General features: G+C 72.7%; 51 protein-coding genes and 1 tRNA gene (1 of these 52 running past the window's edge). 20 read left to right on the top strand and 32 right to left on the bottom strand.

Annotated elements, in window-relative coordinates; genetic code table 11:
- The first annotated feature begins 86 nt into the window (after positions 1-86).
- Positions 87-1,304 carry a hypothetical protein gene (locus tag DRV84_RS11850; protein ID WP_115980959.1) on the top strand — a complete coding sequence of 406 codons (1,218 nt, stop codon included), beginning with the start codon at positions 87-89 and terminating at the stop codon, positions 1,302-1,304.
- Positions 1,301-2,662 (top strand): cytochrome P450, encoded by a 1,362-nt coding sequence (locus DRV84_RS11855; RefSeq protein WP_115980961.1) that lies wholly within the window; start codon positions 1,301-1,303, stop codon positions 2,660-2,662. Before DRV84_RS11850 ends, DRV84_RS11855 begins: the two co-directional genes overlap by 4 nt.
- A gap of 223 nt (positions 2,663-2,885) precedes the next feature.
- On the opposite strand, the gene DRV84_RS11860 is transcribed toward DRV84_RS11855, so the two are convergent.
- The 3 genes from DRV84_RS11860 to DRV84_RS11870 all read right to left on the bottom strand — a co-directional run bounded on the left by DRV84_RS11860 (position 2,886) and on the right by DRV84_RS11870 (position 5,317).
- Positions 2,886-3,542, bottom strand: a complete 657-nt coding sequence (locus DRV84_RS11860; RefSeq protein WP_115980963.1) for an SDR family NAD(P)-dependent oxidoreductase — start codon at positions 3,540-3,542, stop codon at positions 2,886-2,888.
- Position 3,543: 1 nt separating this feature from the next.
- Positions 3,544-4,005, bottom strand: coding sequence for a DUF1178 family protein (locus DRV84_RS11865; protein WP_115980965.1), 462 nt, complete (start codon positions 4,003-4,005; stop codon positions 3,544-3,546).
- 70 nt (positions 4,006-4,075) lie between these two features.
- Positions 4,076-5,317 carry a 3-deoxy-D-manno-octulosonic acid transferase gene (locus DRV84_RS11870; protein WP_115980967.1) on the bottom strand — a complete coding sequence of 414 codons (1,242 nt, stop codon included), beginning with the start codon at positions 5,315-5,317 and terminating at the stop codon, positions 4,076-4,078.
- Between the two features lie 101 nt (positions 5,318-5,418).
- Between DRV84_RS11870 and DRV84_RS11875 the strand changes: the two genes are divergently transcribed.
- Positions 5,419-6,657 carry an aspartate kinase gene (locus tag DRV84_RS11875; RefSeq protein WP_115980969.1) on the top strand — a complete coding sequence of 413 codons (1,239 nt, stop codon included), beginning with the start codon at positions 5,419-5,421 and terminating at the stop codon, positions 6,655-6,657.
- Positions 6,658-6,753: 96 nt separating this feature from the next.
- Positions 6,754-8,991: a phosphoenolpyruvate--protein phosphotransferase gene (gene ptsP / locus DRV84_RS11880; protein WP_115980971.1), complete on the top strand. Its 2,238-nt coding sequence runs from the start codon at positions 6,754-6,756 to the stop codon at positions 8,989-8,991.
- A gap of 6 nt (positions 8,992-8,997) precedes the next feature.
- Here ptsP and DRV84_RS11885 read toward each other — a convergent pair whose 3' ends face one another.
- The 3 genes from DRV84_RS11885 to DRV84_RS11895 form a co-directional block, all read right to left on the bottom strand.
- Positions 8,998-9,681, bottom strand: coding sequence for an ABC transporter ATP-binding protein (locus DRV84_RS11885; RefSeq protein ID WP_115980973.1), 684 nt, complete (start codon positions 9,679-9,681; stop codon positions 8,998-9,000).
- Positions 9,674-10,960 (bottom strand): lipoprotein-releasing ABC transporter permease subunit, encoded by a 1,287-nt coding sequence (locus DRV84_RS11890; RefSeq protein ID WP_115980975.1) that lies wholly within the window; start codon positions 10,958-10,960, stop codon positions 9,674-9,676. Before DRV84_RS11890 ends, DRV84_RS11885 begins: the two co-directional genes overlap by 8 nt.
- A gap of 341 nt (positions 10,961-11,301) precedes the next feature.
- Positions 11,302-11,784 (bottom strand): lytic transglycosylase domain-containing protein, encoded by a 483-nt coding sequence (locus DRV84_RS11895; RefSeq protein ID WP_115980977.1) that lies wholly within the window; start codon positions 11,782-11,784, stop codon positions 11,302-11,304.
- A gap of 105 nt (positions 11,785-11,889) precedes the next feature.
- On the opposite strand from DRV84_RS11895, the gene DRV84_RS11900 reads away from it, so the two are divergent.
- Positions 11,890-13,011 (top strand): pyridoxal phosphate-dependent aminotransferase, encoded by a 1,122-nt coding sequence (locus DRV84_RS11900; protein ID WP_115980979.1) that lies wholly within the window; start codon positions 11,890-11,892, stop codon positions 13,009-13,011.
- 407 nt (positions 13,012-13,418) lie between these two features.
- On the opposite strand, the gene DRV84_RS11905 is transcribed toward DRV84_RS11900, so the two are convergent.
- Positions 13,419-14,345: an isopenicillin N synthase family dioxygenase gene (locus DRV84_RS11905; protein WP_115980981.1), complete on the bottom strand. Its 927-nt coding sequence runs from the start codon at positions 14,343-14,345 to the stop codon at positions 13,419-13,421.
- A gap of 100 nt (positions 14,346-14,445) precedes the next feature.
- Here DRV84_RS11905 and tpiA point away from each other — a divergent pair, with 100 nt between their 5' ends.
- Positions 14,446-15,201: a triose-phosphate isomerase gene (gene tpiA / locus DRV84_RS11910; RefSeq protein ID WP_115980983.1), complete on the top strand. Its 756-nt coding sequence runs from the start codon at positions 14,446-14,448 to the stop codon at positions 15,199-15,201.
- Entirely contained in the window at positions 15,198-16,898 is a 1,701-nt protein-coding gene (locus DRV84_RS11915; RefSeq protein ID WP_115980985.1) for an ABC transporter permease, read from the top strand. Before tpiA ends, DRV84_RS11915 begins: the two co-directional genes overlap by 4 nt.
- Before the next feature lie 290 nt (positions 16,899-17,188).
- Here the strand turns inward: DRV84_RS11915 and DRV84_RS11920 are convergent, their stop codons facing one another.
- Both DRV84_RS11920 and DRV84_RS11925 read right to left on the bottom strand, forming a co-directional pair.
- On the bottom strand, positions 17,189-18,220 hold the full coding sequence (locus tag DRV84_RS11920) for an extracellular solute-binding protein (RefSeq protein ID WP_115980987.1): 1,032 nt from the start codon (positions 18,218-18,220) through the stop codon (positions 17,189-17,191).
- A gap of 157 nt (positions 18,221-18,377) precedes the next feature.
- Positions 18,378-18,833 (bottom strand): Lrp/AsnC family transcriptional regulator, encoded by a 456-nt coding sequence (locus DRV84_RS11925; RefSeq protein ID WP_115980989.1) that lies wholly within the window; start codon positions 18,831-18,833, stop codon positions 18,378-18,380.
- Positions 18,834-18,997: 164 nt separating this feature from the next.
- On the opposite strand from DRV84_RS11925, the gene DRV84_RS11930 reads away from it, so the two are divergent.
- The 4 genes from DRV84_RS11930 (at position 18,998) to DRV84_RS11945 (ending at position 21,566) form a co-directional block, all read left to right on the top strand.
- Positions 18,998-19,885 carry a ferredoxin--NADP reductase gene (locus tag DRV84_RS11930; RefSeq protein WP_115980991.1) on the top strand — a complete coding sequence of 296 codons (888 nt, stop codon included), beginning with the start codon at positions 18,998-19,000 and terminating at the stop codon, positions 19,883-19,885.
- Between the two features lie 146 nt (positions 19,886-20,031).
- Positions 20,032-20,577: a translation initiation factor IF-3 gene (infC, locus tag DRV84_RS11935; RefSeq protein WP_115980993.1), complete on the top strand. Its 546-nt coding sequence runs from the start codon at positions 20,032-20,034 to the stop codon at positions 20,575-20,577.
- Entirely contained in the window at positions 20,574-21,200 is a 627-nt protein-coding gene (locus tag DRV84_RS11940) for an SAM-dependent methyltransferase (protein ID WP_115980995.1), read from the top strand. The genes infC and DRV84_RS11940 overlap by 4 nt, the downstream gene beginning before the upstream one ends.
- 289 nt (positions 21,201-21,489) lie before the next feature.
- Positions 21,490-21,566 (top strand) — tRNA-Met (locus DRV84_RS11945).
- A 157-nt stretch (positions 21,567-21,723) separates the two neighbouring features.
- On the opposite strand, the gene DRV84_RS11950 is transcribed toward DRV84_RS11945, so the two are convergent.
- A complete protein-coding gene (locus tag DRV84_RS11950; RefSeq protein ID WP_115980997.1) occupies positions 21,724-24,216 on the bottom strand; it encodes an adenosylcobalamin-dependent ribonucleoside-diphosphate reductase in 2,493 nt (830 codons plus the stop codon).
- Between the two features lie 77 nt (positions 24,217-24,293).
- Between DRV84_RS11950 and DRV84_RS11955 the strand changes: the two genes are divergently transcribed.
- Positions 24,294-24,728: a DUF1489 family protein gene (locus DRV84_RS11955; RefSeq protein WP_115980999.1), complete on the top strand. Its 435-nt coding sequence runs from the start codon at positions 24,294-24,296 to the stop codon at positions 24,726-24,728.
- A gap of 77 nt (positions 24,729-24,805) precedes the next feature.
- On the opposite strand, the gene hisG is transcribed toward DRV84_RS11955, so the two are convergent.
- The 10 genes from hisG to parA all read right to left on the bottom strand — a co-directional run bounded on the left by hisG (position 24,806) and on the right by parA (position 33,015).
- Positions 24,806-25,501 carry an ATP phosphoribosyltransferase gene (hisG, locus tag DRV84_RS11960; RefSeq protein WP_115981001.1) on the bottom strand — a complete coding sequence of 232 codons (696 nt, stop codon included), beginning with the start codon at positions 25,499-25,501 and terminating at the stop codon, positions 24,806-24,808.
- Positions 25,498-26,595 carry an ATP phosphoribosyltransferase regulatory subunit gene (locus DRV84_RS11965; protein ID WP_115981003.1) on the bottom strand — a complete coding sequence of 366 codons (1,098 nt, stop codon included), beginning with the start codon at positions 26,593-26,595 and terminating at the stop codon, positions 25,498-25,500. The genes hisG and DRV84_RS11965 overlap by 4 nt, the downstream gene beginning before the upstream one ends.
- Positions 26,592-28,091: a histidine--tRNA ligase gene (gene hisS / locus DRV84_RS11970; RefSeq protein ID WP_115981005.1), complete on the bottom strand. Its 1,500-nt coding sequence runs from the start codon at positions 28,089-28,091 to the stop codon at positions 26,592-26,594. The genes DRV84_RS11965 and hisS overlap by 4 nt, the downstream gene beginning before the upstream one ends.
- A gap of 341 nt (positions 28,092-28,432) precedes the next feature.
- On the bottom strand, positions 28,433-29,338 hold the full coding sequence (locus DRV84_RS11975) for an NAD-dependent epimerase/dehydratase family protein (protein ID WP_115981007.1): 906 nt from the start codon (positions 29,336-29,338) through the stop codon (positions 28,433-28,435).
- Between the two features lie 7 nt (positions 29,339-29,345).
- Positions 29,346-29,960, bottom strand: a complete 615-nt coding sequence (locus tag DRV84_RS11980) for a rhodanese-like domain-containing protein (RefSeq protein ID WP_115981009.1) — start codon at positions 29,958-29,960, stop codon at positions 29,346-29,348.
- A 30-nt stretch (positions 29,961-29,990) separates the two neighbouring features.
- Positions 29,991-30,398 carry a universal stress protein gene (locus DRV84_RS11985; RefSeq protein WP_115981011.1) on the bottom strand — a complete coding sequence of 136 codons (408 nt, stop codon included), beginning with the start codon at positions 30,396-30,398 and terminating at the stop codon, positions 29,991-29,993.
- A gap of 64 nt (positions 30,399-30,462) precedes the next feature.
- Positions 30,463-31,044, bottom strand: a complete 582-nt coding sequence (locus DRV84_RS11990; RefSeq protein ID WP_115981013.1) for a hemerythrin domain-containing protein — start codon at positions 31,042-31,044, stop codon at positions 30,463-30,465.
- Positions 31,037-31,357 (bottom strand): antibiotic biosynthesis monooxygenase family protein, encoded by a 321-nt coding sequence (locus tag DRV84_RS11995; protein WP_115981016.1) that lies wholly within the window; start codon positions 31,355-31,357, stop codon positions 31,037-31,039. The genes DRV84_RS11990 and DRV84_RS11995 overlap by 8 nt, the downstream gene beginning before the upstream one ends.
- 146 nt (positions 31,358-31,503) lie before the next feature.
- Entirely contained in the window at positions 31,504-32,349 is an 846-nt protein-coding gene (locus tag DRV84_RS12000) for a DUF6206 family protein (RefSeq protein WP_115981018.1), read from the bottom strand.
- A 36-nt stretch (positions 32,350-32,385) separates the two neighbouring features.
- The gene (gene parA / locus DRV84_RS12005) at positions 32,386-33,015 is read right to left on the bottom strand and encodes a ParA family partition ATPase (protein ID WP_115981020.1); all 630 of its coding nucleotides are present in this window, start codon (positions 33,013-33,015) and stop codon (positions 32,386-32,388) included.
- Positions 33,016-33,184: 169 nt separating this feature from the next.
- Here parA and DRV84_RS12010 point away from each other — a divergent pair, with 169 nt between their 5' ends.
- The gene (locus DRV84_RS12010) at positions 33,185-33,856 is read left to right on the top strand and encodes a hypothetical protein (RefSeq protein WP_115981022.1); all 672 of its coding nucleotides are present in this window, start codon (positions 33,185-33,187) and stop codon (positions 33,854-33,856) included.
- A gap of 38 nt (positions 33,857-33,894) precedes the next feature.
- Entirely contained in the window at positions 33,895-34,404 is a 510-nt protein-coding gene (locus DRV84_RS12015) for a HugZ family pyridoxamine 5'-phosphate oxidase (protein ID WP_115981024.1), read from the top strand.
- Here the strand turns inward: DRV84_RS12015 and DRV84_RS12020 are convergent.
- Positions 34,376-36,661 (bottom strand): glycosyl hydrolase family 28-related protein, encoded by a 2,286-nt coding sequence (locus DRV84_RS12020; RefSeq protein ID WP_115981026.1) that lies wholly within the window; start codon positions 36,659-36,661, stop codon positions 34,376-34,378. The genes DRV84_RS12015 and DRV84_RS12020 overlap by 29 nt on opposite strands.
- 121 nt (positions 36,662-36,782) lie before the next feature.
- Between DRV84_RS12020 and DRV84_RS12025 the strand changes: the two genes are divergently transcribed.
- On the top strand, positions 36,783-37,670 hold the full coding sequence (locus DRV84_RS12025) for a CHAD domain-containing protein (protein WP_115981028.1): 888 nt from the start codon (positions 36,783-36,785) through the stop codon (positions 37,668-37,670).
- Positions 37,671-37,908: 238 nt separating this feature from the next.
- Here the strand turns inward: DRV84_RS12025 and DRV84_RS12030 are convergent, their stop codons facing one another.
- Both DRV84_RS12030 and DRV84_RS12035 read right to left on the bottom strand, forming a co-directional pair.
- Positions 37,909-38,322 carry a DUF4864 domain-containing protein gene (locus tag DRV84_RS12030; protein ID WP_115981030.1) on the bottom strand — a complete coding sequence of 138 codons (414 nt, stop codon included), beginning with the start codon at positions 38,320-38,322 and terminating at the stop codon, positions 37,909-37,911.
- A 64-nt stretch (positions 38,323-38,386) separates the two neighbouring features.
- Positions 38,387-39,961, bottom strand: a complete 1,575-nt coding sequence (locus DRV84_RS12035; protein WP_115981032.1) for a lysine--tRNA ligase — start codon at positions 39,959-39,961, stop codon at positions 38,387-38,389.
- Between the two features lie 111 nt (positions 39,962-40,072).
- On the opposite strand from DRV84_RS12035, the gene DRV84_RS12040 reads away from it, so the two are divergent.
- Positions 40,073-40,498 (top strand): tellurite resistance TerB family protein, encoded by a 426-nt coding sequence (locus DRV84_RS12040; RefSeq protein WP_115981034.1) that lies wholly within the window; start codon positions 40,073-40,075, stop codon positions 40,496-40,498.
- 58 nt (positions 40,499-40,556) lie between these two features.
- Here DRV84_RS12040 and dacB read toward each other — a convergent pair whose 3' ends face one another.
- Positions 40,557-42,047, bottom strand: a complete 1,491-nt coding sequence (gene dacB, locus DRV84_RS12045) for a D-alanyl-D-alanine carboxypeptidase/D-alanyl-D-alanine endopeptidase (protein WP_115981036.1) — start codon at positions 42,045-42,047, stop codon at positions 40,557-40,559.
- Between the two features lie 276 nt (positions 42,048-42,323).
- On the bottom strand, positions 42,324-42,950 hold the full coding sequence (locus DRV84_RS12050) for a nicotinate-nucleotide adenylyltransferase (protein ID WP_275668755.1): 627 nt from the start codon (positions 42,948-42,950) through the stop codon (positions 42,324-42,326).
- Between the two features lie 157 nt (positions 42,951-43,107).
- Between DRV84_RS12050 and ettA the strand changes: the two genes are divergently transcribed.
- Positions 43,108-44,763 carry an energy-dependent translational throttle protein EttA gene (gene ettA, locus DRV84_RS12055; RefSeq protein ID WP_115981040.1) on the top strand — a complete coding sequence of 552 codons (1,656 nt, stop codon included), beginning with the start codon at positions 43,108-43,110 and terminating at the stop codon, positions 44,761-44,763.
- A 176-nt stretch (positions 44,764-44,939) separates the two neighbouring features.
- Here the strand turns inward: ettA and DRV84_RS12060 are convergent, their stop codons facing one another.
- The 5 genes from DRV84_RS12060 to DRV84_RS12080 all read right to left on the bottom strand — a co-directional run bounded on the left by DRV84_RS12060 (position 44,940) and on the right by DRV84_RS12080 (position 50,523).
- A complete protein-coding gene (locus DRV84_RS12060; protein WP_115981042.1) occupies positions 44,940-46,607 on the bottom strand; it encodes an amidohydrolase in 1,668 nt (555 codons plus the stop codon).
- 54 nt (positions 46,608-46,661) lie between these two features.
- Positions 46,662-47,681 carry an ABC transporter substrate-binding protein gene (locus tag DRV84_RS12065; protein WP_115981044.1) on the bottom strand — a complete coding sequence of 340 codons (1,020 nt, stop codon included), beginning with the start codon at positions 47,679-47,681 and terminating at the stop codon, positions 46,662-46,664.
- Between the two features lie 18 nt (positions 47,682-47,699).
- Complete coding sequence (locus DRV84_RS12070) at positions 47,700-48,506, bottom strand: ABC transporter permease (RefSeq protein WP_115981046.1); 807 nt, start codon at positions 48,504-48,506, stop codon at positions 47,700-47,702.
- A complete protein-coding gene (locus DRV84_RS12075) occupies positions 48,499-49,344 on the bottom strand; it encodes an ABC transporter permease (RefSeq protein WP_420852975.1) in 846 nt (281 codons plus the stop codon). Before DRV84_RS12075 ends, DRV84_RS12070 begins: the two co-directional genes overlap by 8 nt.
- 105 nt (positions 49,345-49,449) lie before the next feature.
- Complete coding sequence (locus DRV84_RS12080) at positions 49,450-50,523, bottom strand: ABC transporter ATP-binding protein (protein ID WP_115981050.1); 1,074 nt, start codon at positions 50,521-50,523, stop codon at positions 49,450-49,452.
- Between the two features lie 292 nt (positions 50,524-50,815).
- Between DRV84_RS12080 and DRV84_RS12085 the strand changes: the two genes are divergently transcribed.
- From DRV84_RS12085 to DRV84_RS12095, 3 genes are all read left to right on the top strand, one after another.
- Positions 50,816-51,808, top strand: coding sequence for a zinc-binding alcohol dehydrogenase family protein (locus DRV84_RS12085; protein ID WP_205026736.1), 993 nt, complete (start codon positions 50,816-50,818; stop codon positions 51,806-51,808).
- Between the two features lie 73 nt (positions 51,809-51,881).
- Positions 51,882-52,862 carry an SPFH domain-containing protein gene (locus DRV84_RS12090; RefSeq protein ID WP_115981052.1) on the top strand — a complete coding sequence of 327 codons (981 nt, stop codon included), beginning with the start codon at positions 51,882-51,884 and terminating at the stop codon, positions 52,860-52,862.
- Positions 52,863-52,940: 78 nt separating this feature from the next.
- A complete protein-coding gene (locus DRV84_RS12095) occupies positions 52,941-53,435 on the top strand; it encodes a hypothetical protein (protein ID WP_115981054.1) in 495 nt (164 codons plus the stop codon).
- Here the strand turns inward: DRV84_RS12095 and DRV84_RS12100 are convergent.
- Both DRV84_RS12100 and DRV84_RS12105 read right to left on the bottom strand, forming a co-directional pair.
- Entirely contained in the window at positions 53,411-53,743 is a 333-nt protein-coding gene (locus DRV84_RS12100) for a hypothetical protein (protein WP_147298859.1), read from the bottom strand. The two genes, DRV84_RS12095 and DRV84_RS12100, sit on opposite strands and share 25 nt — an antisense overlap.
- Positions 53,744-53,915: 172 nt before the next feature.
- On the bottom strand, positions 53,916-54,443 hold the 3' portion of the coding sequence (locus DRV84_RS12105; protein WP_239995066.1) for an IS110 family RNA-guided transposase. The gene runs 369 nt beyond the window's last position; 528 of the gene's 897 nt are visible here — the last part of the coding sequence; its start codon lies beyond the right edge, outside the window — the gene reads right to left on this strand; its stop codon occupies positions 53,916-53,918.

Here is a 54,443-nt window from a genome sequence, read left to right on the forward strand (position 1 = left end):
TGCCCAAGGGCCTTCGAAGGCCCTTGGTCCGTCTTACTCTCGCCCGAAAGCGCGGCTAGGCTGGCGCGCGAGACGGAGAGAGCCGCATGAGCGCGAGCAACGAGCGACAGGTGCGCCGGCGCCGGGTGGTCTACATCCCGGGCTACGACCCCTTTCCGCCACGCCGCTACCGCGAACTCTACCGCCGCGAGGCCGCCGCGCAGGCGGCGGTCTCCGGCCACGAGATCGCCGTCGCCCCGGGCGCGGCGCGCACGGGCTGGCGCGTGGACGCGCGCATCGAGGGCGCGGAGGTCCGGGCGGAGATCGAGGTCCTCGTCTGGTCCGACATCGTGCGCGCGAGCATGGGCAAGGGCATCGCCGCGACCTACGCGCAGCTCCTGCGCACGGCCTGGACCTACGCGCGCACGGGCGCGCTCAGGCGGCTGATGCGGCTCCGCAAGGGGCCGGTGATCGCCACGTTCTACCCGGTCGCGGTGCTCCTGGGCCAGCTCGCGCTCGCGCTGCTCGCCGCCCGGGCCGCCGGCGCGGCGGCCGCGGCGCTCGTCCACCCCTGGGCCGCGCCCCTCGGCCTCGCCGTGGTCTGGCCGGTGCTGGCGTGGTTCCGCCGTCAAGACGGGCGGCTCTTCGCCTATTACCTGATGCACGACTATGCCTTCTCGGCCGCCTGGGGCGGCGCCAATCCGCCCGCGCTCGAGGCCCGGCTGGACGCCTTCGCCGACCGCATCGCCGAAGCGCTCGCCGGCGACCGGGACGGTGCGCCCGACGAGGTGCTCGTCGTCGGGCACTCCTCGGGCGCGCATCTCGCGGTCTCGGTGCTCGCCGATCTCCTGCGCGCGGGGCGCGTGCCGGCCGACGGCCCGGCGCTCGGGCTGCTGACGCTCGGGCAGGTGGTGCCGATGATGTCCTTCCTGCCGGGGGCGGCGCGGCTGCGCGCGGATCTCGCCCTGCTGTCCGAACAGGACGCCGTCGCCTGGGTGGACGTGAGCGCGCCGGGCGACGGCTGCGCCTTCGCGCTCTGCGATCCGGTCGCCGTCTCGGGTGTCGCGGGGCCCGCGAAGCGCTGGCCGCTGGTGATCTCGGCAGCCTTCACGCGCACGCTGTCGCCCGCGCGGTGGCGGGCGCTCCGGTGGCGCTTCTTCCGGCTGCACTTCCAGTATCTCTGCGCCTTCGACCGGGCCGGCGACTACGACTATTTCCGCATCACCGCCGGGCCGCGCACGCTCGCGGCGCGCTTCGCGGGTCGGCGGCCCTCGCGCTCGCGGATCGAGCGGGCGCTCTCCGGCCACACGAGCCGCGCGGCATGATCCCGCCGAAGCCCACGCCCCGGGCCGAGCGCGTCTCGCTCTGGCGCTACATGCGGCTCTTCCGGGCCGATATCCTCTCGGCCCAGCCCGCGCGGCTCTATCGCGCGTGGATGGCGGAGTTCCGCACGCCCTTCTTCCGCTCCTACCTCGTCAACCAGCCCGATCTCGTCGCCCGCGTGCTGAAGGAGCGGCCCGACGACTTCCCGAAGTCGGACCGCATCTCGGAGGGGCTGCGCCCGCTCCTCGGCGAGTCGGTCTTCCTGACGAACGGCGAGACGTGGAAGCGCCAGCGCCGGATCATCGATCCCGCCTTCGAGGGCGGGCGGCTCAAGGACACCTTCCCGGCGATGTGGGACGCGGCGGAGGCGGCGGCGGCGCGGCTCGCCGCGCGGACCGGCGAGGCGGTCGAGATCGAGGAACAGACGAGCCACGCCGCGGCCGACGTGATCTTCCGCACGCTCTTCTCGATCCCGATCGAGCACCGCATCGCGGCGGAGGTCTTTCACGAATTCCGCGCCTACCAGCGCACGCAGCCGATCCTGAACGCCGCCGCCTTCGTGCCGCTGCCGCGCTGGCTACCGCGCGGGCACCGGCGGCGCACGCGGGCCGCGGCGCGGCGCATCCGAGGGCTGATCACCGAGCTCACCGCCGCGCGGATGGCGGAGATCGCAAGGGGCGGCGCGCCGGACGACCTCGCCACCAAGATCATGACGACCCGCGACCCGGAGACGGGCGAGACCTTCAGCACCCGGGAGATGGTCGATCAGGTGGCGATCTTCTTCCTCGCGGGGCACGAAACCTCGGCCTCCGCGCTCGCCTGGACGCTCTACCTGATGGCGCTCTACCCCGAGTGGCAGGACCGGGTCGCGGCGGAGGCGGAGGCCCATCTCGCGCCGGATTTCGCCTGCGTGCCCCGGCTGCGCGTGGTACGCGACGTCTTCCGCGAGGCGCTGCGGCTCTACCCCCCGGTGCCGATGATGGTGCGCGAGGCGACGCGGGCGGAGCGCTTCCGCGACCGCGACCTCACCCCCGGCGCGCAGGTGGTGCTTTCGCCGTGGCATCAGCACCGCCACACCCGCCTCTGGGAGAACCCGGACGGCTTCGACCCGGCCCGCTGGGAGACGGAGGCCGGCCGCGCCTGCGCGCGGGAGGCCTACATGCCCTTCTCCGCCGGCCCGCGCGTCTGCACGGGCGCCGGCTTCGCCATGGTCGAGGGGGTGCTCCTGCTGTCGCGGCTCCTGCGCGACCTGCGGGTGGAGCTCACCGACCGCCCGCCGCCGGTGCCGGTGGCGCATCTGACGGTGCGGTCGAAGGACGGGATCTGGCTGCGGTTGCGCGCGCGGCGCAGCATGTCATAGCGCGCCATCGCGCAGCCTCCCTGCCGAGCGCCACTTGTGACGGGGCCTGACGGGCGCCGGCAAGGGGGCCGGCGGCCGGTCTCTGTTGCAACCGGGGCGATCGACACCGGCTCCGGCGCGCGGCGCTCGGGCGGCCACGACGCGGGACGAGCCCTGTCGGCCCGTCACCGGCGGCCACCCCGGCTGAAGAAAATCCCCGCCGCACGGGCACCCTGTGGGCCCCTCAGAAGGGGTGCGCCCGCCCGTCCCAGGTCTCGAAGCGGCCGGTCGTGGCCAGGTCGAGCGCGTCGATCCGGTCGGCGAGGCCCGCCGCGGCGGTCTCCGCGTCGATCTCGGCCGCGGCGCCGCCCATGTCGGTGCGCACCCAGCCGGGGTGATAGATGCCGACGGCGATGCCCTCGGCGGCGAGATCGGCGGCGAGGTTGCGCCCGAGGTTGATCGCGGCGGCCTTGGAGGCGCGGTAGATGTAGCTGCCGCCCGGCGCGCGCGCGCTCGAGCCCATCTGGCTCGCCATCACGGCGATGCGGGGGCGCGCGGCCAGACGCAGGGACGGCAAGAGCGCCTCGACCGTCAGGAAGACGCCGGTGACGTTCGTGGCGAAGACCTCGGCCCACATCTCGGGCGGGTAACCGCTCTCGAGCCGCGCGCCCTTGTCGGGGTAGATGCCGGCGTTGCAGACGAGGCAGTCCACCGCCTGCCCCGAGAGCGCGGCGCCGAGGGCGCGCATCTCCTCCGGCCGGGTGACGTCGAGGCGGACGAGGCCGGGCGCCGGCGCCCGCGCGGTGCCCGTGACGGCCCAGCCGCGCCGGGAGAGTTCGTCCGAGAGCGCGGCGCCGATGCCCCGGCGCGCGCCGGTGACGACGGCCTGCGGCGCGGGCATCTCAGTTGCTCTTGATGTCGGGGTCGAACGGCAGGGGCGCGATCGGCACGCCCTCCTCGGCGAGCTGGCGCGCCTCTTCGGGCTTCGCCTGCCCGTGGATCGGCCGCGCCTCCGCCGCGCCGGCGTGCATCTCCCGCGCTCGGCGGGCGAAATCCTGCCCGACGTTTTCGGAGTGCGTTTCGATGAAGGCCCGCACCCGCTGCAGCGCCTGCTCGGCCGGGTTGGCGGGCGTCGAGAGCGGGCGCTCCTCCGCCCTGACGGGCGTGTCGTCGCGCGCGCAGGGGGCCTGTGGCGCGCTCTCCGCGCTGACGTGCGGCGCCATCAGGTCCTTCTCGACCCGGGCCTCACCGCAGACCGCGCAGGCCAGCATGCCGGAGGCCTGCAAGGTGTCGAAGGCCGCGCCGGACTGAAACCAGCTTTCGAAGCGGTGGCCGTTGGCGCATTTGAGGGCATAGCGGATCATCGGGGTGCTCGATGCGATGTACCAGAGTAATGAAAATATGCGTTTCCGCCGCGGACGCAACCTCCGGGCGTCAGCGCGGCGCCTCGGGCAGGAGCGCGGCGAGCGCGGCCTGCAGCGCGTCCCACCCTGCGGCGTCGTCGAGCGCCCGGGCCGCCGCGCGCCCCGCCCGCGCCTGTTCCTCCGGCTCGCCCAGCGCCGCGAGGGCGGCGGCGAGCGTCGCGCCGTCGCGCACGCAGGCGGCGGCGCCCGCCGCGTCGAGGCGCGCGTAGGCGGCGCGGAAGTTCGCGACCTCCGGCCCGTGGATCAGCGCGCAGCCGAAGGCCGCGGGCTCGTAGGGCGTATGCCCGCCGCGCGGCACGAGCGAGCCCGCCACGAAGACGCGCCCGGCCAGCGCGTACCACCGCGGCATCTCGCCCAGCGTGTCGGCGAGCAGCACCTCCGCCCCGGCCTCGCCCCGGCTGCGGCGCGCCACCGTCAGCCCGGCCGCCGCGAGCCGCTCCGCGATCGCCTCGGCGCGCGCCGGGTGGCGCGGCGCGAGGATCAGGCGCAGGCCCGGCTCGCGCTCCCGCGCGGCGCGATGGGCGGCGATCACCGTCTCCTCCTCGCCCTCGTGGGTGGAGGCGGCGAGCCACGTTTGCGCACGGGGATAGGCCTCGGCGAGCGCGGGCTCGGGGGAGAGGTCGGGCGGCGTGTAGAGCGCCTTCAGGTCGCAGACCGGGCCGAGACGCTCCGGCGGAAGGCCGAGCGCCACCAGCCGGCCGCCGCTGTCGGCATCCTGCGGCGCGGCGTGGGCGATCCGGCCGAAGGTGGCGCGCGCGAGCCCCGGCACCCGCCCCCAGGCCCGCGCGCTGCCCGCCGAGAGCCGCGCGCCGAGCACGGCGACCGGCACGCCGCACGCGGCGCAGGCGGCGATGCGGTTGGGCCAGAGCTCGGATTCGAGCGTCAGGTGCAGCCGCACGTCGTGCGCCGCGATCAGCCGCGCCGCCGCCCGGCGCAGGTCGAGCGGCGCGACCTGCGCCGGCAGGCCCCAGCCGGCGGCGAGGTCGCGGCCCGTCACGCTGTTCGTCGTCACGAGCCAGCCCAGATCGGGCCGCGCCGCCGAAAGCGCGTCGATCACCGGGCGCGCCGAGGCGAGCTCCCCGTTCGAGGCCGCGTGGAGCCAGATCGTCGGCCGCCGCACAGCGGGCCCCGGCGCGAGGCCCAGCCGCGCGCCCAACGCCGCGCCGTCCTCGCGCCCGCGCAGGCGGCGCAAAAGGGCCGCCGCGACGACGAGCGGCGCGAGTAGCGCGAGCACGAGGCGATAGAGCAGCATCGTCCCTGCGTAGTGGCGCCCCCTGCCCGCTGCAAGCGCCCCCTTGCGCGGCGCGCGCGGCTTGCCTAAGGGGCGGCGACTCCGACCCGAGGCAGGCCAGAATGTCCGTGCTCGTGATGAAATTCGGCGGCACCTCCGTCGCCACGCTCGACCGCATCCGCCGCGCCGCCAAACGCGTCGGCCGCGAGGTCGCGAACGGGCACCGGGTGATCGTCATCGTCTCGGCGATGTCGGGCAAGACGAACGAGCTCGTCGGCTACGTCAACGAGACCTCGCCGCTCTACGACGCGCGCGAATACGACGCGGTGGTGAGCTCGGGCGAGAACGTCACCGCCGGGCTCATGGCGCTGACCCTTCAGGAAATGGATATTCCCGCCCGCAGCTGGCAGGGCTGGCAGGTGCCGGTGCGCACCACGTCCGCCCACGGCGCCGCGCGGATCGAGGAGATCCCGGACGACAACATCCGCCGCAAGTTCGACGAGGGGATGAAGGTCGCCGTGGTCGCGGGCTTTCAGGGGGTGAGCCCCGAGGGCCGGATCACGACGCTCGGCCGGGGCGGCAGCGACACCACCGCGGTCGCCTTCGCCGCCGCCTTCGACGCGGTGCGCTGCGACATCTACACCGACGTCGACGGTGTCTATACCACCGACCCGCGCATCTCGGAGAAGGCGCGCAAGCTCGACCGCATCGCCTTCGAGGAGATGCTGGAACTGGCGAGCCTCGGTGCCAAGGTGCTGCAGACCCGCTCGGTCGAGCTCGCCATGCGCTACAAGGTGAAGCTCCGGGTGCTGTCGAGCTTCGGAGAGCAGGACGACGCGGCCGGCACGCTGGTCTGCGACGAGGAGGACATCATGGAATCGAAACCCGTCTCCGGCGTCGCCTTCTCGCGCGACGAGGCGCAGATGACGCTGATCTCGGTGGCCGACCGCCCCGGCATCGCGGCGGCGATCTTCGGGCCGCTCTCGGACGCCGGCGTGAACGTCGACATGATCGTGCAGAACATCTCGGAAGAGGGGCGCACGGACATGACCTTCTCGCTGCCCACCGATCAGGTGGCGCGCGCGGAAAAGGCGCTGCTGGATGCGCGCGCGGCCGGTGGGCTGGATTTCCGCGATCTCGTGTCGAACATGGACGTGGCCAAGGTGTCGGTCGTGGGGATCGGGATGCGCAGCCAGTCGGGCGTCGCCTCGCGCATGTTCCGGGTGCTCTCGGACGAGGGGATCAACATCAAGGTGATCACCACCTCCGAGATCAAGATCTCCGTGCTGATCGACCGGAAGTACATGGAGCTCGCCGTGCAGGCACTGCATGACGCCTTCGAGCTCGAAAAAGCGTCCTGAGCACACTTTCGCACACCGTCGTCATTTCATCCCGCCCTGAGGTTGTGCTCTAACGAGGCGCGGACCACATCCGTGCGGGAGCGACGGGCGCAGGCGATGCCGGACAGATCTGAAAGCGAAAGCCGCAAGCTGCTCGGCCGGCTGCGCGACGCGATGGCGAGCTCGGGCGCGGGCCAGGAGCGGCTCGACCGGATCACGACGCTCGTGGCCGAATCGATGGGCACGGAGGTGTGCTCCATCTACCTTTTCCGCGACCGGGACACGCTGGAGCTCTGCGCGACCGAGGGCCTGCGCGCCGAGGCGGTGCACCAGACGCGCATGCGCCTCGGCGAGGGGCTCGTGGGGCGCGTGGCGCGCGCCGGGCGGGTGGTCAACACCGCCGACGCCCCGGCCGAGCGCGGCTTCCGCTACATGCCCGAGACCGGCGAGGAGGCGTACTCGAGCTTCCTCGGCGTGCCGATCCAGCGCCTCGGCGAGACGCTCGGCGTGCTCGTCGTGCAGTCGCGCGAGGCGCGCGAATTCACCTCCGACGAGGTCTACGCGCTCGAGGTCGTGGCGATGGTGGTGGCCGAGATGACCGAGCTCGGCGCCTTCGTCGGCGAAGGCTCCGCGCTCGAGGCGCCGCACCAGCGCCCGGCGACCTTCCGCGCCAGCGTCGGACAGGAGGGCGTGACCATGGGCCACGTCTGGCTGCACGAGCCGCGCGTCGTGGTCACCAAGCCGATCGCCGACGACCCGGAAGCCGAGCGCGCGCGCCTGAGCGAGGCGGTCGAGCGGCTGCGCGTGGGCGTGGACCGGATGCTCGACGGGGCGGCGGGCGGCGACGCCGAGCACCTGCAGGTGCTCGAGGCCTACCGCATGTTCGCCAACTCCCGCGGGTGGCTCAGGCGGATGGAGGAAAGCATCGCCTCGGGCCTCTCGGCCGAGGCGGCGGTGGAAAAGGAACAATCAGCCGCGCGCGCGCGGCTGAGCCAGGTCTCGGACCCCTACCTGCGCGACCGGCTGCACGATCTCGACGATCTCTCGCACCGCCTGTTGCGGCTCCTGACCGGACAGGGGCAGGCCGCCGAAAGCGAGATGCCCGCCGACCCGATCCTCGTGGCGCGCAACATCGGCCCCGCGGAGCTTCTGGATTACGGCCGCCGCCTGAAGGGCGTCGTGCTGGAGGAGGGCTCCGTCGGCAGTCACGCAGCGGTGGTGGCGCGCGCGCTGGCCATTCCGCTCCTCGTGCAGGCCGACCGCATCGCCACCGAGGCGCTCAACGGCGACCTGATCGCGCTCGACGCCGATCAGGGCATCGCGCATCTGCGCCCGGATGAGAGCGTGGCGACCGCCTTCCGCGACAAGATGGCGATGCAGGCCGCCGCGCAGGAACGCTACGCCTCGATCCGCGACAAGCCGGCCGAGGCGCGCTGCGGCACGGTCGTCTCGCTGCACATGAACGCGGGGCTGATGGCCGATCTGCCGTCGCTCGAAAGCTCGGGCGCCGAGGGGGTGGGCCTCTTCCGCACCGAGCTTCAGTTCCTCATCCGCAACCAGATGCCCCGCCGCTCGGAGCTCTCGGCGCTCTACGCGCGGATCATGAAGGCCGCGCAGGGCAAGCGCGTGGTCTTCCGCACGCTCGACATCGGCTCGGACAAGGTGCTGCCTTACATGAACTCGGTGGACGAGCCCAACCCGGCGCTCGGCTGGCGGGCGATCCGGGTGGGCCTCGACAAGCCGGGCGTGTTGCGCATGCAGCTTCAGGCGCTCGTGCGCGCGGCGGCGGGCGGGCCGCTGACGGTGATGTTCCCCTTCATCGCGCAGTACGAGGAATGGCGCGCCGCGCGGGCCGAGATGGACAAGGCGCTCGAGCGCGAGCGCATCCTCGGCCACCCCCTGCCCGCCTCGCTGGAGGTGGGCGCGATGCTGGAGACGCCGAGCCTCGCTTTCGCGTCGCGGCGCTTCTTCGAGGAGGTGGAGTTCATCTCGATCGGCGGCAACGACCTCAAGCAGTTCTTCTTCGCCGCCGACCGCGAGAACGAGCTGGTGCGCCGGCGCTACGACACGCTCAACGTGAGCTTCCTGAGCTTCATCGAGCAGATCGTCGATCGCTGCGCGGAGACCGGCACGCCGCTCTCTTTCTGCGGCGAGGACGCGGGCCGCCCCATCGAGGCGCTCTGCCTCGCCGCGATGGGCATTCGCACGCTCTCGATGCGCCCGGCCTCCATCGGGCCGGTCAAGCACCTGCTGCGCCGCGCGCATCTCGGCGAGCTGCGCGAGGTGATCGCGGAGGCCAAGGCCCGCGGCGAGCAGTCGGTGCGCCCGGCGGTGATGGACCACCTGCGGCGCTGAGCCGGCTCAGTCCGCCACGACCGTCCCCTCTTCGAGCCTGAGCCGCCGATCCATGCGCGCGGCGAGCTCGAGGTTGTGCGTCGCGATCAGCGCGGCGAGCCCCGTCTCGCGCACGAGCGTCATCAGCGCGGCGAAGACCCGGTCCGAGGTCGCGGGGTCGAGGTTGCCGGTCGGCTCGTCGGCGAGCAGCACGCGCGGCGCGTTGGCGAGCGCCCGGCAGAAGGCGACGCGCTGCTGCTCCCCGCCGGACAGCGCGGCGGGCCGGTGGCCCGCGCGGTCGGCGATGCCGACGCTGTCGAGCAGCTCCCGCGCCCGCGCCTCCGCCGCGCGGCGGCCCGTGCCCTCGGCCCGCTGCGGCAGCGCCACGTTCTCGAGCGCCGAGAACTCCGGCAGCAGGTGGTGGAACTGATAGACGAAGCCCACGTCGCGGCGGCGCACGCGGGTGCGCGCGCGATCCGACGCGCCGGTCATGTCCTGCCCGCCGATCTCGACCGTGCCGGCGTCGGGCACGTCGAGGAGCCCCGCGATGTGCAGGAGCGTCGATTTTCCCGCCCCGGACGGCGCGACGAGCGCCGTCACCTCGCCGGGCGCGAGCGTGAGCGCGGCGCCGCGCAGGACGCGGATCTCGGCCGTCTGCCCGCGGTTGTAGGTCTTCTCGATCCCCGAGAGGCGCAGCGCCGGCTCACTCATAGCGCAGCGCCTCCACCGGGTTCATGCGCGCCGCGCGCCGCGCGGGAAAGATCGTGACCACGAACGAGAGCCCGAGCGAGAGCGCGACGGCCGAGAGGACATCCCCAGCCTCGAGCTTGGCGGGCAGGTGATAGATGCCGCGCAGCGACGGGTCCCAGACGCCGCCGCCCGAGATGTAGTTCACCGCGGCGAAGATCGGGTCGATGTAGATCGCGAAGAGCACGCCGAGGACGACGCCCGCGAGCGTGCCGATCAGCCCGGTGAACGCCCCGCAGATGAAGAAGACGCGCAGCACCGCCCCCTCGGTCAGGCCCATGGTGCGCAGAATCCCGATGTCGCGGCCCTTGTTCTTGACCAGCATGATGAGGCCCGAGACGATGTTCATCGCCGCGATCAGGACGAGGATCGAGAGGATCACGAACATCACGTTGTCCTCGACCTCGAGCGCGCGCAGGAACGACCCCGAACTGTCGCGCCATGTCCAGAGCTGCACCGCGCCGCCGGCCGCCTGTCGGATCGCGGGGCCGTAGGCGTCGATCCGGTCGGGATCGCGGACCATGACCTCGATCTCGTCGGCCACGCCCTCGCGGTTGAAATAGCTCTGCGCCTCCGCGAAGGGCATGTAGATGCGCGTGCGGTCGATGTCGTAGCGCCCGGCGGTGAAGATGTAGGCGACCTCGTAGGTCTTGACGCGCGGGCTCGTGCCGAAGGCGGTTTTCACGCCCTCGGGCGAGATCAGGCGGATCGTGTCGCCCGCCGCGAGGCCGAGCTGGCGCGCGATGCCGGAGCCGAGCGCGACCCCCGCGCCGAAGCGCGCGATGTCGCCCGCGCTCTCCTCCGGGTCGGCGATGCGCGGCAGGGTGGCGAGATCGGCGGCGGCGATTCCGTAGACCTCGGCACCGGTGTTGCGCTGGTTGGCGGTCGCCATGACCTGCCCGCGCACGAGCGGCGCGGCGCGGGTGACGCCGGGCAGATCGGCGATGCGCGCCGCCATGCCCGCGTAGTCTTCGATCACGCGGTTCACCGCGCCGCGCGCGTCGGCCTCGGGCATGGCGTAGACGGTGACATGCGCGTTCGCGCCGAGGATCGTGTCCACGAACTCCGCCCGGAAGCCCGAGCGCACGGCGAGCGTGGCGATCAGCGCGAAGACGGCGAGGGTGATGCCGATCAGGCTGATCCAGGTCATCACCGAGACGCCGCCCTCGGCGCGCCGCGCGCGCAGGTAGCGCCAGGCGATCATCCACTCGAAGGCGGCGAAGGGGGGCGGCGTGCGGGCCATGGGCGCTCCGGTCGGGTCGCGCGGACACTCGCCCGAAGCCCCCGGAGGGTCAAGCACGAGGGCGCGCGCTCATCGGCCCCGGGCGGGGCCTCTTCGCGCGGAGCGCTCCGTGCCGGCGGAGGTCCTGACGCGCGGGGCCGATGCGCCGGACGTCACCGGAGCGTCGCCCGCGGGCCCTTGGGCCGCGCACCGGTCCGTCTATCATGCATCCCGAGGCGCGAGTGCCGTCGGGACAGGCCACCAGCGCAGCCCTGTCCGCGTCGGCCACCGCGTCATCCGGCGCAGGTCCACCTGCCCGCGCGCCGCGCGCGAGACGCGCCCGTCAGGGCGCACCGAGCGGCTCAGCCGAGGCCCGTCTCCTCCAGAAGCCCGAGGCGCTTGGCCTCGTAATAGTAGCCGCGCGCGTACCACATCACCGCGTCGTCGATGTCCCCGCCCGAGACGAGCCACGCGCCGCGCAGGTAGCGGCCGGCGTATTTCAGGTTCACCTCCGGCTCGAGGAGCGCGCGCGCCGGGCCGGTGTGGCCCATGCTGCGCGCCGTGGCCGGCAGGATCTGCATCAGCCCGTAATAGGGCCCCGCCGGATTGAGCGCGTCGGCGCGATAGTCGCTCTCGCGCTGGATGACCCGGTGGAAGAGCGCGCGCGGCACGCCGTGGCGGTCGGCCCACTCGTTCACCAGCCGGCGCATCGCGGGCGTCTCGCCGGGATTGAGCGGCGCGTCGGCGGACATGGTCGCGACCTGCGCCCCCTCGCGCCCGCCCCCGCAGGCGGCGAGCGGCAGGAACACCAGGCCGAGGACGGCGCGGCGGGTCGGCTGGGGCATGGGCGGCCTCCTATCCCTTGGTCACCCTACGCGCCACGCGCCCGGGAAATCCAGCCGCCTTGTCCGCCTTGTCCGGGCGCGCGCGGCGTGCGAGACCTTCGCCCCATGACGTTTCCGCGCTTCACCGAGCTCGTCGAGAGCCTGCCCGCCACCGTGCCCTTCGTCGGTCCCGAGACGCAGGAACGCGCCCGCGGGCGCCCCTTCGACGCGCGCCTCGGCGCGAACGAGAGCGTCTTCGGCCCCTCGCCCCGGGCGGTCGCCGCGATGCAGGAGGCCGCCGCCGAGGCCTGGAAATACGGCGATTCGACGAGCCACGACCTGCGCCACGCGCTCGCCGCGCACCACGGCATCACGCCCGAGCACGTCATCGTCGGCGAGGGGATCGACGGCCTGCTCGGCTATCTGGTGCGGATGCTGGTCGCGCCGGGCGACGCGGTGGTGACATCGGCGGGCGCCTATCCGACCTTCAACTACCACGTCGCGGGCTACGGCGGAGCGCTCCACAAGGTGGCCTACCGCAACGACCGCGAGGACCCCGAGGCGCTCGCCGCCCGGGCGGCGGAGGTGGACGCGAAGCTCCTCTACCTCTCCAACCCGGACAACCCGATGGGCACCTGGCACGGGCCGGAGACGATTCTGGCGCTTCTCGACGCGCTGCCCGGGGGTTGCCTCCTGGTGCTCGACGAGGCCTACGTCGATTTCGCGCCCGCCGGCACCGCGCCCGCGATCGACCCGGACGACCCGCGCGTGATCCGGATGCGGACCTTTTCCAAGGGCTACGGCCTCGCCGGGGCGCGCGTGGGCTACGCGCTCGCCGCGCCCGCGCTGATCGCGGCCTTCGAGAAGATCCGCAATCACTTCGGCATGACCCGCATGGCGCAGGCCGGTGCGCTCGCGGCGCTCCGGGATCAGGACTGGCTCGCGCATGTGATCGCGGAGACGGCGGCGGGCCGGGACGGGATCGCGCGGATCGCGCGCGAGAACGGCCTGTCCACCCTGCCCTCGGCGACGAACTTCGTCGCGGTGGACTGCGGGCGCGACGGCGCCTTCGCGCGGCGCGTGCTCGAGGGGCTCGTCGCGCGCGGCGTCTTCGTGCGGATGCCCGGCGTCGCGCCGCTCGACCGCTGCATCCGGGTCACCGCCGGGCGGGCGCAGGACCTCGCCCATCTCGCCCGCGCCCTGCCCGAGGCGCTCGCCGCCGCGGAGGAGGCCCCGGCGGAGGGCTGAGCGGGCGAAGAAGGCATCTTCGGAAGCGCTCTGCAGACGGCCGGGCGCACGCGGCGCGATGCCATCGGCGGGATGGTGCAGAGGCACAACGGCCGGCCCCGAGGCTGCCGCGCGCGGACTTCCCCCACAGGCCGCCCCGCCACCCCGAAGCCGGCCGACACCAAGGACGCGCGGGCGAGGACCGCCGTCGATGCAGCCGCAGCGCAGCGTGCAGCCGTCCCGCAGACGTGCAGATGCGCCCGAGACAGCCGGTCGCCCGGGCACCACGGACACGCGGGCGCCAGCGACCTTCAACGCTGCGCCTCCGTCACGGCCACCCTGCCCGCGGGCGGCGCCCCCTGTCTGGTGAAGGTGGTGCAGGACCCCCGGTGCGGACGGGCGCCCGTCCCCCGCGCCCCGGACCCGTCTCAGCCGCCGGCGAGGTGCAGATAGGTCTCCTCGAACCGCTTCTTCAGATGCGGGCCGGCGCGGATCACCTTGCCCGATCCGGGCGGAGCCACGTTCGCGTCCCAGTCGGGATTGACGAAGAGCGGCACCGAAACGCGCTCCGCCGCGCCGCCGACGACGCGATGCGGCGTCGCGCGCACGCGCCCGTCGGTCCACATCTCGAGCATCTCGCCGAAGTTGACGATGAACTCCCCCGGCGGCGCGCTGACCGCGACCCAGTCGCCGGAGGGCGCCATCACCTCGAGCCCGCCGACGCCGTCGGTCGCCAGCAGGGTCAGGCAGCCGTAGTCCGTGTGCGCGCCGATGCCAAAGTCCCGCGCGCCCGCGCCCTCGGGCCGCGGCGGGTAGTAGTTCCCCCGCAGGAGCGCCATCGGCCGCGTGAACTTGTCCGCGAAATAATCGGGCGGCTGGCCGAGCGCGGCGGCCACGGCGCGCAGGAGCCGGAGGCTCACCCCCAGCGCGGCGCGCTGGTAGCGCTCCAGCGTCGCGCGGAACGCCGGCATGTCCTTGGGCCAGAGGTTGTCGGCATAGACGGCCAGCCCCTCCTCCCGCCACGGGTCGTCGGCGGCGAGTTCGTAGCCGCAGTCGAAGACCTCCTTGTAGTCGGGGTTGGCCCGTGGATCGACGCGCTCGGAGCGTGGCGCGCCCCAGCCGCGGTTGGCGCCGGTGCGCGCCATGTCCACCGCGCGCTTCTCCGCCTCCGGCCGGCGGAAGAAGGCGCGGTAGGCGTCGAGCAGCGCCTCGACCTCGGCCCGCGGGATCGCCGTCGCGTGCAGCGTGAGAAAGCCGGCGGTCTCCACGCCCGCGCGGAGCCGCGCGAGGGCCTCGGGGTCTCCGGCGTCGAGCGCGCGGGCGTCGAGGCGGGGGATCGTCGTCGCATCGGTCATGCCGCGAGGGTAGCGGGCGGGACGCGCGGCGCAAGCCGGGCTTGACCCGATCCGCCCCGTCTAGGAAGAGCGGGGCACCGGCATCACGAGGGAGCACGGCATGCGGCGCAGGCTCGCGGCAGGAAACTGGAAGATGAACGGCTCGCGCGCGGCGCTCGCCGAGATCGCGGCGCTGGCGGAGGCCTTCCCCGCCCCCGCCTCCGAGATCGTGCTCTGCCCGCCGGCGACGCTCCTCGCCCCGGCCGCCGCGCGCGCCGAGGGCACGGCCCTTCGGCTCGGCGGGCAGGATTGCCACCCCGAGCCCCGCGGCGCGCACACCGGCGACATCGCCGCGCCGATGCTCGCCGAGGCGGGCGCGGCCTACGTCATCCTCGGCCACTCGGAGCGCCGGGCCGACCACGGCGAGACGAGCGCGCAGGTCCGCGCCAAGGCCGCCGCCGCGCAGGACGCCGGCCTCACCGCGATCGTCTGCGTCGGAGAAAGCCTCGCCGAGCGCGACGCGGGCGAGACGCTCTCGATCGTCGGCGCGCAGATGGCCGAGTCGATCCCCGAGGACGCGACCGCGGAGGCGCTCGTCCTCGCCTACGAGCCGGTCTGGGCGATCGGCACGGGGCGCACCGCGACCTCCGCGCAGATCGCGGAGGTGCACGATTTCATGCGCGCCGAGCTCACGCGGCGCTTCGGCGCCGGGACGGGCGACGCCGTGCGCCTCCTCTACGGCGGCTCGGTGAAGGGCGCGAACGCCGCCGAGATCTTCGCCACCTCCAACGTGGACGGCGCGCTCGTCGGCGGCGCGAGCCTCACGGCCGCGGACTTCGGTCCCATCGTGGCCGCGCTGGAGGCCGCCGAGGCATGAGCCGGCGGCGGGCAGAGCTCGGCAGGCTCGGCGCGGCGCTGCGCGCCGGCGCCCTCGCGGCGGCGGCGCTCTGCCTCCTGCCGATGCTCGCCGTGGCGATCGCGGCGGCCACCGGCTCGCTCGACACGCTCGGCCATCTCGCCGACACGGTGCTCGGGCGCTACACGGTCACGACGCTGCAGCTCGTGGTGCTGGTCGCCCTCGGCACGGCGGCGATCGGCACCGGCGCGGCCTGGCTGGTGACGACGACGCGCTTTCCCGGCGTACGCCTCTTCGAGGTGGCGCTGGCGCTGCCGCTCGCCTTCCCGGCCTACGTGATCGGCTACGCCTACACCGATTTCCTCGACCACCCCGGCGCCGTGCAGACGCTCCTGCGCGAGGTGACGGGATGGGGCCCGCGCGAGTACTGGTTCCCAGAGGTCCGCTCGACGGGCGGGGCGGCGGCCATGCTGACCCTCGTGCTCTATCCTTACGTCTACCTGCTCGCCCGCGCGGCCTTCCTGCAGCAGTCGGCGACCGCGAATCTCGCCGCGCGCGCGCTCGGACAGGGGCCCTGGGGCGCCTTCTTCCGCGTCTCGCTGCCGATGGCGCGGCCGGCGATCGCGGGCGGCGTGCTGCTCGCCGTGATGGAGACCATCGCGGATTTCGGCACCGTGAGCTACTTCGGCGTGCAGACCTTCGCCGTCGGCATCTACCAGAGCTGGTTCGCCATGGCCGACCGCGCGGCGGCCGCGCAGCTCGCGCTCTGCCTTCTGGTCTTCGCGCTCTTCCTCGCCGTGCTGGAGCGCGTCACGCGCGGCGACGCCCGCCACCACGACACCGGGCGGCGCCACGAGGCGCGCGCGGCGGTGCCGCTCACCGGCTGGGCGGCCTGGGCCGCGGTGGCGGTCTGCGGGCTGCCGGTGCTCTTCGGCTTCCTGCTGCCCGCGGGGCTTCTCCTCGAGATGGCGATCGGCTCGGGGCAGAACCTGCTCTCGGAGCGCTACCTCGAGTTCATCCGAAATTCCATCACCCTCGCCGGGACGGCGGCCGTGGTCACGGTCGGGGCGGCGGTGCTCCTCGGCGCCTACCAGCGGCTTGAGCCGGGACGGCTCTCGACCGGGGCGGCGAGCGTCTCGCGCATCGGCTACGCGGTGCCGGGCGGGGTGATCGCCGTCGGGCTCCTCGTGCCCTTCGCCGCGCTCGACAACGCGATCGACGCCTTCATGGAGGCGCGCTTCGGGATCGACACGGGGCTTCTCTTCACCGGCTCGATCTGGCTGCTGGTGGCGGCCTACACGATCCGCTTCATGGCCGCGGCGCTCAACACCTACGACGGGGGACAGGCCGGGCTGAACACCAACATGGACGCCGTCGCGCGCACGCTCGGCGCCACGCCGGGCGCGCTGGTGCGCCGGATCCACCTGCCGATCCTGCGGCCCTCGGTGCTGACCGCGCTGCTGATCGTCTTCGTCGACGTGATGAAGGAACTGCCCGCGACGCTCATCATGCGGCCCTTCAACTTCGACACGCTCGCCGTGCAGGCCCATCGCCTCGCCGCCGACGAGCGCCTCGCGGGCGCCGCGGTGCCGAGCCTCGTCATCGTCGCCGTGGGCCTCCTGCCGGTGGCGCTGGTCTGCCGCTCGCTCGGCGCGCGCCGCCGCCTGCCGCGCGCCACGCCGGCCCCGACCGCGGAGCTGCCCGGCGCGGCGGAGTGAGCGCCGACCGGCGAACAGGCGGAGACCGCGCGGAGGGGGGCTGTCTGCCCCCCTCTTGGCCTTCGGCCAATTCACCCCCAGAGAGTATTTGTACCAAGATGATGGATCAGCGCCTGCCCCATCATCTTGGCCCAAATACTCCGGGGAGCGCGAGGGGCAGCGCCCCTCGCCCGCCGGTGAAAGCGTGCGGCCGCAAGGCCGCTCCGCTCGCTTCAGGCGACGCGAAAGGGGCGCGATCCGTGTCGGACCGCGCCCCGCATGGCGTCGTCGTCAGGCCGTGGCGGCCGGGATCACTCCCAGCCGACCTCGTTGAAGATGCGCTGCGCGGCCGGGACGTTCTCGGCGATCGCGGTGTGGTCGAGGTCGTCGGGCTTGAAGAAGCCGAGCTCGGCCACCGAGGGCGAGAGCGCGACGCCCGGCACGGCCGGGTATTCGTCGTTGCCCGCCGAGAAGTATTCCTGCGCGGATTCGGAGGTCAGGTACTCGAGGAAGCGGATCGCGTTGTCGCGGTTCGGCGCATGCGCGGCGACGCCGCCGCCCGAGAGGTTCATGTGCGCGCCGAAGCTGTCCTGGTTCGGGAAGACCCAGCCGATCCCCTCGAGGCTGTCGGAGAGGCCGTCCACGTCCTTACGGATCGCGCGGGCGAAGTAGTAGGTGTTCGACATGGCGATGTCGCATTCGCCCGAGACGATGCCGCGCAGCTGGTCGGTGTCGCCGCCCTGCGGGTCGCGGGCGAAGTTGTCGACCACCGCCGCGGCCCAGTCGCGCGCGGCGTCCTCGCCGAGGTGCTCGATCAGCGCGGCGAGGATCGTCTGCGAGTAGACGTTGGTGCCCGAGCGGATGCAGACCATGCCCTCGTATTCGTCGCTCGCCAGATCCTGGTAGGTCTGCGGCGGGTTGGCGACCTCGTCCTTGTCGTAGAACAGGATGCGCGCGCGCTGCGAGAAGCCGAACCACTCGTCGTCCTCGTCCTGCAGGTAGTCCGGAATGCGCGTCTCGAGCACGTCGGAGGAGATCGACTGCAGAAGCCCCATGTCCTTCGCGCGCTCGAGGCGCGAGGTGTCCACGGTGAGCAGCACGTCAGCCGGCGAGTTCTCGCCCTCGGCTTCCATCCGCGCGAGGAGCTCGTCGGCGTTGCCCTCGATGCGGTTGATGGTGATGCCGGTCATCTCCTCGAAGTCGGAGTAGAGCCGCTCGTCGGTGTCGTAGTGGCGCGAGGAGTAGAGGTTGAGCTCGCCCTGCGCGAAGAGCGCGGGCGCCGAGGTCAGCGCCACCGCGAGCGCGGCGGCGCCGGTCAGCGCGGTGCGGTGAAATCCTGTCATGGGATACTCCCTGATCTGCTGCGCGCCGGCCATTCCCGACGCAAACGCTCGGATAAAGGATTGCGCGACGCGGTCAAGACTTTTCCGACAGGATCACTCGACTTTCCGGCGCCGGGGCCCGACGCCGGCCGACGGGGGCGCCCGAGGCGCGCGGCGCCTAGACCGGCAGTTCCGTCGTCGCCTTGATCTGTTCCATCGACAGGAGCGCGGTGACCTCGTGCACCTTCACCTGCGCGATCAGCGCCTGATAGAAGGTGTCGTAGGCGCGGGCGTTGGGCACGCGGACCTTCAGGATGTAGTCGATGTCGCCGGCGAGGCGGTGCGCCTCCAGCACCTCGGGGCGCGCGCGCACCGCCTCGAGGAACGCGTTCTGCCAGCCGCTCTCGTGCTCGGCCGTGCGGATCAGGACGAAGAAGCAGGCCTCGAGCCCCAGCGCCTCGGCGTCGAGGAGCACGGTCTGTTTGCCGACGACGCCCGCCTCGCGCATCTTGCGGATGCGGTTCCAGACCGGCGTCTTGGACGAGCCGACCGCGCGCGCGATCTGTTCGAGGGATTGCCCGGCGTCGCGCTGAAGCTCGCGCAGGATCCTGCGGTCGATCTCGTCGAGCTGCATCTGTGACCTCTCCTTCGCGTCGATCGGGACATCGGCCCTCTGTCGCCGCAACAGTAACGCCGTTCGTTCCGAACGCCAAACCGGAGACCGCGCCAATCAGGAACCTTGTCCCATGTCGCGGCGCCCCGCGCCGCGGCCGCGCCGCCCGCCCCCCTTTCCCTGACATGGATCAAGGTTTACCTCTCTGCACGGGAGTACCACCCCAGCGACCCGATCCGCCGGACGAAGGCCCAGAGACCGTGACCCAGACGACGACCGAGCCCGACACGCCCCGCGCGCCCGCCCTGCCCGACGCCGCCACGGTGACGGAGGTGCGGCACTGGACCGATCGCCTCTTCTCCTTCAAGGTCGAGCGGCCGCGCTCCCTGCGCTTCCGCTCGGGGGAGTTCGTGATGATCGGGCTCCTCGGCGATACGGGCAAGCCGCTGCTGCGCGCCTATTCCATCGCGAGCCCGGCCTGGGCCGACGAGCTGGAGTTCTACTCGATCAAGGTGCCGGACGGCCCGCTCACCTCGCGGTTGCAGCACATCCGCCCCGGCGATCAGATCATCCTGCGCCCGAAGCCGGTGGGCACGCTGGTGCACGACGCGCTGCTGCCGGGCAAGCGGATCTGGTTCTTCGCCACCGGCACCGGCATCGCGCCCTTCGCCTCGCTGATCCGCGACCCGCAGACCTACGAGGATTACGACGAGGTCTACCTGACGCACACCTGCCGCGACGTGGCCGAGCTCGACTACGGGCGCGAACTCGTCGACAGCCTACGGGAGGACCCGCTGATCGGCGAGATGGTCGAGGGCAAGCTCTTCTATTACCCGACCACCACCCGCGAGGAAAGCCCGTGCATGGGGCGGATCACCACGCGGATGGAGGACGGGCGCCTCTTCTCCGACCTCGGCGTCGAGAGCTTCGGCCCCGAGACGGACCGCGCCATGGTCTGCGGCTCGCTCGCCTTCAACACGGACATGAAGGCGCTTCTCGAGGGCGCGGGCCTGCGCGAGGGCGCGAACTCGGAGCCCGCCGAATACGTCGTCGAGAAGGCCTTCGTCGGCTGACGGCCCCCGGCGCCGCGCCGCGCGGGCCGCGCGCCCGGATTTCAGGCCCCGCCGCCCCGGCGGAGGCCTGATTGCCGCTTGAACCGGCGCGCGGCGGCGTTTAGCTTGCGCGACGCAATCTTTCCCTGACAAAAAGGACTGAAGCCATAGCTCGCAGACCTCACAACGCGCCCCCGACGCGCGACACCGGCCCCCGCGTCAACGACCGCATCCGCGCCCCGGAAATCCGGCTGATCGGACCGGAGGGCGAGAACCTCGGCGTGGTGCCGCCCGCGAAGGCGCTGCAGGCCGCCGAGACGGTGGGCCTCGACCTCGTGGAAATCTCGCCGAACGCCAAGCCGCCGGTCTGCAAGATCATGGACTTCGGCAAGTACAAGTACGAGCAGCAGAAGCGCGAGTCCGAGGCCAAGAAGAAGCAGAAGGTCACCGACGTCAAAGAGGTCAAGTTCCGCCCGAACACCGACCAGCACGACTACGACGTCAAGCTGCGCAACGTGATCCGCTTCCTCGAGAAGGGCGACAAGGTGAAGGTCACGCTGCGCTTCCGCGGCCGCGAGATGGCGCACCAGAACCTCGGCCGCGAGCTCCTTCAGCGTGTCGCCGAAGACGTGAAGGACCTCGGCAAGGTCGAGAACATGCCGAAGGTCGAGGGCCGTCAGATGATCATGATGGTCGCGCCGGTGGCGCGATGAGCGACGCCGCCGCCCCGCCGTCCGGCTGGGAGGCGCGCTACGCCACGCCGGACTACCTCTTCGGCAAGGCGCCCTCCGCCTTCCTCGCCGATCACGCGCATCTGCTGACGCCGGGCGCCACGGCGCTCGCCGTGGCCGACGGCGAGGGGCGCAACTCGGTCTTCATGGCGGAGAAGGGGCTCCGCGTCACCGCGCTCGACTACGCGCCGACGGCGATCGCCAAGGCCGAGCGCCTCGCCGCCGAGCGCGGCGTGACGGTCGATTTCGCCGAGGCGGACGTGCTGAGCGCCGACTGGGGCGGGCCCTATGACCTCGTCGCCGCGATCTTCATCCAGTTCGCCGGCCCGGAGGACCGCGCGCGCCTCTTCGCGAAGACGCGCGCGGCCCTCGCGCCGGGGGGCCTCCTCCTCCTGCACGGCTACACGCCCGAGCAGGTCGGGCGCGGGACCGGCGGCCCGCCCTGCCGTGAGAACATGTACACCGAGGCGATGCTCGCCGAGGCCTTCGAGGGCTGGGAGGTCCTCGAAAACCGCGCCTACGAGCGCGACATCCGCGAGGGCACGGGCCACGCGGGTCTCTCGGCCCTGATCGATTTCGTCGCCCGCAAGCCGGCCGCAGGCTGAGCCACGCCGGCCGGTTGCGGCTCGTGACCGGAACGCGGCGCCCGCTCGCGGTCCGGGCGCGTGCGCCGGTCGCGCCGGCCCGCGGCTTGGCCCGTGTGACGTGGCGGTTCCACCCGACGCGGGCGTCGGTCGCCGGGCGGGACCCGGCCCCGTGGCGCGTCCGCGCGGTGGCATGAGGCCTGCGCCGATGGACGCCGCGGGCGACGCGACGTCGGCCGCGTCGGCGGAAGATCTCGCGCCTTCCCGCTTGACCCCCGCAGACGGCTCGCCTATACGCACCGTCGCTCGGGGCGGAGTAGCTCAGGTGGTTAGAGCAGCGGAATCATAATCCGCGTGTCGGGGGTTCAAGTCCCTCCTCCGCTACCATTTTTCCCGATCAAGCAGTGCCCGACAGGCGGGGTTCCGGCACACCGCCGTGCGCCAAGGTGCGCGGACACATGCAATCGGCCCGCTCCGCGCGCGCCTGCTACGCGCCGCCGGTCCGGGTCGCGGCCCACGCGGGCCGACGGGCGTCATCGCGTCGTCACTGGCACTTAGAGAAGCCGCAGGCGGTGCAGGTCATGCAGCCCTCGATCATGGCCATGGCGTATTGGCCGCAGGCCGGGCAGGCAGGGCCGCGCGGGGCGTCGTCGAGGCCCACGGCCTGCGCCGTGGGGTCGGACTTGAGCCCCGCGCCTTCGCCCTCGAGGAAGCCGATGGCGATCATGTGGCGCTCGATCACGCCGCCGATCGCGGCGAGGATGGAGGGGATGTATTTCCCGTTCTGCCACGCCCCGCCGCGGGGGTCGAAGACGGCCTTGAGTTCCTCGACCACGAAGGAGACGTCCCCGCCTCGGCGGAACACGGCCGAGATCATGCGGGTGAGCGCCACGGTCCAGGCGAAATGCTCCATGTTCTTGGAGTTGATGAAGACCTCGAAGGGCCGCCGACGCCCGCCCACGACGATGTCGTTGATCGTCAGGTAGATCGCGTGCTCGCTGTCGGGCCACTTGAGCTTGTAGGTCGCCCCCTCGAGCGCCTGCGGCCGGTCGAGCGGCTCGGACATGTAGATGACGTCGCCATGCGGCTCCTGCGGCTCGGCGTCGGTGTGGGCCCGAAGGCTATCCGCGTCAGTAGTGGCTTCTCCGTACAGAAACCAGCTGGCGGGCCGGCCTAGCGCCTTCTCAAAACGTTTGGCTGCGTCGGCAGTCAACTTCTTTTTTTCCCGCTCCAAGTCGCTGACGTGCGGTATGGAAAAGCCAACGCTCTCCGCCACTTTTTCTTGCGTAAGCCCTAATTCTTGACGCCGCGCCTTCAGGCGTGTCCCCGGCGTGGGCTCCTCCCCCACGCTCAGCACGCTCCCCGTCACCTCGTTCGGGCGGTAGGTCGTGCAGCCCTTGCAGCCGGTCTCGTAGGCTTGCAGGTAGACCTCCTTGAAGTCCTCGAAGGCGATGTCGGCGGGCACGTTGATCGTCTTGGAGATCGACGAATCCACCCATTTCTGCGCCGCCGCCTGCATCTTCACGTGCTCCTCGGGCGTCAGCGTCTGGGCGTTGACGAAATGCGCCGGCAGCTCCGCGTCGGCGCCGAATTTATCCCGGTAGAGCTGGACGGCGTAGTCCACGACCTCCTCCTCGGTGCGCGCGCCGTCGCGCTGCAGCACCTTGCGGGTGTAGGCATGGGCGAAGACCGGCTCGATCCCCGAGCTCACGTTCCCGGCATAGAGCGAGATCGTCCCCGTCGGCGCGATGGAGGTCAGGAGCGCGTTGCGGATGCCGTGGGCGGCCACCGCCTCGCGCACGTCGGCGTCCATCGCCCGCATCGTGCCAGAGGCGAGGAAGGCGTCGGCCTCGAACAGCGGAAACGGCCCCTTCTCCTTCGCGAGCTCCACCGAGGCGAGGTAGGCCGCCCGCTGCACGCGGTGCAGCCAGTCCTCGGTCTGCGCCGCCGCCGCGTCGGAGCCGTAGCGCAGCCCCAGCATCAAGAGCGCGTCGGCGAGGCCGGTCACGCCCAGCCCGATGCGGCGCTTCGCCTGCGCCTCGGCGCGCTGTTCGGGCAGCGGGAAGTTCGAGGCGTCCACCACGTTGTCCATCATGCGCACGGCGGTGGCGACGAGTTCCTCCAGCGCGCCCTGATCGAGATGCGCCTGCGGCGTGAAGGGATCGCGCACCAGCCGGGCGAGGTTCACCGAGCCCAGCAGGCAGGCGCCGTAAGGCGGCAGGGGCTGCTCGCCGCAGGGGTTGGTGGCGGCGATCTCCTCGGCGTAGGCGAGATTGTTCATCGCGTTGATGCGGTCGATGAAGATCACCCCCGGCTCGGCGTAGTCGTAGGTGGCGCGCATGATCCGGTTCCAGAGATCGCGCGCCTCGACCGTGTGATAGACCTTGCCGCCGAAGGTGAGCTCCCACGGGCCGTCGGCCTTCACCGCCTCCATGAAGGCGTCGGTCACCAGCACCGAGACGTTGAAGTTCCTGAGCCGCGCCGGATCGGACTTCGCCGCGATGAAGTCCTCGATGTCGGGGTGGTCGCAGCGCAGCGTCGCCATCATCGCGCCGCGCCGCGCGCCCGCCGACATGATCGTGCGGCACATGGCGTCCCAGACGTCCATGAAGCTGAGCGGGCCGGAGGCGTCGGCCGCCACCCCGTCCACCGGCGCCCCCTTCGGGCGGATGGTGGAGAAGTCGTAGCCGATGCCGCCGCCCTGCTGCATCGTCAGCGCTGCTTCCTTCAGGTTGTCGAAGATGCCGCCCATGCTGTCGGGGATCGTGCCCATGACGAAGCAGTTGAAGAGCGTGACCTTCCGCGCCGTGCCCGCCCCGGCGAGGATGCGGCCCGCGGGCAGGAAGCGGAAATCCTCCAGCGCGGCGTAAAAGCGCTCCTCCCAGCGCGCGGGCTCCGCCTCCACGGCGGCGAGGGCGCGGGCGACGCGGCGCCAGCTGTCCTCCACCGTACGGTCGAGGGGCGTGCCGTCGGCCGCCTTGAAGCGATACTTCATGTCCCAGATGGACTCGGCGATCGGGGCGGCGAAACGGCTCATGGGCGGCGTCCTCCGGGCGGGGTCCGGTTGTCAGCATGGCGAGGAAGGTTAATATAGTCCCAAGACTTGGGGGAGTCATGGGTCCGGACCACATAAACCTGGTGAAGCTGAGCGCCGGCACCGAAAGCGTCGAGACGCTCGCCGCCTGGCAGGCAAGCCGCGCGGCGAAGGGCGCCGATGGCTACCCGCGCCACGTCACCCGCATGTGGCCCAAGCGCGAGGCCGAGATCCTCGCCGGCGGGTCGATATACTGGGTGATCAAGGGGCTTATCCAGTGCCGGCAGCGCATCCTGCGCCTCGACGCGGTGGAGGGCCGCGACGGCGTGCGCCGCTGCGCCTTGGTCCTCGACCCGGAGCTCGTGCGCACGCGGCCCGCGCCCCGGCGCATGTTCCAGGGCTGGCGCTACCTCCCACCCGAGGACAGCCCCGCCGACCTTACCTCGGGCCACGCCGAGGACGACGCCCTGCCGCCCGGCCTGAGCGCCGCGCTCGCCGAGATCGGGGTGATCTGAGGCACGCTCGTCCAGCCTCGCGGCTGTCCTCGCGCGGGGCGTCGTGCGCGAGGACGCCCGTCAGGGCGGAGGAGCGCTCACCCCAGCCCGAGCGTCTCCAGGAGCGCGGCCATCGCGCGCGCGTCGGCCGGCGCCAGCGGCGCGGCGCGGGAGCGGTAGAGCGTCGCCTCGCTTTCGAGGACGAGACCGTCGGAGAGGATCTTCAGGTGATTGGCGCGCAGCGTCTCGCCGCTGGAGGTGATGTCGGCGATCGCCTCGGCGGTGAGGTTGCGCACGGTCCCCTCGGTCGCGCCCTGGCTGTCCACGAGGCGGTAGTCCGCCACGCCCCGGGCGCGCAGGAACTCCCGCACGAGGCGGTGGTATTTCGTGGCGATCCGCAGCCGGTGGCCGTGCGCGGCGCGGAAATCCGCCGCCGCCATGTCGAGATCGTCGAGCGTGTCCACGTCCACCCAGGCGTCGGGCACGGCGATCACGAGGTCCGCGCGCCCGAAGCCGAGCCCGGCGAGCGCCTCGACCCGGGTCTCCCAGCGCGCGAGCGTCTCGCGCACCAGATCGGCGCCGGTCACGCCGAGGTGCACCCGCCCTGCGGCGAGCTCGCGCGGGATTTCGCCCGCCGAGAGCAGCACGAGGTCCACGCCCTCGACCCCGTCCACCGCGCCGGAATACTCGCGCTCGGCCCCGGTGCGCGAGAGCGTCACGCCGCGTTCGGCGAACCACTCGGCGCATTGCGCCATCATCCGCCCCTTGGAGGGCACCGCGAGCTTCACCGTCATGCCGCCCCCCCGAGCGCCAGCGTCAACCCGGGGCGGATCACGCCGCCCACCGCCGGGATCGCCGCGCCGCGCCCCAGCTGCCGCGTGAGCGCGTCGTAGCGCCCGCCGGAGGCCACCGGCGGCAGGTCGCGCCCTTCCGCGTAGAAGCCGAAGACGAAGCCGTCGTAGTATTCCATCGAGGTGCGCCCGTAGCTCGCCTCGAAGTCGAGGCGATCGACCTCGACCCCGCGCGCCGCGAGCGCCTCGAGCCGCGCGGCGAGGCGGTCCACCGCGGGCGCGATCGCCGGCATCTCCCCCGCGATCCCGCGCAGCCGGTCGAGCGCGCGCGGCGCCGCGTCGCGCACGCCGAGCAGCGCGTCGAGGCCCTCGACCTCCTCCGCCGCGATGGGCGGCGCGGCGGCGTCCTCGCGCAGCGCGGCGACGCGGCCCATGATCTCCGCCTCCGAACGCAGGCCGAGGCGCGGCCCGGCATGCGCAATCGGGTCGGGGTCGTTCAGCAGAGCGAGGCGCGCGGCGGGCACCGGCCGGCGGCCCGCGAAGCGGTCCAGCAGCTCGCGGAAGCGGCGCGGCCGCCAGATGTGGCGCAGGAGCGCGGCCTTGCGCCGCTCGGTCGTCCTCAGCCCCTGCACGGCGGCCGTCAGGAGCCCGATGTCGCCCGTCGCCGCGCGCAGGCCGAGCGGCGCGAGCGCCTCGGCGAAGAGGGCGAAGACCTCCGCCTCCGCCGCCGCCGGGTCGGCGCCGTCGAAGACCTCGTAGCCCGCCTGAATGTATTCGCTGGCGCGGTCGGGGTCGTCCTCCTGCCGGCGGAAGACCTCGCCGGCGTAGGTGTAGCGCGCGGGCTCCGCGCCCTCGGCCATGTGCATCTCGACCACGGGCACGGTGAAATCCGGGCGCAGCATGCGCTCGCCGCGGAGGGGGTCCTGCGTGGTGTAGGCGCGCGCGCGGATGTCCTCGCCGTAAAGGTCGAGGAGCGTGTCGGCGGGCTGCAGGATTGCGCAGTCCACGGCCCGCGCGCCCGCGGCCTCGAAGCGCGCGACGAGGCGGGCGGCCTCGGCACGGGTCGCCGCGCGGGTGTCGGCGCGCGCGGGCGTCATTCGGAGGGGCCGAGGCCGTGCGCGGCGAGGATCGCGCGCACCTCCGCCACCAGATCGCCGCGCGCCGCCTCGACCTGGCTCGGGCGCTCCTTCCACTCCTCGAGCGTCGCGCTCTCGGCGATCTCGGCGCCGAGGATCAGGTCCTTGAGCTGGACGACGCCGCGCGCGCGCTCGTCCTCGCCGGCGATGACGGCCACGGGCGCGCCCCGGCGGTCGGCGTATTTCATCTGGTTGCCGAAGTTCTTCGGGTTGCCGAGGTAGACCTCGGCGCGGATGCCCGCGGCGCGCAGTTCCGCGGCCATGGCGAGGTAATCGGCCATCCGCTCGCGGTCCATCACGGTGACGACGACGGGCCCGCGCTCGGCGGTCCGTGTCCGTCCCTTCTCGCGCAGCGCGGCGAGCAGGCGGTCCACCCCGATGGAGACGCCGGTGGCCGGCACGGCCTGCCCGGTGAAGCGCTTCACCAGATCGTCATAGCGCCCGCCCCCGGCGACGGAGCCGAACTGCCGCGGGCGGCCCTTGTCGTCGGTGATCTCGAAGGTGAGCTCGGCCTCGTAGACCGGGCCGGTGTAATAGCCGAGACCGCGCACCACCGAGGGGTCGATCACGATGCGGTCGGGGCCGTAGCCCTGCGCCGCGAGCAACTCGGCGATCTGGCGCAGCTCCGCGACGCCCTCGGCGCCCACCGCGCTTTCGCCCACCGCCGCCGCGAGATTGGCGAGCGTCGCCTCCGCCGTCTCGCCCCGCGAGGTGAGGAAGGCGACGACGGGCTCGGCCTGCGCGGGGCTGAGCCCCACCCCCTCGATGAAGGCACCGGAGGCGTCGCGCCGGCCCGCGCCGAGAAGCTCGCGCACCCCGGCCTCGCCCACCTTGTCGAACTTGTCGATGGTGCGCAGGACGGCGGCGCGCTGCTCCTCGTCGGCGAGGCCCATGACCTCCAGCACGCCGTTCAGCACCTTCCGGTTGTTCACCCGCACGATGTAATCCCCGCGCGGGATGCCCACGGCCTCCAGCGTGTCGGCGAGCATGGCGCAGATCTCGGCGTCCGCCGCGACGGACGCCGCGCCCACGGTATCCGCGTCGCATTGGTAGAACTGCCGGTAGCGCCCCGGCCCCGGCTTCTCGTTGCGCCAGACGGGGCCCATGGCGTAGCGGCGGTAGGGCGTCGGCAACTCCTGCCGATGCTGGGCGTAGACGCGGGCGAGCGGCGCGGTCAGGTCGTAGCGCAGCGCGAGCCAGTCGCCCTTGCCCTCCTCCTCGTCCTCGGCCCAGGCGAAGACGCCGGCGTGCGGGCGGTCCACGTCGGGCAGATACTTGCCCAGCGCCTCCAGCGTCTCGACCGCGGGGCTTTCGAGCGCCTCGAAGCCGTAACTGCGGTAGACCGCGGCGATGGTCTCCAGCATCGCGGCGCGCTCGGTCACGTCCGCGCCGAAATAGTCGCGGAAGCCCTTGGGGTTTTCGGCCTTGGGGCGCGGGGTCTTCTTGGGCTTGGCCATGCGGGCGGATCCCTCGGGGACGGGTCGCGGCGGGGTCTAGACGAAGGGGCGGAGAGGGGCAAGGCGCGGGCAGGCGCTGCGCCTCCCGGCGTCGCCGGGCGGGCGGCGGCGCGACGACGGCATGACCCGCCGCTCTTGCGCCGCGACGCGCCCGCGTCGTGCCCGGACCGCCGGGCCGGGTTCGCGCGCGGACACGCACGGCATGACCGGCGGTCTGGCCGCGCCACGCGCCGCTCCTCGGACGGCGCCGGGGCACGCTCCGCCGCTCCGGCGTCCGCGCATCCGCGCGGGCGGCCGATCGGGCGGGTGTCCCACCGGCCGCAGGGCGCGGGCCGGCCCGGTCAGTGCCCAGCGGGCAGCGAGGGCCCCGACACCCGGTCCGGCGCGGGCAGCGGCGGCAGCCGCGCGAGCTCGCCGGCGATCCCCCGGGCCGTGCCCTCCGCGACGGCGACCGGCACCCGCGCGGTGAGCGCGGAACAATCGAGCAGCAGCCGGCGCACCGCGCCCTCGGGCGCCGGCGTCCAGCGCCAGGGCAGGCCCGCCGCCGTCGCCAGATCGGCCATCGCCACCCGCCCCGGCGCGGCGAGGTTGAGCGTCTCGGGCAGGGGCGCCGGGTCCGCCGCCAGCGCGCCGAGCACGCGGGCAAGCGTGGCGGGGCCGATGTAGCTCCGCTCCGGCCCGGCGCCGTCGGCGAAGCGGTCGATGGCGAGCGCCTCCCCCGGGCCGAGCCGCGCGGCGTTGGTCGTCAGCGCGTCGGCGCCGAAGACGTTTCCGATGCGGAGCGCGCAGACCTCGAGCCCCGCGCCCCGCGCGGCGGTACAGAGATGCTCGGCCGCGAGCTTCGCCGCGCCGTAGGCGCTGACCGGCGCGGGCGCGTCGTCCTCCCGGAAGGGCCGCGCAACGGGCGCGCCGTAGACCGCGGAACTCGAGGCGTAGAGCACCCGCGGGATGCCCGCGGCTCGCGCGGCCTCGAGGCAGGCGGCGGCGAGGGCCGCGTTGTCCTCGAGCGCCGCGCCCGGGCCGGGCGTCACGCCCGCCAGCACGAGCATCGTGGCGGGCGACGCGTCCAGCTGGCGCATCAGCCCCCCTGCGCCCGCGTCGAGCGGCGCCCAGCGCAGGGCGCCCGCGCCCCCGCGCCGGCTCTGCCAGAGCGGCGCGAGGGGCGGCGGCGCCGCGGCCCAGGCGCGGGCGAGCAGGCGGCCGACCCGCCCGCTGCCGCCCACGACCAGAAGGCGCGGCGCGCTCACGCGAGGCTCAGCCCTCGCCGCCGGTGACGGTGAGGCCCAGCAGGCGCCAGGTCTGCATGCCGCCCCGGTAGTAGCTGATCTTCTCGGCCGGGAAGCCCGCGTCGATCATGCGCCGGATCGCGGCGGGCGACTGGCCGCACCAGATCCCGTTGCAGAAGAGCGTGACCTCCTGCGCGTTCGCGCAATCGTAGCCGTCGAAGTCCACCTCGCAGCCGAGCTCGCTCATGCGGTCCACGGCCTCGGTGTAGGGGATGTTGATCGCGCCGGGGATCGTGCCGCCCGCGTACCAGTCGGGCGTGCGGCTGTCGACGACGATCACCCCCGGGTCCTCGAGCTTCTCGATGAGCTCCAGTTCGCCGATGGTCGAGACGCCCTCGGCCGGCTGGTGCGGCTGGATGCAGAACTCCGGGCAGGGCCGCGAGGTGCGCGCCCAGTCGCCCTCAAGCCGGTTCTCCGGGTCCTGCGCGCGGCGGATCTCCACCGGGCCGGAGCGGGTCTCGACGGTGACGCTGCCGAGGTCGGGCGTCAGCCCGACGCGCGGCATCTCTCCCTCGGCGAGCGCGGGCAGCGCGGCGGTGCCGAGACCGGCGGCGAGCGCGGCGGCGGCGATGAGTCGGGTCATGGGTCTCTCCTCCCTTGGCTTGCGGTGGGCTCAGCGTATCACATGCACGGCGCAGGGGGCATGACGCACCACCTGCGTCGCCGTGCTGCCGAGGAGCAGGTCCTGCATCCCCGGCCGGTGCGAGGCGATTACGATGCAGTCGGGCGCGTGCTCCGCGGCCCAGTCGAGGATGGTGCGCCCGGCGTGCCCCTCGACCACGCGGACCTCCGCGCCGGGCAGCTCCTCGGCCATGCGCGCGAGCTCGGCCTCGATGGCGGCGCGCGCGTTCTCGACGTAATCCGTCGGCACGTAGGCGGCCGCGTAGCTCGGCAGCTTCTCGATCACGTGCAGGAGCGTGATGCGCGCCCCCTCGTCCGCGAGCGTCGCGGCCACCTCGACCGCACCGGCCGAATCGCGCCCCTCCTCGAAGGAGACGGGCACCAGGATATGGTCGTACATGCGTGTCCCTTTCCGTGTCCCGGCCCGGATGGACGCGACCGCGCGGCCGGGGCCGCGCCGCCCGTCATCCGAGCCCCGCCCCTTTGTGACGCAGGAGCACCGGCACGACCAGATCCTCCTCGTCGGTCAGATGCCGCTCGAGTAGGCCCGCGAAGGCGCCCAGATCCTCGGCGAGCGGCCCGGCCGCGTCGCCGAGCCCCTGGTCCGCCCGCGCCGCGCCGATCGCGGCATTGGCCCGCTCGGCGAGGCGCGCGAGCCACGGATCGAGCGCGTGGTGATCCGCGTCGAGAAGCGCGAAGCCCCGCTCGAGCCGCGGCTCGAGCCGCGTCAGCACCGGGAAATACTGGTGATCCTCGATCAGGTGATGGCCGTGCAGCTCCTGCACGAAGAGCCCCCCGAAGCGCGAGAGCCGCGCGGCGAAGCGCGCGGGATCGAGGCGCCCCGCCTCCGCCGCGCGGGCCTCCGCGGTCAGCATGCCCGAGAGCTCGCGGAACATCGCGTGGCGCTCCATCCAGAACTGCACGAGCCCGGCGAAGCCCGGGTCGTCGGCCCAGCCGGCGCGCGGATGCTCGGAGAGGAGGACCGTCAGCGCCTCGGGCAGCCCCTCGCGACGATCGAGCGCAAGCGCCTCGGGCAGATCAGCCATAGGTCGCGGCCACGTCGTACATCACCGGCTCGAAGCTGCGCGCGAGATCGTTCAGCGCGCGGTTGCGCGCGCGCATCTCGTCGCTGCGCAGCATGGCGAGGAAATGCGCGCGCGTCTCCCACTGCGAGTAGTTGGCGATCCGCGTCTGCGCGTCGTTGACATGGAGCGCCGCCGCGATGAAGCCGGGCTGGCGCGAGATGAACGCGGCGTAGGCGTCGCGCAGCGCGTCCAGCAGATCGGCGCAGGTGCCGGGCGAGCACTCGAAGGTGGTGACGACGGTCTGGCAGGGGCGGTCGGGATCGACGGTGAGCATGGGACACCTCCTCGGACTGCGGTCAGCGTCGCACGTCTGACGCGGCGCGAAAACCTCGCCGCGTGCGAAGAATTTTCCTCCGAAAACTCTTCCGCCCCGCCGCCGCGCGCGGCCCCGGATTTTTCGTCCGAAAAATCCGAGGCCTCTCAAAGGTTCGGCTCGCCCTGCAGCCCGAGGAGGCGGCGCGTGGCGGTCCAGGCCCGCGGCAGGCGCGGCGGCGCGGCGAGGCCGGCCTCGATCTCCGCGGCCCAGGGCGCCATGGCGCGGCCCGCGAAGTCGCGCCCCCAGTCGAGGAAGCGCGCGGCGTGCTCCGGGCGGAGGCGGCAGGCGGAGCCGACGAGGCCCACCACCGTCTCGGCGGGCGAATACCACTCGTCCTGGATCGCCGTGATCCGCCCGCGCAGGAGCGGCCCGACCGTGCGCATCAGCCGGCTGTCGGAGAAAAGGAGCAGGAGCTGCCCCATCTCCGCGCGCGTGTAGCCGATGAGCGGCGGGAAGGTGTCGAAGAAGACCGCCTCGCGCCCGGCGATCGCGAAATTGCGGATCGAGGGGTGAAAGCCGATGCGCTCGGGCCGCCCCTCGACCGCGTGCCAGAACCGCGCGATCGCCTGGCCCGCCGCCTCCATCAGCGCGAGCGCGTCGTCGGGCGCGGCGGCCTGCAACTGCGGGCGCATCATCTGCTCGGCCGGGAGCGCGGCCTGCACGATCACCGGGGCGAGGCCGCCGTCCATCGGCACGAGGCGGAAGGCGGTGTCGGGCACGCTCACCCCCGTCTCGCGCAGGAGCGCGTGATAGGCGTCATGCGCCGCGGCGAGCCGGTCGAGGCGCGCGCGGTCGTCGAGCGCGCGGTAGACCTTGATCACCCGGTCGGAATAGGGCCCCTGCGCCGGGCGGAAGGGCGCGCAGAAATAGCCCAGCCGCGAGACGGGGCGCGCCCCCCGCGCGCGTTCGGCCGCGATCAGCCGCGCCAGGGTTTCGGTCTCGTCGGTCATCGCCGCCTCCGCTCGGGTCGATGCGGCCTAGCGCGTTCAGAGGTGGCGCGCCACCTCCGCGGCGAGCGCCGTGACCTCCTCGCGCGCGCGCGAGCGCGGCGCCTCGATCGCGCCGAGCCCCTGCCCCAGCGTCTCGGCGTAGACGACGCGGTGGGCGAGCGCGGTCTCGGCGACCGTCGCCTCGAGCGCGCGCGCGGCCTCGGCCACCTCGGCGCCGAGGCGCGTGCCCGCCCGCGCCCGGTTGAGGACGAGAAGCGCGGGCTTGCCCTCGCGCCGAGCGAGGTCGAGCACGCCTTCCGTCGCCCAGAGATCGACGTGCGAGGAGGCCACCGGCACGATCACCAGATCGGCCGCGCGCAGCCCCGGGCGCAGGTCGCTGTCGGCCTTGGGCGGCGTGTCCACCACGACGAAGTCGTGGCTCCCGGCGAGCTTGCGCGTCTCGTAGCCCACGCCCCAGGCCGAGGAGGTCGAGAACTCCAGGTCCGGCGCCGCCTGCCCCTCGATCCGGGTCATGAACCAGCGCCCGAGGCTCCCTTGCGGGTCGGTGTCCACCAGCGCGACGGAGTGTCCCGCCCGCGCCCAGGCGACCGCGAGATTGGCGGCGAGCGTCGTCTTGCCGCTGCCGCCCTTCTGTTGCGCGATTGTGACGATCCGCCCGTCGGCCATGTCTGTCCCCCGCTCCCGGCGGCGTCGCCCGACGCCGCGGCGCTGCAGCGTAGCATGCCGCGACGGCAAAGCGCCAGCCGCGGGGCGCCGCCCCCGCGCGGCGACGGCCGGGCATCGCGGTTAACCGTTCGTTAAGCCCCGCGGGACACCCTGTGACCCGGAGGACCGTATGCGACACCGACTCGTGCCAGCGCTGCTCGCCGCCGCGGTCGGCGCCGGGCCGGCATCGGCGGGGCCCTGGCCCTACGCGGCCGGAGAGGGCTTCGCCTCGGCGGTCTGGCGCGGCACACCGGCGGCCGGGACCGAGTACAGCGCGCTCTATCTCGAATACGGGCTCGGGCGGCGCTGGAGCGTGGGCGTGGACGCGGGCCGCGCGATCGGCGGCGCGGCCAAGACGATCGCCTTCGTGGGACGCGCGCGCCCGGAGGAGGCCGCCGGCCCGCGTGTCGGCTGGCAACTCGGCGCCGGCCGCATCGACGGGCAGTCCGTGGTGCGCCCGGGCCTGTCGATCGGGCACGCCTTCGAGCAGGGGGCCTACACCGGCTGGGTCGCCGCCGACGGGCTCGCCGAGATCGGCGTCACATCCGATGCCTTGGGGCGGGTCGTGCTCGAGACGGACGTCAAGCTCGACGTGACGCTCGGGCTGTCGCACGGCGGCGGTCGCAAGACCGTCCTGCAGCTTCAGGCCGGACAGGAAGAGGGCGATTCGCCCTTTCGCCGACTCGAACTGCGCCGGGTCCAGCCGCTGCATGGCGGCACCTCGCTCATGCTCGGTGCCTACGGCGACCTCTCGGACGGCGGGGCGCAGGGGCTCGTCCTGGGCGTCTGGCAGCGGTTCTGATCTGGTCGCGCGCCGCGCGCCGCCCTATCCTGCCCGTCATGGCGCAGTCCCCGATCCGCGAGACCGACGAGGAGGCCCGCGCGCTCGCGCGGCGGCTGATCGACGAGGCGCGCCACGGCGCGCTCGGCGTGCGCGACCCGGAGACCGGGCACCCGGTCGTCTCGCGCGTGGCGGTGGCGACCGACGCGGCGGGCGCGCCGGTGAGCCTCGTCTCGGATCTCTCGCACCACACGCAGGCGCTGACGCGCGATCCGGCCTGCTCGCTCCTCCTGGGCGAGCCCGGGGCGCGGGGCGATCCGCTGACCCATCCCCGGATCACGCTGATCGCCACCGCGCGCTTTCTGCGCCGCGGCGAGGACGAGCACGAGGCCCTCGCCGAACGCTATCTGAGGCAGCAGCCCAAGGCGAAGCTCTACATCGGCTTCGGCGATTTCGGCTTCCTCCGCTTCGAGGTGACGCGCGCGCTCCTGAACGGCGGCTTCGGCAAGGCCTACGCGCTTACGCCCGCGGACCTCGCCCTCAGGAATCCATCCGGATCGTCAGGCTGACCCGGCCGCGCACCGGCGCGCTCCAGTTGAGGCGCAGCTGGTCCCGCGCCGGTCCCTGCTCCACGTCGACATGCGGCATCTCGGGCACCGAGAGGCCGGCGGCGTCGCGGATGCGGTCCGTAGGCACCAGCGCGTCGATAGCGCGCGCCCGCCCGCCGAAGGGCAGGAGCGGCGCGCCCTCCACGGTCCATGACGCGGCGGCGGTGTTCTGCGTGTGCGACAGCCGCAGGGGATTGGCCGCCTGCGCGCCGATGTTGTGATACGTGTTCGCCGCGAAGGTCACGTCCCGCGTGCGGGTGTAATCGAGATCGGCGAAGGTGGTGTCCACCCGCTCCACCCGGTCGATGGCGCCCCCGGCCGAGCGGAACACGTTGCCGGTGACGGTCAGCCCGGTGATCCCGTGGTCCGGGCCGTGCGGCTTGACCACCACGAAGGAAAACCACGGGGCGACCCCGCTGCAGAGGAAGGTGTTGTCGGTCACCGAGAGCCCCGCGAAGCTGAAGCCGCCGGTGAAGGCCGGGTCCGGGTCGCGCTCGTTCGTCCACTCCACGAAGCAGTTGTCGACGTAGTTGCCGGTGATCGTGCTGGAGGCGTTCGTCGTCAGCAGCGCGATCCCGGCGAGCCGCACGCCGCTCGCCGCCGAATCGCCCTGGAAGAAGTGGTTGCCCGTGATCACGTTATTCTGCCCGCCGAGGACGGCGAAATGGCGGAACTGCGTGCAGCGGTTGTCGCGCAGCTTCACGTCGTTGGCGTTGGCGTTGAGCGCGATGGTGGCGCGGTTCTGCGCGAGCGTGTCGCCCTCGCGGGTGATGAACTGGCAGCGGTCCACGAGCATGCCCTGACAGCCCCGCCCGATCGAGGTCAGCCCCCGGTCGCGCGGGCGGGTGACGTAGCACTCGCGCATCTGGAAGCCGACGCCCACGGGCGCGAGCATCACGCCGCTCGCCACGGTGTTGCACTGGATTTCCAGATCGGCGAGCGCGAAGCGGTCGAGCCGCTCGAAGCCGCTGAAATCCAGCATGTACTTGAAGCGGGTGAAGGTGAAGACCTGCGTGCCGGCCGCATCATAAAGCGGCTCGGAGAGCACGAGATCGCCGGCCGCCACGTTCTTCGAGCGCACGTAGATCTCGCGCCCGACGCCCGCCCCCTCGACCAGCGCGCCGACGGGGACGTTGGCGATATCGGCGACATTCGTCAGCCGCCGCGGGTCGGCGGGCGAATAGGTGGCCTGCGAGGTCACCACCTCGGGCTCCCAGACGGTGTCGCCCTCGGCGTAGAGCTGGCCGTTGCGGATCACGCGGCGCTGGGAGAAGCGATCGCGGTTCGGCACCGCCGCGGCCATGTCGAGCGGCCCCGAGATCGAGACGCGCCGCCCGCCCATGTCGAGCGATTCGTGGTCGGCGTTGTTCAGAAGCGCCTGAAACGCCTTGCGGAAGCCCTGTTCCTCGCTCCCGAAGGCGTCGATGTAGATCGGCAGGCGGAAATCCCGCGTGAGCGACAGGATCGCGTCGTCCGGCATCGAGAGGCGCCCCTCGAAGATCACCGGGCTGTCGAGCGTGACGTTCCGCTCCAGCCGATAGGTGCCCGCGGGCACCAGTACGCGCCGCCCGTTCGCGGCCTGATCCGCGGCCTCGAAAGCCGCCGAATCGTCGGTCGCCCCGTCGCCGAGCGCGCCGAAGTCGCGCACGTCCACCCGGCTCATCATGTCGCGGTGGAAGACGTGGGTGGCGTCCTCGATCCGGAGGTCGTCGATGCGCACCACCCCGCCCGAGGGCCCCGTGAGATCGAGGCCGAAGTGCCCGTAGGCGGGCGCCGTGCCCCAGACCATGTCGACGCCCGTGCGCCGGCCCGGCCCGACGATGGCCGAGACCTCGACCACCTCGCCGTATTGCGCGAGCGCGACGCCCGGCCCGGTCACCGTGAGCCCGCCGACCGCGCCGCCGGCGCCGTCGCCCGGCAAGCCGGCGATGCGCACCGCGGGCAGGTTGCCCGAGATCGCCTTCACCCGCGCGGTGACGCGCAGGTAGCAGCCCTCGGGCAACGGCGTCTCGCCCATATAGCGCAGCCGCTGCACCTCGTCGGATTTCAGAAGTTCGAGGCAGCCGCCGAAATCCGCGTCCGCCGGCACAAGGGCCGCGTTCGGATCGCCCTCGTAGGTGTCCGAGCCGGGCGTGCCGTCGCCCTTCGCCCATTGGCCCAGCCCTGCCGCGAAGGGCGGCGGCATCAGCGCCGCGCCCTCGGTGATCGCCTTGTTCATCGCTCGCCCCTTTCGCCGCGCCGGGCGCCGCCCGGCCCTCGCAGGGCGAAGGGGGTAGCCTTCGCGGCTTAACGGGGCGAAAGAGCACCGTGACGTTGCGTGACGGCCCGAAAGGAGCGGCATGGCATACAGGCTGAAAGCGAGCGACCCGATCCTCGGCGACGCGGTGCGCCGCATCGCGCTGGATCAGGCGGAGCGCGCGCGGGCCGAGGCGGACGACCCCGCGCTCGCCCCGGCGGAGGCGATCCATCAGATCCGCAAGCGCTGCAAGAAGCTGCGCGGGCTCATCCGCCTCGTGCGGCCGGGCTTCGCGGCCTACGGCGAGGAGAACGCTGCGATCCGCGATCTCGCGCGGCGGCTCTCCGGGCTGCGCGATCTCGAGGCGCTGATCGAGACGCACGACCGGCTGATGGCCCGCGACGACGCGGAGGCCGCGCGCTTCGCGCCGGTGCGCGGCGCGCTCACCGCGCGCAAGCAGGCCGCGCCCGAACGCGTGGACGACGCGACGCGCGCGGCGCTCGACGCCCTCGCCGGGCGGATCGCGGGCTGGCAGATCGAGGGGAAGCCCGCGAAGGTGATCGCCGGCGGGCTCGAAAAAACATGGGCCCGGGCGGCGGCGGCGCATGACGACTGCCGCGACGCGCCGACGACCGAGGCGATGCACGAGTGGCGCAAGCGGGTGAAATACCACTGGTATCACTGCCGCATCCTCGCGCCGGTCTGGCCCGGCCCCGTGGGCGCGCGAGCGGCGGAGGCCAAGCGCCTCTCGGACATCCTCGGCGACCACCACGACCTCGCGCTCTACGCCGCGCATCTCGCGGGGGCGGAGGCGCCGGACCTGGACGCGGAGGCGCAGATCGCGCTCGGGCGGATCACCGACCGGGCGCTTTCGGAGCTGGAGCGCGAGGCCTTCGCCCTCGGCGCGCGGTTCTTCGCGGAGACGCCGAAGCGGGCGGCGAAGCGCCTCGCCGCGTTCTACGCCGTCTGGGAGAGCGAGCCGCGGCGCTGAGATTGCCGCGTGGGGTGCGTGCGAGTTCGTGCCCTCCGCGGCAGGCGCGCGTCGTAGGGTGAATTCGCGCCACACGCGGTGGGGGCAGCACCGATCGTGCGAGCCCGCAGGCACATCCAACCTCGCGGCCCCCGGCGCCGCTGGACGCGCGACCGCAGTATCCGTCAGGGACGTAGCCGCACCCCGCCCACCTCGCAGCCAACAGCCAAACGCGCCCCGCGCGTCGGCGGCGGCGCGTTCAGGCCGCGACCTCGGGCGCCTCGAGGATGCGGACGCCGTCGATCACCCAGCCGCCCGCGCCGTCGGGCTCCATCCGGTAGTCGAGCAGGTGGCGCGCGCCCTCGGCGTCCTCGATCAGCACCCGCTGATGCAGCGCGCCGCCCCGCTCCTCGAGTTCGAGGAACCGCAGCTCGTCCGGGCGCCAGACCATCGGATAGCCCTGCCGCACCATGCGCCCGAAGTTCTCCGGCGTGCGGAAGACGCCCTGTATCCCGGGGCTCGCGTAGCTGAAGGCCCGCTCGACATCGTCGGCGAGAAAGGCGTCGATCTGGCCTTGGATCACGTCGCGGATGGCGGGCGCGGCGGCCTCCTGAGCGCGGAGCGGCGCGGCGAGCGCGAGCGTGGCGAGAAGCGCGAGACACAGGCGGCGCATGGGCGGTCTCCCTCGGCTGACGCTTCGGGAGTTAGCCCGCCCTGCCCCGGCGTCAAAGCGCGCCTCAGGCGAGCTCCCCCGCGAGCGCCTTGTCGATGAGCGCGACCGTCTCCGCCACGCCGTAGAGCGCGACGAAGCCGCCGAAGCGCGGGCCCTGGCTCGCGCCCAGAAGCACCTCGTAGAGCGCGCGGAACCAGTCGCGCAGGGGATCGAACCGCTCGCGCCCCACGGCGTAGACGACCGACTGCAGCGCCTCGGCGTCAGTCGGCCCGTCCCACGCGGCGAGCTTCTCGCGCAGCTCGGTCAGCGCCTCGCGCTCGAGATCGGTCGGCGCGCGGTAGACCTTGGCGGGCTTCACGAAGTCGTTGTAGTAGCGCACGGCGTAGCCCGCCGCCTGATCGAGGTCCGGATGCGTCTCCGGGCTCGCCTCGGGCGCGTAGCGGCGGATGAAGCCCCAGAGCACGTCCTTGTCCTCGGCCGAGGAGACGGAGGCGAGGTTCAGGAGCATCGAGAAGGGCACCACCATCCCGCTTTGCGGCACCGCGCCGCCGTGGATATGGAAGACCGGGTTCTCGACCTGCTTGTCGGGCGGCTGGTCCGGGTAGGCGCGCAGCTGCTGGTGGTATTCGTCCATCGCCTTGGGGATGACGTCGAAATAGAGCCGCTTCGCCGTCCGGGGCTTCTGGAACATGTAGTAGCTGAGCGACTCCGTCGAGGCGTAGGTCAGCCACTCGTCGATGGTCAGCCCGTTGCCCTTCGACTTCGAGATCTTCTCGCCGTTCTCGTCGAGGAAGAGCTCGTAGGTATAGTGCTCGGGCGGCTTGGCGCCGAGGATCTTGCAGATGCCGTCGTAGACCGGCGTGTTGGTCGAGTGGTCCTTGCCGTACATCTCGAAGTCCACGCCGAGCGCGGCCCAGCGCGCGCCGAAGTCGGGCTTCCACTGCAGCTTCACGTGCCCGCCGGTCACCGGCACCGTCCACTCGCGCCCGCGCTCGTCGTCGAAGGTCACGGTGCCCTCGGCGGCGTCGACATGCTTGATCGGCACGTAGAGCACCCGCCCCGTCTCGGGGTGGATGGGCAGGAAGATCGAATAGGTCTGGCGCCGCTCCTCGCGCAGGGTCTTGAGCATCAGCGCCATCAGGTCGTCGTAGCGCTCGGCCGCGCGCAGCAGGATCTCGTCGAAGGCGCCGGAGCGGTAGAACTCGGTCGCCGAGTAGAACTCGTACTCGAAGCCGAAGGCGTCGAGGAAACGGCGCAGCATCGCGTTGTTGTGATGCCCGAAGCTCTCGTGCGTGCCGAAGGGGTCGGGCACGTCCGTCAACGGCTTCTGCAGGTGCTCCGAGAGCATCTCGGGGTCGGGCACGTTGTCGGGGACCTTGCGCATCCCGTCCATGTCGTCCGAGAAGCAGATCAGCCGCGTCGGGATGTCCGAGATCACCTCGAAGGCGCGGCGGATCATCGTGGTGCGCGCCACCTCCCCGAAGGTGCCGATATGCGGCAGGCCGGAGGGGCCGTAGCCCGTCTCGAAAAGGACATGCCCCTTCTCGGGCGGGCCGGCCTCGTAGCGTTTGAGCACGCGCCGCGCCTCTTCGAAGGGCCAGGCTTTCGCGGTCATCGCCGCATGTCGTGCGTCGCTCATGGGTCGCTCCCGGGGATGGCGCCGCGGCCCCCTGACCCCGGCGCGCACGTCACCTATTGCGGCCGCGACGGGCCGTCAATAAGCTGATGACGCAGCCGTACACCCGGACCGATGACCGACGCCCATCCCCACCCGCTCAGCGCGCAGGACTGTCTCGTCGCGCTCATGGTCGCCGTCTCGGCGAGCGACGAGGACCTGCGCACCGCCGAACTCGTGAAGATCCAGGCGCAGGTGAACCACCTGCCCGTCTTCGCGGACTACGACATCGACCGCATGACCGCCGCGGCGCAGGTGGTCTTCGACCTCTTCGAGCAGGAGGACGGGCTCGACGCGCTCTTCGGCCTCCTGCGCGAGAACCTGCCCGAGCGGCTCTACGAGACCGCCTATGCGCTGGCCTGCGACGTGGCCGCGGCGGACGGACGCCTGCGCGAGAGCGAGCTGCGCCTGCTGGAAGAGATCCGCTACGAGCTCGACATCGACCGGCTGCACGCCGCCGCCATCGAGCGCGGCGCGCGCGCCCGGCACATGCGCGCGTGATCCGGCGGCGCGCGGCCGCCAGGGTCGCGCGCCGTTCCCTCCGGGCTTAGCGCTTGCCTCAGGCGGAATGGACCTGCGCCCAGCGCCGCAGGAGCGCGCTCTGCAGCCGCCGCGAGCGGCCCGCCCACGCCCGCGCGCCCGGCGGGCGGTCGAGCTGCGCGCGGGTGAGCGTTTCGCGGTGGGCCACGTCGCCCGTCAGGATCGCGAAGCCGAGGGTCCGCCCGCCCGGCACGCTCAGGTACCCGGTGAGCGCGCTGACGAAGTGCAGCGTGCCGGTCTTGGCGCGCACCTCGAAGGGGGCGTCGCGCATCGGCCGGCCGCGGGCGTCGCGCACGTCGTAGTCCTCGAGCAGCGCGCGCACGCCACCCGCGCGCTCGGCCGCGACCATGGCGCGCGCCATCTCCGTCGCCGTCACGCGCGAGGCGTCGCCGAGGCCGGAGTGATCCACGAAGCGGCAGCTCTCCATGCCGAGCGCCCCGGCCGCCCAGCGCGCCATCTCGGCGCCCGACTCGGCCAGCGTCGCCGCCCGCGCGCCCTGCGCCGCCGTCGCGGCGAGGCCCGCCACCTCCGCCGTCAGGTTCGTCGAATAGTCCAGCATGTCGCGCAGGATCTCGCGCAGGGGCGCGCTCTCGCGCCGGGCGAGCGTTGTCGTCCCGCCGGGCAGCGCCGCCGCCGCCTCCGGCGCCGGAAGGCGCAGGCCCGCGACCTCGGCCAGACGCTGGAACACCTCCCCCGCGTAGAGCGCGGGCCGGCGCACCGGCAGCCAGCGCGCGCCCTCGGCCCCGAGCGCGCCGCGCGCCACGGTCCAGTGGTCGCGTCCCGCGCGGTCCTCGTAGGTGTAGACGGGGCTCCGCCGGTCGGCGATCTGCATCCGCGCGATGCGCACGTCCGGGCGATAGCGCGCCGTGCGCGCCTGCAGCGTCACCTCGTAGTCGGCCCCCGCGCGCGCCCAGCCGAAGTGCACCCGGTTGAAGTTCAGGTTCAGCCCCGAGACCGCGGGGTTGTAGCTCACATGCGCCGGCTGGCCCGCGTCGATGGCGCGCGCGGCGGGCAGCGCCCCGGCCCAGACGCGCAGCCGCCCCTCGACCGCGCGCAGCCCCGCCGCCTGCAGCCCCTCGACCAGCGCGGCGAGCCCGTCGGTGTCGAGCGTCGGATCGCCCCCGCCGGCGAGGATCAGATCGCCCTTCAGCACGCCGTCGCGCAGTTCGCCGGCGGCGAGGACGCGGGTCTCGAACCGGTGCGCCGGCCCGAGCGCGTCGAGCGCGTAGAGCGCGGTGATCGCCTTGGCGGTGCTCGCCGGCGGCAGCGCCGCGCCGGGACGCACGGTCTCGAGCATGCGCCCCGTCGCCACGTCCGCGAGGCCGAGCGCCACGGTGCCGCGCAGCCGCGCCTCGGCGATCAGCGCCTCGGCGCCGGGCGGCGCGGGGCCGAGGCCGGCGCGCCGCGCCAGCGGGCGCAGCGAGGCCGCGGGCGGCGCGGCGGCGGCCTGCGTCCCGGCGAGCGCCCCGAGGCCGGCCAGAAAGGCCCGTCTGTCCAGTCCGTCGCGCATCGCCGCCTCCTCGTGCAGCAGGTAACCCCGGCCGCGCAGAGGAGGCAAGCACTCGGGCGGGCGCGCGACGCCCCGCCGCCCGGTCCGCGGGGGACGCCGGCGGCGCGGATGGCGACCGGAAACGGTTCGCCGCCGAGTCAGCCGGGCCAACCCACGTTTACCCGCGTCCGCCATGACCCGCGCCGCGGCGCCAAGACCACCCCGGCGCGCGACCGACAGGCGGCAGCGCTCCGGGGCGTCTCCGGTCCGGGCGCTACGCCCCCGGCTGCGCCCGCCTCAGCCCCTCGGGACCGGCCGGCGCCAACCGCCGCGCGCGCGGATCTCGGTCGAGCTCAGGTCGACCATCGGCACGTTGACGAAGCACCACGCGGGCGGCGCCGCCTTGCCGAGCCGCCGGCTCTCGGCGGCGGGCAGGCGCGCGTGGGCGAAGGCGCGCGCGGCCACCGAGGTCTGCGCGGCGAGCCTGAGCCCCGGCCGGGCCAGCACCCCGACGGGCACGCGCGCCATGATCTCGCGCCAGCGCTCCCAGCGGTGGAACTGCACGAGGTTGTCCGCCCCCATGAGCCAGGTGAAGCGCACGCCCGGACAGGCCGCCTGAAGCGCGGCGAGCGTTTCGGCGGTGTAGCGTGTGCCGAGCCGCGCCTCGACGTCGGTCACCGCGATCGCCGGGTGATCGACGAGCGCGCGCGCCGCCGCCATGCGGTCGGCGAGCGGCGCGGGCCCCGCGCGCTTGAGCGGGTTGCCCGGGCTCACGAGCCACCACACCCGATCGAGGCCGAAGCGCTTCAGCGCCTCGCGCGCGATGTGCAGGTGCCCCGCGTGCGGCGGATCGAAGGAGCCACCCAGCAGCCCGACCCGCAGCCCGGCACGCATCGGCGGCAATCCCGTGTCGGCCCTGATCATCGTGCCCTCCCGCTGCGGCCCGCGGCGGCGTGGAGACGGCACGGCGCCGGAAATGTCAATCTCGCGGCCCCGGCCCGGCCCCCGCATTGCCCCGACCCGCCCGCTCAAGTATCACGCCCGGGACACTCCCGCAGTTTCTTGAAAGGTGCGACAGCCGATGGCCAGCTACCAGTACGTCTATCACATGGACGGCGTCTCCAAGACCTACCCGGGCGGCAAGAAGACCTTCGAGAACATCCGCCTCAACTTCCTGCCCGGCGTGAAGATCGGCGTGGTGGGCGTCAACGGCGCGGGCAAATCGACGCTGCTGCGCATCATGGCCGGCATCGACACCGACTTCACCGGAGAGGCGTGGGCGGCCGAGGGCGCGACCGTGGGCTACCTGCCGCAGGAGCCCGAGCTCGACCCGGCGCTCGACGTGCGCGGCAACGTCATGGAGGGGGTGAAGGCCAAGCAGGCCAAGCTCGACCGCTTCAACGAGCTCGCCATGAACTACTCGGACGAGACCGCCGACGAGATGGCGCAGCTTCAGGACGAGATCGACAGCGAGAACCTCTGGGATCTCGACGCGCAGGTGAGCCAGGCGATGGAGGCGCTGCGCTGCCCGCCGGACGACGCGCAGGTCGACAGCCTCTCGGGCGGCGAGAAGCGCCGCGTCGCGCTCTGCAAGCTGCTGCTCGAGAAGCCGGACATGCTGCTCCTCGACGAGCCCACCAACCACCTCGACGCGGAGACGATCGCCTGGCTGCAGCAGCACCTCATCGACTACAAGGGCACCATCCTGATCGTCACGCACGACCGCTACTTCCTCGACGAGATCACCGGCTGGATCCTCGAACTCGACCGCGGCCGCGGCATCCCCTACGAGGGCAACTACTCCAGCTGGCTGGAGCAGAAGGCCAAGCGCCTCGAGCAGGAGGCGCGCGAGGACAAGGCCCGGCAGAAGACGCTCGCGCGCGAGCTCGAGTGGATCCGGCAGGGGCAGAAGGCGCGGCAGGCCAAGTCCAAGGCGCGCATCCAGGCCTACGAGGATCTCGCCAGCCAGTCCGAGCGCGAGAAGGTCGGCAAGGCGCAGATCGTCATCCCCAACGGCCCGCGCCTCGGCGGCAAGGTCATCGAGGTGGAGGACCTGCGCAAGGCGCATGGCGACAAGCTGCTGATCGAGGGGCTGAGCTTCTCCCTGCCGCCGGGGGGCATCGTCGGCGTGATCGGCCCGAACGGCGCGGGCAAGACGACGCTCTTCCGCATGCTCACCGGGCAGGAGCAGCCCGACGCCGGCATGATCGACTACGGCGACACGGTGAAGCTCTCCTACGTCGACCAGAGCCGCGACGCGCTCGACCCCGAGCACACCGTCTGGGAGGCGATCAGCGACGGGCAGGAGGTGATCCACCTCGGCGACGCCGAGATCAACTCGCGCGCCTACGTCGGCGCCTTCAACTTCAAGGGCGGCGACCAGCAGAAGAAGGTGGGGCTGCTTTCAGGGGGCGAGCGCAACCGCGTGCACATGGCGCGGCTCCTGAAGGAAGGCGGCAACGTCCTGCTGCTCGACGAGCCGACCAACGACCTCGACGTGGAGACCCTGCGCGCGCTCGAGGACGCGCTCGCCGAGTTCGCCGGCTGCGCGGTGGTGATCAGCCACGACCGCTTCTTCCTCGACCGGATCTGCACCCATATCCTCGCCTTCGAGGGCGAGGCGCACGTCGAATGGTTCGAGGGCAACTTCGCGGCCTACGAGGAGGACAAGAAGCGCAGGCTCGGCCCCGACGCGGTGGAGCCGACGCGGATCAAGTACAAGAAGTTCGCGCGGTGAGCGTCGGGACGCGGCGGCCGGGCAACCCGGGCGCGCTCGCGTATAGACACACGGCGCGGAGGGCGCGACTGCGGCACGGTGCGTCCGCCCCCGGCGGCTGAGCGGCCAAGCGGTTTCGAAACCGCTTGGCAGGCCGCTTGCAAGCGGCCTCGGAAGGGCCTTGCAAGGCCCTTCCCTCACGCCTCCCAGGTGATGCGCCCGTCCATGACCGTGAGCGCCGCGCGCGCGGCGTTCAGGCCCGCGGGCTCCAGCGCGAAGAGGTCGCGGTCCATCACCGCGATGTCGGCGAGGCAGCCGGGCGCGAGGCGGCCCTTGCGGTCCTCGGCGAACTCCACCCAGGCGTTGTCGAAGGTGTAGGAGCGCAGCGTCTCCTCCAGCGTCTGCGTTTGGTCGACCCAGGGCGCGGGCATCTCGCGCGGGCCGGCGGCGGCGCGCACGCTGTCCATCACGTCCACCTGGATCACCGGCCAGTCGGTGGAGAAGCAGACCCGCGCGCCGCTCTCGCGGATCGTCTGCCATGCGAAGGCCATCGGGATCTGATCCGGGTGCAGCACCTGGTCGAGCCCGTGCTCGGGGAAGATGTGCCCGCGCGGCGCGTGCCCCGGCTGGATCGAGGCGACGACGCCGAGCTCGGCGAAGCGCGGCAGGTCGTCGGGGTGCAGCACCTCGATATGCTCGACGCGGTGGCGCGAATCCCGCGGCCCGTTGACCGCCCGCGCGCGCTCGTAGCCGTCGAGCGTGCTGCGGATGGCGAGATCGCCGATCGCGTGCGTGGCGATCTGCATCCCCATGGCGTCGATCCGCACACAGGCCTCGTTGAAATGCTCGGGCGTGAAGACCGGGTCGCCCCGGTGATCCGTCCCCGGGTAGGGGCGCAGCATGAGCGCCGTGCGGCTCTCGATCACGCCGTCCATGAACATCTTGACGCGGTTGGTCCAGAGCCGGTCGCCGGCGAAGCGGCGGCACATCTCGGCGGCCTCCTCCAGCCGGTCGAGGGGGTCGCCGCTCTTGAGGTGGAAGGGCACCTCCGTCCGACAGAGGAGCGCGCCCTCGGCGTCGAGCTCCTCGATCAGCTCGCCCGTGTAGACGTTGCCGTCCATGTTGTGCAGCCCGGTGATCCCGTGGCTCGCGCAGTGGCGCAGCCCCGCGGCGATGGCGTCCCGGTCGCGCGCGCGGTCGAGGGGCCCCGGCATCGGGTCGGGGTTCGCCCCGGTCACCAGCCCCTCCATGTCGCGCCCGCCGTAGCGCGTGTGGCGCAGCACGGGCCTGTAGGCGCCCGGCTCGCGCAGCTCGCCCGCGGCGGTGCCGTCGGGCGCCATGACGATCTCGGCGCCCGCCTCCGTCGCGCCGCCGTGGAGGATGCCGGCGAGCTCGAGCGCCTTCGTGTTGGCCCAGACCGTGTGATGGTCGGCGGCGAACATGGCGAAGGGGCGGTCGGGCAGCACCCGGTCGAGGTCGTGGCGCGTGGTGGCGCGGCCCTCGGCCGTGATGTCGTAATCGGCCTGCACGGCGAAGACGACACGGTCGTCGGGACAGCGCAGCGCCTCGGCGCGCACGAGCTCGGTCAGCCGGTCGAGGCCGGTGACCCCGTAGAGGTTCAGGTAGTCGAGCTCCACCGAGCCGCCGAAGAGGTGCACGTGGCTGTCGATGAAGCCCGGCAGAACGGTGCAGCCCTGCGCGTCGAAGACGCGGGTGCCCGGCCCGGCGAGGCCGCGGATGCCGGCGGTCGATCCCACCGCCGCGATGCGCCCGCCCGCGACGGCGAGCGCCTCGGCGGCGGGATTGGCCGCGTCGAAGGTCAGAAGCCGGCCGTTCAGGATGACCAGGTCGGGGGTCTCGGACATGCGCCCTCCTCCTTCGGATGGCGGGGGTGCCCGCGCGGCGCCCCCGGTCCCGGATCACTTCAGCACTTCGGTCCAGATCGCGCGGTAGATCTGCTGCGCCTCGGGCGGGCAGATGCGCGAATCGACGCCGGCCTCGGCGAGATCCCCGGGCACGACGACCTCCGGCGCGGTCGCCATGACCTCGTCCATGTAGGCCTCCGAGCCCGCGATGCCGTTGGCGTAGCGCGCGAAGTTCGAGATCATCGCGGCGTTCTCAGGCTCCATGATGAAGTTCATGAAGGTCCGCGCCTCGTCGACGTTCTCGGCGTCGGCGAGGATCGCCACGTTGTCCGACCAGACCGGATAGCCCGTCTCCGGGTAGCCGAAGGCGATGTCCTCGTTCTGGAGCCGCGCGCGCAGCGCCGCGCCGTTCCAGGTGATGCTCGCCGCGATGTCCTCGGCGGCGAGGCGCTCGACGGTGCTGTAATCGAGCGAGAGCCAGTGCGGCTTGGCCTCCATCAGCAGGTCGCGCACCTCGCGCAGGGTCTCGCGGTCCTGGCTGCACTGCTCGCCGCCGACGTAGTAGATGGCGATCGACATGACGTCCATCATCTCGGGGATGACGTTGATCCTGCCCTGAAGCGCCTCGGGCGGGTCGAGGTAGATCGCGGCGGTGTTGATGTCGCCGTCGTAGACGGAGGTGTTCACCGCCATGCCCACGGTGCCCCACTGCCACGGCACCGTGTAGCGCCGGCCGGGATCGAAGGCCGGGTCGCGCCAGCGCTCGGCGACGTGCTCGAAGTTCTCCATCTCCGACGGGTTCGACTCCATCAGGAGGCCCTCGTCGATGTAGATCGGCACGTAGGTGCCCGACGGCACGACGATGTCGAAGCCGTGGCCGCCGGCCTGGATCTTGGCGAGCGCGGTGTCGTTGCTGTCGTAGTCGGTGATCGTGACGTCGATCCCCGTCTCCTCCTCGAATTTTTCGATCATCTCGGGGCTCGTGTAGTTGCCCCAATTGTAGATGTTGAGCTCCTGCGCGAGCGCGGGGCCCGCCGCGGCGAGCGCCGCCACCGTGGTCAGCAGTCGTTGCATCGTCTCATACCTCCTTGGTCAGGTCCTGGGTCGGCTCAGAAAGAAGAACGCCATCACCAGAACGACCGACACCACGAGGAGCGCGGTCGAGATCGCGTTGATCTCGGGCGTGACGGCGCGGCGGAGCTGGCCCAGCATGTAGGTGGGCAGCGTATCCTGCCCGGCGGATTTCACGAACTCCGTGATCACCACGTCGTCGAGCGAGATCACGAAGGCCAGCATCGCCCCGGCGAGGATGCCGGGCCAGAGCTGCGGCAGCGTCACCCGGCGAAAGACCTGCCACGGCGTCGCGTAGAGATCGGCCGCCGCCTGTTCGAGCGTCAGGTCCATGCCCTGCAGCCGCGCGCGCACCGGCAGATAGGCGAAGGGGATGCAGAAGGCCGCGTGCGCCACGATCAGATACCAGAGCCCGGTGTAGCCGGTGGCGACCTTGATCATCGAGAAGAAGAACAGGAGCGCGACCGCGGTGACCACCTCGGGCACCATCAGCGGCTGGTTGACGAGCGCGAAGGCCAGCGTCTGGCCCCGCCACGGCCGCGTCCGCGTGGTGGCGAGCGCGGCGCCCACCGCCGCCGCCGTGGCGATCAGGGAGGCGGCCGAGGCGATCACCACCGAGCGGACCGTCGCCGCCTGCACCTGCTCGTTCTCGAGCGCGGAGCGATACCAGCGCAGCGACAGCCCCTGCCACTCCGAGACCGAGACGCTCTCGTTGAAGGAGAAGATCACCAGGAGAACGATCGGCGCGTAGAGCAGCACGAAGCAGAGGATCGCGATCGTCGCGAACCCCGGCAGCCGCGTGACGTCGAAGCCGCGCCGCCTAGCCATGCCGCCCGCCCTCCTCGCGGCCCACGGCGCGCACGTAGACGATCAGCGCCGCCATCACGATCACCAGAAGCGTCAGCGCCAGCGCCGCGCCGAGCGGCCAGTTGCGCCCCTGCCCGAACTGAAGCTCGATGAAGTTGCCGAGCATCATGTTCTTGCCCCCGCCCAGCACCCGCGGCGTGACGTAGGCGCCGAGGCAGGGCACGAAGACGAGGATCGAGCCCGCGACCACCCCCGGCTTCGCCAGCGGCAGGACGATCCGGCGCAACACCTGCCAGCGCCCGGCGTAGAGGTCGTAGCCCGCCTCCACGAGGCGGAAATCGAACCGCTCGAGCGCGGCGTAGACCGGCAGGATCATCAGCGGCAGATAGACGTAGGCCATGCCGACGAGCAGCGCGAACTCGGTGAACATCATCTGGATCGGCGTGTCGATCAGCCCTGTCCAGATCAGGAAACTGTTCACCGTGCCCTCGTTCCGGATCAGCTCCATGATCGCGAAGGTGCGAATGAGCAGGTTCGTCCAGAACGGGATGATGACCAAGAGCATCCAGAAATCGCGCGTCTTCCGGGGCCGCGTCGCGATGAAATAGGCCGTCGGAAAGCCGATCAGCAGGCAGAGCGCCGTCGTCATCGCCGACAGCTTGATCGAGCGCCAGAAGATCGAGAGATGCGCGTCGGCGAGCTCGATCTCCCCGGTGAAGAAGTCGCGCTCGGCGAAGACGTTGAACCACGCCTTCAGCGAAAACTCCCAGACCACGCCGCCGTAGTCGCCCGGCGTCAGGAAGGAATAGGCGAGCACGATCAGGAGCGGCCCCGAGGCCGCGAAGATCAGGATCGCCATCGCCGGCGCGAGCAGGAGCGCGCGGGTGCGCCGCTCCTCGCGCCGGCGCGCGGCGGCGAGATCGCGCGCAGGCGCCGGGCGGGCGGAGGCGGTCCCGGCCATCGCTCAGTCCCTCAGCACCTGGCCGACGCGGGCCCCGAAGCGCACCGCGACCCGCTCGCCCGGCGCGCGGGCCTCCGCCCGGTCCGGCGTGTTCTGCCGGCGCACGACGAAGCGCCCGCCCGCGTCGAGATCGACGTGGAAATGGGTGTCCGTACCGAAATAGACGACATCCGACAGCCGCCCCGGCAGGAGCCCCTCGCCCTCGGGCGCGAGATCGGCGTGCTCGGGCCGGATGGCCAGCGTCACCGCGCCCGCCTCCGCGCCGCCCTCGGCCGCGCGCGCCGTCACCGCCGCGCCGGAAGCGAGGCGCACCTCCGCGCGCGCCTCCTCCTTGGACAGAAGCTCGGCCTCGAGGAAATTCGTGTCGCCGATGAAATCCGCGACGAAGCGCTCGGCCGGGTGGTCGTAGATGTCGCGCGGGCTGCCGATCTGGCGGATGGCGCCCTCGTTCATCACCGCGATCCGGTCCGACATCGTCAGCGCCTCCTCCTGATCGTGGGTGACGAAGATGAAGGTGATCCCCGTCTCCGACTGGAGCCGCTTGAGCTCGAGCTGCATGTCCTTGCGGAGCTTGAAGTCGAGCGCCGAGAGCGGCTCGTCGAGCAGCAGAACCCGCGGCCGCGGCGCGAGCGCGCGCGCCAGCGCAACGCGCTGCTGCTGCCCGCCGGAAATCTCGCTGGTGCGCCGGTCGGCGAGCTCGGACATGCGCACGAGCTCCAGCATCTCGCCCACGGTGCGGCGCACCTCGTCCCGGGGCCGGCCCTGCATCTCGAGGCCGAAGCCGATGTTCTCGGCCACCGTCATGTGCGGAAAGAGCGCGTAGGACTGAAAAACCGTGTTCACCGGCCGCTCGTAGGGCGCCAGCCGCAGCAGGTCATCGCCCTCCAGCGTGACCGCCCCCTCCGTCGGATCGACGAAACCCGCCATGACGCGCAGCAGCGTGGTCTTGCCGCAGCCCGAGGGGCCGAGCAGGGTGAAGAACTCGTTCTGCCGGATCGTGACGTTGACCGCGTCGAGCGCGCGGAAGGCCTCCGCCCCCGCGCCGAAGACCTTGGTCACGCGGTCGATCTCGATCATGCGGTCGCGTCTCCTCTCTGCCGCGGGCGCCCCCGGGCCCCGTCCACCCAAGCACCCCGCGCGCGCTGCCGCAAGCGGTGACGCACCCGCGGCCCGCCGCGACCCCGGCCGTGCCGCGACGACAGGCGCGCCCATCATCTTGGCCCAAATACTCCGGGGGTGAATTGGCCGCAGGCCAAGAGGGGGCAGCGCCCCCTCCTGCCCCCCCGGCGACCCGCCCCTCCCCGCCGCCCCTTGGCAAGCGCGCGCGGGGCGCGCACAACGGGCCGGAGCCGAACCACGGGAGGACGCGATGGCCGAGACGATGCACGCCGTGACCTGGAACCCCGCCGCGCGGGCTTATGAGCGGACGGAGGGGCCGGCGCCCGCGCCGGGGCCGAACGACCTGCTGGTGGCGGTCGGCGCCGCCGCCGTGAACCCGGTGGACGCCAAGATGCAGGGCCGCATCCCGGCCGACGCGGCGCCGCGACCGCTCGGCTACGACGCCTGCGGGCGCGTGCGCGCCGTGGGCGACGCCGTCGCGGGCTTCGCGCCCGGCGACCGCGTCTTCTACGCCGGCGCGGCCGACCGGCCCGGCGCCTTCGCCACGCATCAGCTCGTCGATCACCGCCTCGTCGCGCATGCGCCCGAGCGGCTCGAGGACGCCGACGCCGCCGCGCTGCCGCTCACCGCGATCACCGCCTGGGAGGCGCTCTTCGACCGGCTCGGCTACACGCCGCTGTCGCACGGGGAGCAGCCCGAGCGGCTCCTCCTCATCAACGGCGCCGGCGGCGTGGGCTCGGTCGCGCTGCAGCTCGCGAAGCTCTCGGGCATCCACGCCACCGCCACCGCCTCGCGCGCCGAGACCCGCGACTGGTGCGCGCGCATGGGCGCGGCGGAGGTCGTCGGGCATTCCGCCGTCCACGAGATGCCCGACGCCGCCTTCGAGCGCATCCTCTGCGCCCACGACACCGACAGCTACTTCGCCGAGATGGCGCGCCTCGTCGCGCCCGAGGGCCGCATCGTCTCGATCGTCGGCACGCAGGAGAAACACGACCTCGCGCCCCTCTTCCAGAAGAGCGCGAGCTTCGGCTGGGAGTTCATGTTCACCCGCCCCGTCCAGAAGACGCCCGACATGGCGCGGCAGGGCGAGATCCTCGCCGCCGTGGCGCGGCTCTGCGACGACGGCAAGCTGCAGACGACGCGCACCGCCACCTTCGAGGGGCTCACGGCCGAGACCATCGAGGCGGCGCAGGCGAAGCTCGCCGAGGGCCGCCAGATCGGCAAGATCGCCCTCGTCTGGTGAGCCGCCGCGCGGCCGTGGCGCCGCGCGGCGGCCGCGCCTATATCAGGCCTCAGGGTCCGTCACGGAGCGCAAGATGCCCATCTTCGGTTTCCTCTCGGGGCAGTTCATCGACGTCATCGAATGGACCGACGACGGGCGCGGCACGCTCGTCTCGCGCTTCGAGCGCGAGGGCCACGAGATCAAGTACGGCGCCAAGCTCACCGTGCGCGAGGGGCAGGCGGCGGTCTTCGTGCACGAGGGGCGCATCGCCGACGTCTTCACGCCGGGCCTCTACAAGCTCGAGACGAACAACATGCCCGTGCTGACCGCGCTTCAGCACTGGGATCACGGCTTCCGATCGCCCTTCCGCTCCGAGATCTACTTCGTCTCCACGGTGCGTATCGGCAATCTCAAGTGGGGCACCAAGACCCCGGTGATCGCGCGCGACCCGGAGTTCGGGCCGGTGCGCCTGCGCGCCTTCGGCACCTACGCGATCCGCGTCGCCGATCCGGCGCGCCTCCTCGCCGAGATCGTGGGCACCGACGGAAGTTTCATCACCGAGGAGATCACCGACCAGATCCGCGACGTGATCGTGCAGGAGGTGAGCCGCGCGCTCGCCGCCTCGGGGCTCCCCGTGCTCGACATGGCGGCGAACACCGCCGCGCTCTCCGACCGCGTCGCCGGGGAGATCGCCCCGACGCTCGCGGGCTACGGGCTGGAGCTGGCGGAGCTTTACGTCGAAAGCGTCTCGCTGCCGCAGGCCGTGGCGGCCGCGCTGGACGACCACACGACCGCCGGGATCGCGCGCCGGCCCGCGCGGGCCGTGCCGCAGAGCCCCCCGGCATCGCCCCCGCCGCCCCCGCCGGAGGCGGAGACCGTCTGGCACGTCGCCGAGGGCGGCGAGGCGCGCGGCCCCTACCCCCGCGCGGCGCTCGGCCGCATGGCCGCCGCGGGCGAGATCGGCCGCGCGACCTGGGTCTGGACCCCGGGACAGGACGGCTGGCGCCGCGCCGGGGAGGTGCCCGACCTCGCGCAGCTCTTCCCCCCGGCGCCCCCGCCCCCGCCTGAGGACTGAGGCGCGGACGGACAGCCCGCGCGCGAGGCCAGCCCCGCGCACCGAGCCCGAGCACGCCCGTCGGCATCGGCTCGCGCGATGCGCACCGGGCGGCGCGAAGGGGTCACACCCGACGTCGACCGGCCAGCCATATCCCCGGTCGACCTCGGCGCGGCGCGCCGCGACCATCTCGGCAGCGATGCGGCGGATCTCCTCGGCGCGGTCCGCCGGGCATTCGACCGTCACCTCCTCGAGCCCGTAGCGCCGCCGCCGCCGGTACGCCCGCGCGCGTTCCGTCGCCGTCTTCGGGGGCAGCCGCTCCTCTGCCGGCGGCGCCGGGCCGTAGCCCTCGAACGCGACGGCGAGCGGGCCGAACACGAGCGCGTGGCGCGTGTATTCGACCTTCGGATCCTCCGCCGCCACCTCCGGCCAGCGCTGGCCGATCTCGTCGGCGTGGCGCTCGAGCGCCTTCACCAGTGCGCCGCGGCGCTTCTTCGCCGCGTAGCCCAGGATCTCGACAGGCTCGCCGCGCTCGAGGAGGAGGATCGCCACGCCCTCCGGCGCCGCGCTCATAGCACGCCCGGCGCGAGGTAAACCTGCGCCACCTCATCAAGCCGATCGTGCGCGGCATCGCCCGCCGCGAGGTGCAGGCGGATCGCCTGGCCCAACTCCTTCGGGCGCGGGTGCGACGACGCCCGGGCCAGCCAAGCGACGACCGAGGGCGACGGGATCTGCTCGCGCCGGATCCACTGGTTGACGGAGTAGCGGCGGATGCCCAGCGCGCGCTCGAGGGGGCCACGGGCGCCGTAACCGAACAGCTGGGTTGCCGCCGCGTCGACGACCTCGAGTATCGTCGCGGCGGATACGGTCGGGGGGTCGATCCAGCGGGGCGTGTCGTCCACGATCCAGACGCCGGGCGCGACGGCCCAGCGCGGCGGGTCGGATCCGGGCTCGGGGGCCGGCGGGCTTTCGCGAGACAAGTATCCATTGCGATCAAGGGGCTTTTTCGACCCAGAGACGGTCGGCTCTAACGAGCGCGTTGGCCGTTTCGAGAAGCTTTCGCAATGAGGCGGATCAGAAAACAGCGCTGGGCGCTGTTTTCCCGACGAATGCGACGATGGCGACTTTGGTGGGTTTTCCGGCGGCGCGCAGCGCGGTGTATTTTACCTTGAGATCGGGATTGAAGCGCATGGCCACGAGGGCGGGCATGGAGAGGGCATCACGCAAGGGCTTTCGCCCGCCGCTGATGACGGCCTTTCCTTTCCATTGGCCGGTTTCGCGGGGGTGCGGGGCCGGGCTGGCGAGACGGCCGAGCTGTTTTCGCCCCATAGTGCCGAGGTCGGGCAGGAATGTCAGGATCGCGGCGGCGGCCATCTGGCCGAGGCCGGGGATCGACCGCAGGATCTCGCGCTTGCGCGCCATGGCCTCGTTCCCGGCGGTGCGTTTCGCGATCTCCGCGTCCGGGTCCTCGATCCGCCGCTCGACCAGCGCCAGGCGCGTCCTGGTCTGGCGCTTGAGGACGCGGTTGCCCTGGGCCTGGCCACGGTTGCGCAAGCGCGTGCGCTCCTTGACAAGGCCCGTGCGCGCGACCTGCAAGTCTCT

Origin of the sequence: Rhodosalinus sediminis, from assembly GCF_003385555.1 — a bacterium.
Taxonomy (GTDB): domain Bacteria; phylum Pseudomonadota; class Alphaproteobacteria; order Rhodobacterales; family Rhodobacteraceae; genus Rhodosalinus; species Rhodosalinus sediminis.

What these genes read in the sequence shown, in the direction of transcription:
- DRV84_RS11850 (WP_115980959.1), top strand. Translation starts at nt 87, where the DNA reads ATGAGCGCGAGCAACGAGCGACAGGTGCGCCGGCGCCGGGTGGTCTAC.
- DRV84_RS11855 (WP_115980961.1), top strand. Translation starts at nt 1,301, where the DNA reads ATGATCCCGCCGAAGCCCACGCCCCGGGCCGAGCGCGTCTCGCTCTGG.
- DRV84_RS11860 (WP_115980963.1), bottom strand. Translation starts at nt 3,542, where the DNA reads ATGCCCGCGCCGCAGGCCGTCGTCACCGGCGCGCGCCGGGGCATCGGC.
- DRV84_RS11865 (WP_115980965.1), bottom strand. Translation starts at nt 4,005, where the DNA reads ATGATCCGCTATGCCCTCAAATGCGCCAACGGCCACCGCTTCGAAAGC.
- DRV84_RS11870 (WP_115980967.1), bottom strand. Translation starts at nt 5,317, where the DNA reads ATGCTGCTCTATCGCCTCGTGCTCGCGCTACTCGCGCCGCTCGTCGTC.
- DRV84_RS11875 (WP_115980969.1), top strand. Translation starts at nt 5,419, where the DNA reads ATGTCCGTGCTCGTGATGAAATTCGGCGGCACCTCCGTCGCCACGCTC.
- ptsP (WP_115980971.1), top strand. Translation starts at nt 6,754, where the DNA reads ATGCCGGACAGATCTGAAAGCGAAAGCCGCAAGCTGCTCGGCCGGCTG.
- DRV84_RS11885 (WP_115980973.1), bottom strand. Translation starts at nt 9,681, where the DNA reads ATGAGTGAGCCGGCGCTGCGCCTCTCGGGGATCGAGAAGACCTACAAC.
- DRV84_RS11890 (WP_115980975.1), bottom strand. Translation starts at nt 10,960, where the DNA reads ATGGCCCGCACGCCGCCCCCCTTCGCCGCCTTCGAGTGGATGATCGCC.
- DRV84_RS11895 (WP_115980977.1), bottom strand. Translation starts at nt 11,784, where the DNA reads ATGCCCCAGCCGACCCGCCGCGCCGTCCTCGGCCTGGTGTTCCTGCCG.
- DRV84_RS11900 (WP_115980979.1), top strand. Translation starts at nt 11,890, where the DNA reads ATGACGTTTCCGCGCTTCACCGAGCTCGTCGAGAGCCTGCCCGCCACC.
- DRV84_RS11905 (WP_115980981.1), bottom strand. Translation starts at nt 14,345, where the DNA reads ATGACCGATGCGACGACGATCCCCCGCCTCGACGCCCGCGCGCTCGAC.
- tpiA (WP_115980983.1), top strand. Translation starts at nt 14,446, where the DNA reads ATGCGGCGCAGGCTCGCGGCAGGAAACTGGAAGATGAACGGCTCGCGC.
- DRV84_RS11915 (WP_115980985.1), top strand. Translation starts at nt 15,198, where the DNA reads ATGAGCCGGCGGCGGGCAGAGCTCGGCAGGCTCGGCGCGGCGCTGCGC.
- DRV84_RS11920 (WP_115980987.1), bottom strand. Translation starts at nt 18,220, where the DNA reads ATGACAGGATTTCACCGCACCGCGCTGACCGGCGCCGCCGCGCTCGCG.
- DRV84_RS11925 (WP_115980989.1), bottom strand. Translation starts at nt 18,833, where the DNA reads ATGCAGCTCGACGAGATCGACCGCAGGATCCTGCGCGAGCTTCAGCGC.
- DRV84_RS11930 (WP_115980991.1), top strand. Translation starts at nt 18,998, where the DNA reads ATGGATCAAGGTTTACCTCTCTGCACGGGAGTACCACCCCAGCGACCC.
- DRV84_RS11940 (WP_115980995.1), top strand. Translation starts at nt 20,574, where the DNA reads ATGAGCGACGCCGCCGCCCCGCCGTCCGGCTGGGAGGCGCGCTACGCC.
- DRV84_RS11950 (WP_115980997.1), bottom strand. Translation starts at nt 24,216, where the DNA reads ATGAGCCGTTTCGCCGCCCCGATCGCCGAGTCCATCTGGGACATGAAG.
- DRV84_RS11955 (WP_115980999.1), top strand. Translation starts at nt 24,294, where the DNA reads ATGGGTCCGGACCACATAAACCTGGTGAAGCTGAGCGCCGGCACCGAA.
- hisG (WP_115981001.1), bottom strand. Translation starts at nt 25,501, where the DNA reads ATGACGGTGAAGCTCGCGGTGCCCTCCAAGGGGCGGATGATGGCGCAA.
- DRV84_RS11965 (WP_115981003.1), bottom strand. Translation starts at nt 26,595, where the DNA reads ATGACGCCCGCGCGCGCCGACACCCGCGCGGCGACCCGTGCCGAGGCC.
- hisS (WP_115981005.1), bottom strand. Translation starts at nt 28,091, where the DNA reads ATGGCCAAGCCCAAGAAGACCCCGCGCCCCAAGGCCGAAAACCCCAAG.
- DRV84_RS11980 (WP_115981009.1), bottom strand. Translation starts at nt 29,960, where the DNA reads ATGACCCGACTCATCGCCGCCGCCGCGCTCGCCGCCGGTCTCGGCACC.
- DRV84_RS11985 (WP_115981011.1), bottom strand. Translation starts at nt 30,398, where the DNA reads ATGTACGACCATATCCTGGTGCCCGTCTCCTTCGAGGAGGGGCGCGAT.
- DRV84_RS11990 (WP_115981013.1), bottom strand. Translation starts at nt 31,044, where the DNA reads ATGGCTGATCTGCCCGAGGCGCTTGCGCTCGATCGTCGCGAGGGGCTG.
- DRV84_RS11995 (WP_115981016.1), bottom strand. Translation starts at nt 31,357, where the DNA reads ATGCTCACCGTCGATCCCGACCGCCCCTGCCAGACCGTCGTCACCACC.
- DRV84_RS12000 (WP_115981018.1), bottom strand. Translation starts at nt 32,349, where the DNA reads ATGACCGACGAGACCGAAACCCTGGCGCGGCTGATCGCGGCCGAACGC.
- parA (WP_115981020.1), bottom strand. Translation starts at nt 33,015, where the DNA reads ATGGCCGACGGGCGGATCGTCACAATCGCGCAACAGAAGGGCGGCAGC.
- DRV84_RS12010 (WP_115981022.1), top strand. Translation starts at nt 33,185, where the DNA reads ATGCGACACCGACTCGTGCCAGCGCTGCTCGCCGCCGCGGTCGGCGCC.
- DRV84_RS12015 (WP_115981024.1), top strand. Translation starts at nt 33,895, where the DNA reads ATGGCGCAGTCCCCGATCCGCGAGACCGACGAGGAGGCCCGCGCGCTC.
- DRV84_RS12020 (WP_115981026.1), bottom strand. Translation starts at nt 36,661, where the DNA reads ATGAACAAGGCGATCACCGAGGGCGCGGCGCTGATGCCGCCGCCCTTC.
- DRV84_RS12025 (WP_115981028.1), top strand. Translation starts at nt 36,783, where the DNA reads ATGGCATACAGGCTGAAAGCGAGCGACCCGATCCTCGGCGACGCGGTG.
- DRV84_RS12030 (WP_115981030.1), bottom strand. Translation starts at nt 38,322, where the DNA reads ATGCGCCGCCTGTGTCTCGCGCTTCTCGCCACGCTCGCGCTCGCCGCG.
- DRV84_RS12035 (WP_115981032.1), bottom strand. Translation starts at nt 39,961, where the DNA reads ATGAGCGACGCACGACATGCGGCGATGACCGCGAAAGCCTGGCCCTTC.
- DRV84_RS12040 (WP_115981034.1), top strand. Translation starts at nt 40,073, where the DNA reads ATGACCGACGCCCATCCCCACCCGCTCAGCGCGCAGGACTGTCTCGTC.
- dacB (WP_115981036.1), bottom strand. Translation starts at nt 42,047, where the DNA reads ATGCGCGACGGACTGGACAGACGGGCCTTTCTGGCCGGCCTCGGGGCG.
- DRV84_RS12050 (WP_275668755.1), bottom strand. Translation starts at nt 42,950, where the DNA reads ATGATCAGGGCCGACACGGGATTGCCGCCGATGCGTGCCGGGCTGCGG.
- ettA (WP_115981040.1), top strand. Translation starts at nt 43,108, where the DNA reads ATGGCCAGCTACCAGTACGTCTATCACATGGACGGCGTCTCCAAGACC.
- DRV84_RS12060 (WP_115981042.1), bottom strand. Translation starts at nt 46,607, where the DNA reads ATGTCCGAGACCCCCGACCTGGTCATCCTGAACGGCCGGCTTCTGACC.
- DRV84_RS12065 (WP_115981044.1), bottom strand. Translation starts at nt 47,681, where the DNA reads ATGCAACGACTGCTGACCACGGTGGCGGCGCTCGCCGCGGCGGGCCCC.
- DRV84_RS12070 (WP_115981046.1), bottom strand. Translation starts at nt 48,506, where the DNA reads ATGGCTAGGCGGCGCGGCTTCGACGTCACGCGGCTGCCGGGGTTCGCG.
- DRV84_RS12075 (WP_420852975.1), bottom strand. Translation starts at nt 49,344, where the DNA reads ATGGCGATCCTGATCTTCGCGGCCTCGGGGCCGCTCCTGATCGTGCTC.
- DRV84_RS12080 (WP_115981050.1), bottom strand. Translation starts at nt 50,523, where the DNA reads ATGATCGAGATCGACCGCGTGACCAAGGTCTTCGGCGCGGGGGCGGAG.
- DRV84_RS12085 (WP_205026736.1), top strand. Translation starts at nt 50,816, where the DNA reads ATGGCCGAGACGATGCACGCCGTGACCTGGAACCCCGCCGCGCGGGCT.
- DRV84_RS12090 (WP_115981052.1), top strand. Translation starts at nt 51,882, where the DNA reads ATGCCCATCTTCGGTTTCCTCTCGGGGCAGTTCATCGACGTCATCGAA.
- DRV84_RS12095 (WP_115981054.1), top strand. Translation starts at nt 52,941, where the DNA reads ATGCGCACCGGGCGGCGCGAAGGGGTCACACCCGACGTCGACCGGCCA.